This window comes from Streptomyces sp. NPDC002328, from assembly GCF_042890065.1.
Classification (GTDB): Bacteria; Actinomycetota; Actinomycetes; order Streptomycetales; family Streptomycetaceae; genus Streptomyces.
Map to the genome: position 1 here is coordinate 52,203 of NZ_JBIARQ010000009.1, position 52,392 is coordinate 104,594.

Sequence of the window (52,392 nt, forward strand, 5' to 3'; positions counted from 1 at the left end):
GGTGACCCGCCCGTGAGCGAGCGTCTCGTCATCGACTGCAACGAGCTGTGGGAGAGGACGGTCCAGCAGCCGGGCCTGCTGGCCGACGTGCAGGCCTGGCTGCGGGCGAACAGCATCGACGCAAGCGACGTGCCCGTGCACTCGGAGATGGTGATCGAGGACTCCGCGTTCGGGATGGTCATCCGCTACACCGCCTACCTCCGCGACGAGGACGGCAACAAGTACCTGGACCCGGCCGACCCGGACTGGCCCGCCTCGCAGGACCGCACCGCGGTGCTCCGTGTCGCCCCGCCCGCCGACTGGCTGACCACGACGGGCGGCGAGCGATGAGCATGCCGACCGAGGAACTCCGCGCTGCGGCTGCCCGGCTGCGCGACAACCGTAACTGCGACGGGCGCCGCGTCGACTGCGACAGCCGCGAACTGCTGGAGATGATCCGCGTCCTGCTGCGCGCCCGCGAAGCCCTCGCCGACTGGCTGGACTCCGCTGCCGAGGTCGCCATGCACATCGCCCCCATCGGCCCCGACCGCCACGCCCTCGCCGTGGCCCGCGCTATCAACGGCGCCGCCGAACCTGGCCCCGGGCGGGACGGCCACATCGAGGACCGGCTCAGCGGGCGCTCCCTGTACGGGCAGCTGCGGCGCGCGGCGGGTGAGGCCTTGTGACCGCGCACCCCGGCGACGTCATCGCCCAGCACCCGGCCGCCTTGGAGGTCGCGCTCGCCGCCGCGGACGCCGGCCTGCGGGACCGGCACGGCCCCGAGAACTCGGTCACCCCCTGGTACCTCGCACCCATGGGGCCGACCGACCACATCTACCCGAACTGCCCCGGCCTGCGCCGCTCGCTTCGCGCGGGCGAAGAGCCGGCCGAAGGCAGCGGTGCCCTGTACCCCGACGCCGGCGACGTGTGCGGCTGGTGCCGCCGCGTCTGGCACGCACGACGTAAGGAGAACACCGATGGAAGCTGAGAAGCGGGTCGTCACCGTCGACCGGCACGAGTGGACGCTGAAGACGCCGGCGCACCACTCCGAGGTGGAGAAGGCCGTGGCGGTCGCTGAGCACGACCGGGCGCGGCTGGCCGCGAGGGGTGTACGGACCGGCGACGTCCACGTCCAGGGCGACGACACCGGGCTGGTCGTCAGCTTCGAGGCGGAACGGCCGAAAAACCCCAAGCGGGCAGCCCGTGGGTTCTCCGTCGACGAGACGGAGGCCACCGATGTCTGAGCCCCGCCGCATCGACTGCTCCGAGCGGTGCGAGATCCCTGATGGCGTTGACCTGACTGAGGTGCCCCGCCCGCGGCACGCCTGGGGCGACGTCATCCACTGCCCGAACGACGGCTGCGGGAAATCATTCCTGGTCGTGAAGCAGCCGGAGGCCGCAGATGGCTGAGCCCCACGAGCGGCACTACTGGCTGCCTGGCGGCACGTCGCGGTGGCAGCGCTGCGGCATCCGCGGCTGCACCGAGACCCGGCACCGGCCGCTCCGGGACGGCGGCGTTGACGGCGGCAGCCCACTGCGCTGCCCGAAGACGCCCGACGGCGAACACCAGTGGCAGCCGATCAGCTTCGTCTTCGAGACGCAGATGCTCGACAGGGAGGGCCGGGTGCAGGTCCGCCAGCCCCTCATCGACGACGGTCGCGTCTACGCCATCTGCATGCCGTGCCGCTCGCACACCTACATCGTCACCGCCTGGGTCGGCTACTACCTCGGCTACCCCTACATGGAAGAAGAGGAAGATCGCCGTGCAGAGGCATGACACCGACGAGCGGTACGTGTGCGTCATCCGGTCCACGACCGACGACGACGGCAAGGCGGCCTGCCTCATGACGTGGGGGGCCCTCCGCGTACTGCTCGCCCCGCCCGTCGTGCTCACGACCGCGCGTGACCTGATGGCGGCCGCCATCGCAGCGGAGACCGACATCGCTCTGATCGAGACGTTCCGCCAGGACTTCGGCGCCGATGACCAAGTGCTCGCGACCGTGCTCTCCCAGGTGCGCGGACGCCGGCCCGCTCCCTCCGGCGAGTCCGCCCTGCGCATCAAGGCCGTCGCGGGTGCAAGGACGGGCCGGCCGTACGTGCACGTCGCCCGCGGCTCCATGAAGGGGGAGTTGAGTCCCGACGAGGCCCGTGAGATGGCCCTTCACTGGATCGAGGCCGCCGTCGCCGCCCAGATCGACGTCCGCTTGCGGTACGCCCTCGGCGAGTGGGACCGCCTCAACCCCGTCGAGATCGAAGAGCTGTTCACCCTCATGCAGGAGGTAGCTCGGTGAGCACCCTCGACGAACTCGTACGTGACCTGCTTGACCGCTGGACCGGCGACGAGGAGCGCCCCGGCGACGGCGGCCCCGGCCTCATACCCCGGCTCGACGAGCTCGCGCTGCGCACCGCCCAGCCGCGCCAGGCCGGCGGACGGTCGACGCCCGGCTCCCGCCCGCCGGGCTCCTTGGATGCCGTGCACTGGGCGACCGCCATCAAGGCGCAGGCGCGGATCCTCGACATGGAGCTGCGGGCGTCGGCGCACATGCAGCGCTGGGACCGGGCACTGAAGGCGCTGCCCGCGGGGGCTGAGGCGACGGGCCGGGTGGGTGAGGTCGCGTCCACCGTCGGGCGTTGGCACTCGACGTGCCGGACGATCCTCGGCTTGCAGGCCCCGTCCCGGCTGATGCGGGGGGTGGTGTGCCTGGTGTGCGGGACGGCGGCCATCCACTGCCGGCCGGACGACGACCGGCCGCGCGCCTGGTGCGTGAACCCGGGCTGCGTGGACGAGGACACCGGCCGTCCGGCCCGGTACGAGGGGAGTCGCCTGTACCTGCTGACGACGTCGCGCGCGCCCGCGCGCTGACCGCCGGGGTGTCGGCCAACAGGTGCTGGGGGTGGTGAAGTTGTCAAAGAAAGTGCGACTCACCCATTGTGGAGTCTCGTACTTTCTCGTACAGTATTTGACATGGGGGTTGGTCCCGATCCCCTCACCGCACAGGGGGTGCTGACCGTGACCGCACAGATCAGCCGACGGATCACCGTCGCCGAGTTCCTCGTCCGGCGCGGACTCCCCGCTGACTGGCCGTACGGCAGCCCGCTCGGTCGCGTCGCCGCCCGCCTCTACCGCGAGGCGTACGGACACGAGCCCAGCACCGCGTTCCGGGTGATCCACGGCCGCTTCCGCAGGGTCATGGCCTACCGGTCCACCGAGACGCACATCCTGACGTCCGCCTGGGAGCTGTACGGCTCCACCGCCGGACAGTTCGCTGCCCGCCCTGCACAGACCCGTCGCACCCCGGCGGGCTGGCCGGGCAGCGCCGACTCCATGCGGTGGACCCCGCCCGGCGGCCCCGTCCGCAGCCACCCGTAGAGGGGGGAGTCATGTCCGACACGCTGTTCCGCTCCATCGACCTCATCGCGCCCGGCGACCTCGTCGTCTACCACGGCTCCATCGCGGACGCGCACGGCCTGTGGCTGGCCATCCCCTGCCCCTGCCTGATCTGCATGGCGCTCGACGACGCCGGTATCCCCGACGTTCGCTTCGCGCTCATCGACCCGTGGGGCGAGATCAGCGGCCTGATCCACGCCCGCCGCCAGTCCATCACCCGCTCCGCCGCCTGCGGCTGAGCCGTCCTGTCCAACCCCGGGAGGGGGCACCCGTGACCACCACCGACGTCAACACCGCGTTCGCCGCCGAGAAGACCCGCCAGATCGAGACCGCCCGCCAGCGCGAGCGTGCCTTCCAGGCCCGCATCGACCGGGGCGAGATCCGCCCCCTCGGCGGCAACCGCTTCGAGGTCCTCACCGGCTGGGACCGAGGCGAGACCTTCACCGTCTCCCGTAACTCCCTCGGCGAGATCGCCGCGATCACCGCGAACCACGGCCTCGACTCCCGCGCCGACGGCACGATCGCCCTGTACGCGTCGTCCCCGGCCTGGCACGGCCTCGGCCAGATCATCCCCGGCGGCACCACCGACATCGACGACGTCCTGAGCAAGGGCGGCCTCGACTTCACCGTCACCACCGTCCCCGCCCTCTATCGGTGGGACGGCGAACTGCGCGAGCACCCCGACCAGTTCCACACCGTCCGCGAGGACACCGGCTCACCCCTCGGCGTCGTCGGCCGCCGCTACGCCCCGATCCAGAACCGGCAGGGCTTCGAGTTCCTCCAGGAACTGGTCGGCCGCTTCGACGTCGTCTGGGAGTCCGCCGGAGTCATCCGAGGCGGGCGCAGGGTGTTCATCTCCATCCGCCTCCCCGAGACCGTCACCGTGGACGCCGACGGCATCAACGACACCGTCGTCCCCTACGTCGCCGTCATCAACGACCACTCCGGCAACGGCCAGTTCCAGTGCATCGTCACCCCGTGGCGGCCCGTCTGCGCCAACACCGAACGCTTCGCCGTCCGCGACGCCGTCACCCGCTGGGCCGTCCGCCACACCGCCGGAGCCACCTCCCAGATCAAGGAAGCCCGCCGCACCCTCGGCCTGTCGATCAAGTACTTCGACCACTTCGCCACCGAGGAAACCGCCCTCGCCCGCACAGACATCGCCGTCGCCGACTTCCACCAGGCGATCACCGACCTGTGGCCCCTCGACGACGACGCGTCGGACCGCACCCGCACCAACCACGCCGCCCGGACCAGCGCCCTCGACGACGCCTTCCGCACCGAGACCGAACGCGTCGGCCGCACCGCCTACGCCGCCGAACGCGCCATCACCGGCTACCTCGACCACGTCACCCCCCGCCGCCCGCCCAAGTCCATGACCGAAGAGATCGCCCGCGCCACTGCCGCCCTCGAAGGGGCCGACGACGACACCAAGAGCAAGGCCCACAAGCGGCTCCTGCTCCTCACCCGGCGCTGATCCCTAGACCGGCGGCCGGAGACCTCCCCCTCTCCGGCCGTCACCCAAGGGCCGCGCCCCGCGCTCCCCCCGCTGCCCCGGCGGGGCGCGGCCCCCACAACTCAACATTGACACGCTGTAGCTCAGTTGGCAGAGCGAGGATCTTATAAGTCCTGGGTCGTGGGTTCGAGTCCCACCAGCGTGACTCCAAACGCCGTTCCATTCGCTGGAGTTGCGATGATCGACACCAAGGTCACCCCCTACCCCCAGACGCCCGCCGAGGTGGCGGCCGCCGTCCTCGACGGGATCGAGGCCAACGAGGCCGCGTTCAGCATGCACTACTGGGTGCGCACCCCGGTCAGGAGCCCGTTCACCCCGGACGACGAGCCGGCCTGTGGCACCACGATGTGCGCGGCCGGGTGGGTCGCACACGTCACCGGCTGGACCCTGGTCGACCTGCCCGAAGACGCGGACGAGGTCGACCTGACCAGCCGCGACGAGGACGGGTTCGAGTACGAGACCAGCGCCGGGACCTACGCCCAGAGGGGCGGAGAGCGGCGACTGATCAGCGACGTCGCCCGCGACGCCCTCGGCCTGCGGGAGCACAACACCTTCTGGAACGTGACCGGCGAGACGGCCCTGCGCCGCTTGCGCGAGATCGCCGGCCGCTGACCCCGCCGGACGCCCGGCGGCCGGACACGCGACCTGCGCCCAGCGCATCGACTCGCTTCCCGCCGCCGGGCCCCAGCGCCCGTACCTCAACGTCAGTGCCGGTTCAACTCCGGCCGGGCGCACCAACTCAGGCCCTGACAAACCGGAAAGACCACGATGACCCTGACCTGGACGCCGACCACGCTCGCCCTGGTCGACGATGACTACGACCGCGTCAACGCCTCCGACGGCCGCTCACGCTTCGGCGCCTATCTCGCCCAGCACCCGCGCGACTTCGAGGCATGGGCCCCGGAGGCGCTGAACCCGTCGGAGTTCGCCGCCGCAGCGTGGCGCATCGCCACCAGCCCGGTCATGTCGCCGGGCTACGTGCGCACCCGCCCCGACCTCGCCGGCATCACCACCGGCTTCGCCGAGGACGGTCCGGACCTCGTGCTCACCGTGCGCGTGCCGGTGCTGCACAGCGACCTGCACGTGCGGCTGCCGTACGAGTGGCGGGACTGGCAGTCGAGGAACTACCGCCACGACGGCTCGTTCCCGGAGCGGGAGGCCCCCGACGACCGGCACCCGGCGGTGCTGGCCACGGCGGAGGTGCGCGTCCCGATCGACGAGGCGCTGCTGCCGGCACCGAAGCACCTGCGTGGCCCCGGCCTGCTCGCCGACGCCCGCGAGGCGGTGTTCACCCTGGCCGAACTGGTCAACGACAAGGCCGGTCCGGTCGTGGCCCGGCTGCGCGACCTGCAACCCGCCAGGGCGCGACAGCGATGACCGAGCCCCATAGCGCCGCTCCCGCGCGCACCTGCCACCACGTCATCGCTCACTGGACCACCGACGAGGAGCGGCAGCAGCTCGTCGCTGCCCTCGCCTACGCCCGCGACGTCGGCGACGCGCAGGCCCTCCCGCTGCTGATCGCGCAACTCACCCAGCCCTGCGACGCCCGCACCCCGAAGGACCCCACCTCATGATCGTTGTCATCAACCCCGGCACCGGACCGGTGCCGCAGGCCAGCGAGGCGCACGCCGCCACCAACATCACCGTCTTCGCCGACGACCTCCGGCGGGCCGGGCTGGGCGTGGACAGCTGCGAGCGCACCCCGGCCGCCGACTACGGCGACGGCCGCTACGCCTTCACCATCGCCATGGCCGACGGCCGCAGCATCGAGATCCAGATGCCCGGCCTGCCCGTCGACCAGGTCCGCTTCATCGACGGGGACAGTCAGAACATCTGGCACTTCCCGCGCCTGTACGTCGACGGCTCCTCCTGGGTCTGGAAGTTCGCCCTCGGCGCGTGCGAGCCCGACGACGAGGACACCGACTGATGGCCGCCACCCCTCCTCCCACGCCACGCGCCGTCCCGTGCCCGCCCGCCCCGGGCGGCTGCGACGCGCCCGCCGGCCAGCCGTGCACGAGCCACAGCGGCACCCGCGAGCGCCACACCTTCCACCGCGCCCGCACGGCCTCCTGGGAGACGGCGCGCCTCGAAGCCGTCCCGGCCGCCAAGCTCGTCGCCGACGCCGCGAAGCTGCGGCGCGGCATGCACGGCGCGCACGCCGCCGAGCTGCTCGACGCACACGGGCACACCACCGAAGCCGAACGGATCCGACTCGCCGTCTCCGACCGCAACGGGCTGCTGTCCGCCAAGCAGGCCGCCGAACTCCTGGTCGACGACGCCGAGAGGGGCGAGAGCCGGTGAGCGCCCGCGACAAGCTGACGCCGGAGCAGCGGGCCGCCCTGGCCCAGCAGATCGGCGACGCGCAGCCCGCCCGGAACTCCCTGCTGATGTCCTTCGGCACGTCGGTCCAGGACCGCCGCCAGCACGACCACACCACCCAGCGAGAGGACTGGTACTGCCTCAACCTCGCCGCCTACATGGGCGAGCACGCGGCCCCAGTGCTGCGCCGCCTGCTCGACGCCGAGGCCCGTGCCGAGCGGTACCGGATCGCGTGGGGCATGGCCCGCTCTCGGGCGATCTCTACGGGCGGTGCAGCCGACCGATACGCGGCTCGCGCCCGGGACGCCCAGGAGGTCATCCAGCACATGCTGTTCACGGTCATCGCCGGGCAGATGGCACTGCACCAGGCCAACCGAGAACGGCAGGAGCTGCGGGAACGGGTTGCCGAGCTGGAGGCAGAACGAGGTGAGCCTCAGTGACCGAGCCGCTGAGCCCCGAACGGGAGCAAGAGATCCGCGAGTCCATCCCGACCGTGTACGGCCCGCCCTGGACGCTGCACCCGAACTGGGAGGACGGCACCTGGCGGGTGATGTACGCGACGGACCACCCGCTCGCCGGCCTCGTCGCCACCGTGCCGGACTACGGCGAGCACCTCGCCGAGTTCATCGCCACCGCCAGGGCCGCCGTCCCCGAGCTGCTCGCCGAGATCGACCGCTTGCGCGCCGAGCTCGCGTCGGAGGGACAGCCCATGTCGGCCAGCGCGATCGCCGACCTTCGGCGACTCGAACGCGTCTCGGTCCTGCGCGCGGCCGCCGACAAGATCGAGCGCCTCTACGGCTGCGGCTGGCCGCTGCGCCGCATGGCCGACGACGCCGAGCGGGCGAAGATCACCGGCCGCCTGGTGCCGGACCCCCTGCCTGTCTCCCGGTACGACACGGCGATCGAGCCAGCCCCGGAGGAAGAGCCGATCCTCTTGGTCGGCGCGATCGCCGAGGACGGCCGGCCCGTCGCGCTCTTCTTCGACCCGGAGACGCGCCGCAAGGTCGCCGGCTGGCTCGCGCCAGCGGGGTCCGGCCAGACGTCCGCGCCGCGCACCGAGCGTTCCTACTGGGTTGCCATCGCCGACGCCCTCAACGCGGCGGGGGCAGCCGGACTGCCGGTCGGTATCGACCTCGACGGCACCCTGACCGACCACCGCGTGTGGTCCGTGGTGTGGGACCGGCAAGCTGAGCGCTGGCAGGTGGCAGGCTACGACTTCGAGGACGGCCCAGAGCCCGGCAGGGCCCCCGACTTCTTCCAGGCTGAGCACACCTACAGCCGGGGCCGCTGGCAGTTCCAGTGCCTCTGCGTGGAGCTGGCCCCCTGGGACGGACAGGCCCGAGCTGTCGGCTTCCTCTCCCGCAAGGACGGCACGGGGAACGTGGTCGCGTTCAGGTCCGAGGACTGGGAGCACGGCGAGTGGCGCGACGTGAGCGCCGTGGCGTACCCCGACGAGACGGCGCGCGCCACGTCGCACGCCACCAACCCTGAAGGACCGAGCCAGTGAACATGCCGCCCCCGCTGACGATCGCCGCCCGCCGCGCCATGGTGCAGGAACTGATGCGCCAGGAGCCGGGCATCAGCGCCCGCACCATCGCAGGTCGGTTCGGGGTCGGTAAGGACACGATCCGCCGGGACATCGACGCTATCGAGACGGAGCAGCGCCAGCGCGCCACCGAGACCACCCCGCCCGCGTCGGACCCCGCGCCGGATGCGCCGGAGCGCGACACGCTCGTGCTCCACCTCGACGAGCCGCTGCGCCAGGCCCTCGCCGTCCTGCGCGCCACCCGCGCCACGCCGGACACCCCCGAGCACAACGCTGCCGCCGCCCGCGCCGCCATCCGCGCCATGGCCGACACCGTTCTCGAAGTCCAGTTCCATACCCAGGAAGGCCCCACCCCGTGAGCCGCGTCTACTTCCGTAGCCCCACCCGCACCGCCGAGCTACGCGGCTCGGAACGCGCCTGGCTCGGCAGCCTCGTCAACGACATCGCGATCGGAGTCCTGGACCTCCGGGACCTCTCGCGCGTCGAGCGGCTGCGTCAGCTCATCCACCCCGACCACTACATGGCCAAGCGGCCCACGGAGGGACACGGCTGGCTGAACGACTGGGCGTCCATCTACGCCACCGCCTTCGCGGTCGGCTGGGACCGCAGCGCCCCTCTCATCCAGTACCACGGCAAGCAGATCGATCAGTTCTCCCTCGCCCTGAACACCGCCGCCTTGCTCGGCAGCGACCAGATCAAACTGGCCGCGCGCCTGCACGGCGCCTGCGAGATCCACACCTGGGTCGACGGCCCCAACCGGGCCTGGCTCGCCGACATCTTGCAGGCTGGCCTCGACGGCGGCGTCTACCGGCGCGGCATCCACTACGCAGCCGAGCCCGACCACGGCCGCCCGGAGCCGCTGTGGGTGCCGCAGGGCTGGGAGGACGTCGTTGCCCTGCTGCGCGAGCGCGACGACGAACCCGTGGTCACCTCCTACTCGGTGACCGACAGCTTCCCCAACAGCGGCGTGGGCGACTGGATGCCGCCCTGGCCCGACGCCGTCCCCCGCGACTGGAACGCCCTCAACGAGCAGCAGAAGCGGGAGCGGGGCGAGCGTCAGGACGCCTGGTACGACCTCGACGCCGGCGAACGGTGGCGGATCTCCATGGGCGGCCTGCGCGCCTCCTCCGACGGCCTGGAGCTCAAGCCGGACAACTGGCACACCTTCCGCTTCACCCACGAACTGACCATCCTCGACCTGGTCGCCCACGACTGGGAAGAGCGCCTCCAACGCGCCCTCATCGATGAGACCCCGGCGGAGGGCTGACCCGTGAGCTACCGTCCGTACCCCAACGTCGACCGTGCCCTCGCCCAGCTGGAACGCCACCGCGTCCCCGAGTCGGCACAGCTGATCGTCCTCCACCCGGACCCCCGCGCCCTCGCAGCCGCCCTGGCTCGCGTCAGCCAGGCCATCGTCTTGCGCCCGCGAGCGACCGTGAAGTCCGGCGAGCACGTCCACATCGCCTCCCTCGAGGAGACGCGCTGCGCCGGCGGAAGCGAGGCTTGCTCGCTGGCGAGCAAGCCGCCGGGCCAGTGCACCGGATGCGGCCACGCCCAGCATCCGCCCGGCGCCGAGTGCGAGGCCGGCGTCCAGCACGGCCCGACGCGCTGGCACCGCTGCCTGTGCCTCGCCACGCCTGGTGCCTCGCGGGCCTGCCCGCCACAGATGGACTGCCAGGGCGGCACGCTCGGCTACGCGGACATCTGGCACCTGCGGCACGGCCGCACCCTGCGCGGCGTCAACGGCGAGACCATCACCCCCGACGTGCTCGCCGAGGCGTACGGGCAGCCCCGGAGGACCATCCGCCAGGAGCCGGAGCGGTGACCGCGCCACCGCAACCCCGGCACTCCGTGCCCGACCACATCCCCGAGCAGCTGCGGGAAGCCTTCGCCACGGCCAGTGGCCGCCAGCCGCCTGCCCACTGCCCGTACGAGCCCGGCGACATGGTGCAGATGCACGGCTACAGCGGCTACCCCGCCCCGGGACACCGGCGTACCGGCTTCCGGGGCTGGGTCGTCGGCTACGTCGGCGCCACGATCCTCACCGGCATCACCACCACCGGCGAGGAATGGTGGGGGGAGTGGGGCGATCTGAACCCGGACGGCAAGCCCGTAGACATGTGGGATCACTGCGCCTGCTGCCGTGAGGAGCGGCTCACGCTACGGCGCGCCTACTACGCCAAGCAGCGTGCCCGCGGCGAGCAGCACGCCCTGTTCGACCTGGAGACCACCTGATGCCCTGCGATGACTGCAACCGCTCCCGCTGCCCGGACTGCGGCACCCACTACTGCTGCGAGCCCTGCCCGTGCGAGCGGAGCCACAACTGCCCCTGCGAATGCGCCGACTACGACAGGCAGATGACCTATGCCGACTGACCAGCCCTCCAACCCCTCCACGCTGCCCCTCGCCGGGCACTGCCCGATGGGCTGCGGCCAGACCCTCCAGCGCCGCACCCCAGACGGCACCGTCGTCTGCGCCAGCGACTCGTGCCCCCGGTCGGACGCCGTGACCACCCTCCTGAGCGACCAGGAGACCGAGCACGTCGTCCAGTTCGACGAGGACGGCTTCACCATCCGCCACCCCCTGCGAGAACGCCTCGACGACGACCTGATGCAGTGCCAGCTGCACCGCTTCTGCGTCAGCCGGTCCGGCCCGCCGGCGGGCGGCCCGGGCCGGTACCGGGCGCTCGTCCTGGGCCCCGCAACGTGGGCGTTCGAGGCGATCGGCGGCGAGCCGCGATGAGCGCCGACCAGACCCCCGCCTCTGAGTCCGCTCGCGCGCTGCTCTACCGCCACGGCAAGCACAACCGCTCCGACGCATCGGGTCGTTGTCAGACCTGCGTGCCATGCTGCCTCCAACTGCCCAGCGGAAGGAGGTGAGTGGAGATGTCGCAGAAGCAGCAGGCGATGGTCGTCATGGCCGTCGCGATCGTGGGCCAGGCCTACCTGGGCAAGGTCGCCAGGCAGCAGGCAGCCATGCTCGGTCTGCCCGTCCTGGCCGCCAGCCTGATCGGCCTCGCCGTCAGCGCCCGGCTCAAGTAGCCAGCCGCCAAGGCCCCGCCCTCCCCAACCCGCAGGGGGAGGCCGGGGCCTTGGCGTGTGATCTCAGAACGGCGCTGGACCGCTGCCTTGGATCTCCACCTCGCTGCTTCCCACAACGCCGCGGGTAGCGATGAATGCGCCTTCCCTTCCGTCGGGCATCCGTAGCCGAGTTTCGTCGGCATCCCAGAAGTCCACAGAGGGATCAGCCTGAAGGCTTCCGTCCCAAGACGTCATGCCGCCCGGCTCTTGGTGAATCTGAAGGTCAGCCTTGACGGAGACCTCGGCGCCATCCGCGATCACGGTCGCTGGACCCTGATAACTCATCTTCATGGAACGAGTGTTTCAGCCGGGTCTGACAAGCCCAGCGTCCTCGTCACCCCCCGGCGCGCCAGTGATCCGGCACCGGAGCACCACGCCCGCATAAGTCACAAGCCCGTCACACCTCTGCACGGCAGGCCCGTACAGCGCCACAATGCCTCCAACAACGCCAGCGCAGGGGGGGAATCCCGCATGTCCGAGTACAGCAACGTCCAGAAGGCCGTCCGAGTCGAGAAGTTCCGTATCTGGTTCGCGTGGGCCACCGGCAACTTCATCCTGCTCGCCATCGCCCGCGCGACCCAGGACGTCCACATCGTCAGCGTCATCACCCAGGTCCTGCTGGCCGTCGGCTTCATCCTCCTCACCTTCACCGCCGTACGGATGAGCAACGCCCTCAACCGCAAGGCCGCAGCCGCCCGCCGCGAGGTCCTCGGCGACGTGTAACAGGCTGGACGCCGTGAAGGAACTCCTGCGCCGCTTCGCCCGCCGCTGCGACACCCATGACGTGTCCTCACCCGTGAAGATCCGCCGACTGGAGGCGGAGCTCGGCATGGAGCTCAGCCAGCCCACCGGGGACTTCGTCGCCGACCACGCCGACCCCGACATCATCGACTGCCGCAAGCCGTGGTGCAGGACCCGGCGCGCCTGAGAAACGAAGACGTCGGCCCGCTCATCGCCTGACGAATCCCAGGCCGCCTGCACACTGGAGCCGTGAGCACCACGCGCACCGGCCGCGACAGCCGGCCCCTCGTCACCACAGACATGGCCGCCTACTCCCTCGGCATGCAGCCGCGCCGGTTCCGCGACTGGGCGCGCCGCCGCGGCGTCGCCCCGGCCGGCTTCAAGCCCAACCCGGTCCGCGGGCAGCCACTCGCGCTGTGGGACCTCGTCGACATCGCCGACGCAGCGCAGCGCGACAGCGCGAAGCGCCCCGATTGTCAAGGCGTCTGACCAGCGGCTACTTGACAGAAGATCAGCGCGCACTCATTCTGTGAGACGTTGGCAGCGCTGTCGGTGAGGTCTCCACCCCCGTCACCACCGCTGACACCCACTTCGAGCCCGGCCCAGCGCCGGGCTTTCGCATGTCCGCCCCCACCCGAGAGGAGGGGCGACCGTGCGCGTCCGCCGCAGCCTCACCGCCCTGCTGCTCGCCGTGACGGCCCTGCTCGCCACGGGCACGCCGGCGGCCGGAGATGACCCCACTCCCTCGCCGTCCGTCACAGAGTCGCCCACCACGCCGCCGGCCCCCGAGCCCACGGCGTTCACCATCTCAGGCCTCGACCTGCACGACGCGCAGATGATCGAGGCCGACGGCACCTTCTACCTGTACGGCAGCATGTACGCCTGCGGGTTCCAGTGGTACGTGGCGGGGACCTCGTGGTGCGGGTTCGGCGTCAGCACCGCCCCCACACCGCAAGGCCCCTGGTCAACGCCCCAACTCCTGTTCAGCCCGGCCTCCGTGGACCCGTCCACCGGCTCCACCTGGCAGCAGATCTGCGGCACCCAGACCGGGCAGGGATGCTTCAACCCCAGGATGGTCATCAGGACCGGTTGGGGCCACAACGACAACACGGCCATCCTCTGGTTCAACGCCCCCCGCCAGTACAGCCTCGGTGCACCGCACGCCTACAACGCCATGGGCTGCAACAGCCTGGTCGGCCCCTGCGGCCCCACCGCCGGCGCGCCCCGCGGCTCGTACAACAAGCCGAACCTGGACATCTGCCTGGGCAACGGGGACTTCGGCATGATCCAGTCCGGGACCGGCGGCCGGCCCGCCATCGTCTGCACCCGCCCCGGCGCCAGCGCCCTGTCCATCCAGGAACTCAACTGGTCCGGCACCGGCGGCAACCAGGGCGTCGGCGTCGCCCAGGTCGCAGGCCTCACCAAGGTCGAGGGCCCCGGCGGCTGGTGGGACGAGACGACCCAGCAGTACATCCTCACCTACTCGGACCCCGGCTGCGGCTACTGCTCCGGCGTGCCGATCGGGTACGCCACCTCGCCGACGCTGTACGCCGGCTGGACCGCGCCCGGCAACGTCGGCTGGAGCCCACCCGCCAACGGCAGGCGCGCCTTCCACCCCAACAGCTGCGGAGGCCAGCCCCGCACCGTAGCCCTGCTCGACGGCCAGCCCTGGCAGATCATCGACCTATGGGTGGGAAGCAACGGCGCACCCCAGCGCAACCAGACCAACGCCGCCACCCACCTCGTCCCCCTGCACTACACCCCCACACCCGGAACGCCCGGCGACGGACAGGTGTGGCGACCCCCGCTCACCCTGGAGTGCTGACCGCCCCACTAGGCACCGGCCGGCACCGGCCGCAGGCCGGCACCCCCACCCACCCCCGCACCTCACCCCCTGCATACCCCCATGCATAGCCCTGCATAGTGGATCAAGCCTGCATGGATCACCGCATACTCATGCACTGCATAGCGATGCATCACCATGCACTCGCAGCAAACGATCAAAGAACGCAGAGCGCGAAACGGACATCAGGGACGGGGGAGGGGGGCCTATCCCCCTCGAAGCAGGAATCAGCAGCGGCGACCCCGCTCCGCTGTCCGGGGAGATCGCGTACGGGTCTGGAGCCCTCTCCCTAATCCACCGAACCGAGCTCCGGTGAAATAGGCGCATACTCATGCACTGCATATCCATGCATCACTATTCGCCGCGAACTCGGTTCAGGACTTTTTTCGGGGCGGTGATCATGCGCCCGCCGTCGATCTGCCCCGGCTGCCGACTGCCCGTCAGAGGCCAGTGCCCCCGCTGTGATCAGGGCGGACGCCGCCGCGTCGTCGCCGGACCGAGGGCCCGCCAGGGCTACACCCGGCAGGAGCGACTCCGCCGCGCAGACGCCGTACGGGCGCACGTCGAACAGCACGGCTGGGTATGCCCCGGCTGGCAGCGCGACCCGCACCCGGCGGAGAACCTGACCGCCGATCACGAGGTCGCGGTCGGCGCGGGCGGTGCCGAGTCCGGTCCGCTGCGGGTGCTGTGCCGTTCGTGCAACTCAGCCCGCGGCTCATCGATGGCGCACACGCGCGCGCCGGGCCTCGAGGTCGTTCTCGTGGCCGGGCCGCCGTGCGCGGGCAAGAACCGGTACATCAGCGAGCACGCCCACCCCGAGGACCTGGTCCTGGACCTGGACGCGCTGAGCGAGGCCATGAGCCTGGCCGGGACGTACGAGTTCATCGACGCGCACCTGCCGATCGTCACGGAGGCCCGGGACGCGGCCCTGGAGCGGCTGATGCTCGGCAGCCACCAGGTGCGCCGCTGCTGGGTCATCTCCACCGCGCCGGAACGCAAGCGGCGCGCCTACTACCGGCAGCGGTACGGGGCCCGGTCGGTGGTGCTGTGGTGGCCGGAGGAGACGTGCCTGCTGCGAGCGATGCGGGAGCGGCCGCCGCAGTGGCAGCAGTACGTGCGCCGCTGGTTCGACCGGTACGAGGCGGACCCCGAGGACGAGGTGCTGCGCAGCTGGCAGGCCGCGGGCGAGAGGAGCGGGCCGGATGGCGAAGCGCGCTGATCTGACCATGCGGATGACCGTCGAGACGACTGTGATCCGGCCCGGGGACACCGTCCTGGTCCGCATGCCGAGCGGCACACCGGCCGTGCAGATGGAGCGCATCGTCGACCGGCTGCGGGAGCGGCTCCCGGGCGTTGAGGTGCTGTTGCTCGCCGGGGTGGACGGGGTCGACGTGTACCGGCCGGGGGAGGACTGACCGGTGGCCGGTCGCGGGCCTGCGCCGAAGGATCCGGAGCGCAGGCAGCGCCGTAACGCGGCGAAGGACTTGGCGGCCGTCCCTGAGGCGGCCGTGGGGGTGCCGGAACCGCCGGCCCCGCCTGCGGGGTTGCTGAAGGTGACGCGGGACCGGTGGGCGGACTACTGGGCGTCGCCGGTGGCGAGGCTCGCGGACCCGGTGTCCGATCTGCCTGCGCTGGAGCGGTTGTTCCGGCTGTACGACGACCTGGAGCGCTCGAACGCTGCGGTGAAGAAGCGCGGGCACATGGTCGAGGGGTCGCAGGGCCAGGCGGTGCTGAACCCGCTGCTGCGGCACATCCAGGTGACGCAGGGCGAAGTGCGGCAGCTGGAGGACCGGTTCGGGCTCAGCCCGCGCGCCCGGCTCTCCCTGAACGTCACCCTCGGTGAAGCGGCCAAGAGCCTCGCTGACCTCAACTCCGAGTTCATGGCGGGGGGCGAGGACGACGATGACCCGCGCTTCGACGTCATCGCAGGTCAGGACGTCATCGACGGCGAGACCGCTTAGCGCGCCGCGTTCGCTGGGCTGGCCGACGCACGGGCCGATCGTCTGCCGGTGGATCGAAAAGCACTGTGTGTACGGAGAGGGCGACTACTTCGGCCAGCCCGTACGGCTGCTGCGGTTCCAGAAGCAGTTCCTGTACTGGCTGTACGAGTACAACCCGCAGACGGGTGAGCGCCGTTTCCGTGAGGCGATGCTCGAGGTCCCGAAGGGCAACGGCAAAACGCCGCTGTCGGCCTGGGTGATGCTGTTCGAGCTGCTGGGGCCGCCGTTGTTCGGGCCGAAGGGCTCGCCGGTCATCCCGGTCGGCGCCGCATCGTTCGAGCAGGCTGACCTGCTGTTCGGCGACATGCGGAACTGCTGCACCGAGTCGCCCACGCTTCGACACCACGTCGACGCGTACGACACCGAGATCCTCGTCAAGAACGGGCCGGGCCGGGCGTACCGGATCGCCGCGGCGGCCGGCACCAACGACGGGCCGCGCCCGTCGATGTTCGCCGCCGACGAGATCCACGAGTGGGTCGGCAACAAGGAACGCGTCCACCTGGTCATCGCGAACGGCCTGGTCAAGCGGGCGAACTCGCTGGTGCTGAACACGACGACGCCCGGGGCGGACCTGGACTCGCTGGCGGGCCGCAAACACCTGTACGGCTACCGCGTCAACGCCGGCGACGTCGACGACCCGCGGTTCCTGTTCGTCCACTACGGCGTCCAGGACGGGCAGTACGACCTCCAGGACGAAGAGCAGCTGCGCGCCGCGGTGCTCGCTGCGAACCCGGCTGCCGGGGCGTTCGTGCGGGTCGAGGACACGATGGCCCGGTATCACCAGGTCCAGGAGTTCGAGTACCGGCGCTACAACCTCGGTCAGTGGACGCGTGCGGACGAGTCGTGGCTGCCGCCGGGCGCGTGGGAGTCCTGCGTCGGCGAGGTGGAGCTCGATGCGGAAGCGCCTGCCTACGCCGCCGTCGACATGGCCTACAAGCACGACTCGGTGGCCGTGGTCGTCGCGCAGCTCGGCGAGGACGGCCGGGTCCGCGTGCAGGCGAAGGTGTGGACGCCGAAGAAGGGCGTGTCCACCATTGACGTCGCCGCTGTCGAGAACCACCTGCGGCAGCAGCACCGGGAGCTGAACCTCCAGACCATCGCCTACGACCCCGCCTACTTTCAGCGCTCTGCTGAGGTGCTGATGGACGAGGGCCTGCCGATGGCGGAGATGCCGCAATCCGCGAAGCACATGGTGCCCGCCTGCCAGGACACCTACCGGGCCATCACCGACCACACCCTCGTGCACGGCGACGACCCCGTCCTCACCGACCACGTACTGGCCGCCGCGACCCGGGAGACGGACAACGGCTGGCGCCTCAGCAAAGGCAAGTCGAAGAGGCACATCGACGCCTGCATCGCCATGGTCATCGCCGTCTTCCTCGCACTGCCCCGCATCGACACCGAGGAGGAGGTAGAGCCGTGGTTCGGATTCGGATGAAGCGGGCCGCGGACGAGCCCCGCCGCGCCAAGAAGCATCTGGGGCCTGCGGCGCGGGCGCGCGCCGGCGTCGCCGCCGGCGGCGGCATGGCGGCCGCCGGTCTGTGGCTGTGGTTCGGACTTGCCGTCGCCCTGGTCGTCGCTGGTCTCGGCGTCGCCGCCTACTTCCTGTTCCTCACCGACGTCGACGAGCCGGACCGTGACGGAGGCAGCCAGTGGTGAACCTGTGGCGGGCCGCACGCCGGTCGATCAGCAGCCTCGACGACTACGTGCAGGCCGTCCAGTTTGCGGGCAACGCGTACACGTACCCGCAGATCGGCGCGCAGCAGACGATGCCGGGCATCGCCAAGGAGCGGGTCCCCGCGGACTTTGCCGGGTACGCCATGCAGGCCGCCACCAACGGCGTCCTGTTCGCGTGCCTGGCCGTGCGTCAGGACGTGTTCTCGGCGGTGCGCTTCCAGTGGCAGCGCATGAGCGACGGTCGCCCCTCCGCCCTGTTCGGCACCACGGACCTGCGGGCCCTCGAGGAACCCTGGGTGGGCGGCACGACGCAGGACCTCCTGGTGCGGATGATCCAGGACGCCGACCTCGCCGGGAACTCGTACTGGACGACCGACCCGGTGAACGGCGACCTGGTGCGGCTGCGCCCGGACTGGGTGGACATCGTGCTGGAGCCGCGCGTCATGCGAGGCGGGGTGCTCGGCTGGCGGCGCCTCGGCTACGTCTACACCGAGCCCGGCAGCGACCCGGTGGCGCTGCTGACCGACGAGGTGGCGCACTTCGCGCCGCGCGCGGATCCGCTGGCCACGTTCCGCGGCATGTCGTGGATGACGCCGATCGTGCGCGAGGTCCGCGGCGACAACCTGATGTCGTCGTACAAGCAGGCCCTGCTGGAGAACCGCGGCACCCCGAACGTCATCGTCAAGTTCGACCGCGACGTGAAGCCGGACGCGCTCGACAAGTTCAAGGCGCGCATGGAGGCGGAGCACCGCGGCCCGGAGAACGCTGGCAAGACCCTCTACCTGGGCGGCGGCGCGGACGTCACCATCGTCGGCTCCAACTTCGAGCAGCTCGACTTCGCGCGCGTCCAGGGCGCGGGCGAGACCCGCATCGCGGCGGCCGCCGGCGTGCCGCCGGTCATCGTGGGCCTGTCCGAAGGCCTCGCCGCCGCGACGTACTCGAACTACAGCCAAGCTCGCCGCCGCTACGCGGACGGCACGATACATCCGTTGTGGCAGAACGCTGCCGGCACCCTGCGCCGCCTTGTACGGCCCACCGGCGCGGCCGCCTCCGGAGCGGTGCGCCTCTGGTACGACCCGCGCGACGTGCCGTTCTTGCGCGAGGACCGCAAGGACGCAGCCGAGATCCAGTTCCGGCAGGCGCAGACCATCCGGGCCCTGACCGACGCGGGCTACACGTGGGCGTCCGTCGTCGCCGCCGTCGAAGCCGAGGACTGGACCCTGCTGCGCCACACCGGCCTCTTCAGCGTCCAGCTTCAGCCGCCCGGCACCGAGGCCCCCGCCCTTCCCGCGAGCAGCGACGAGGAGATGTGATGTCCGCTCTCACCATGCAGGCCGCGCCGCGCGACGGGCTGCTGCGCAGCGTGCCGTTCGAGCTGCTGCGCGCCGACGGCGACGACGAGGCCGGCGACGGTCTCACCCTGGAGGGCTACGCCGCCGTCTGGGACGCCGCCACCGAGATCGACTCGTGGGAAGGCGCCTTCACCGAGAAGATCCGCCGCGGCGCGTTCCGCAAGACGATCCGCGAGAACACCCCCGTCTTGCAGTTCGACCACGGCCGGCACCCGCTGGTCGGCTCCATCCCGATCGGTGCCATCGAGCAGCTCAGCGAGGACGACTCCGGCCTGTACGTGCGGGCCCGCCTGTCGGACAACTGGCTGATCCAGCCCGTGCGGGACGCGATCGCTGAGCGCTCCGTGAAGGGCATGTCCTTCCGGTTCTCCGTGATCCGCGAGGAGTGGCGGGACAACGCCGGGAAGCTGATCAAGGCGGAGGAGCTCGGTCGGCTGCTGTGGGATCCGGGTGACCGCGGCCCGCTGGAGCGGACCCTGATCGAGGTCCGCTGCCCCGAGCTGGGCCCCGTTGTGTTCCCCGCCTACACGCAGACCTCCGTCGATGTGCGCGCCCGCGGCGTGGCCATGGACATCACCCGCGACGCCGGCATGGTGCGCGAGGTGCGCCGGTCGCTGGCCACCGACGCCGCCGCCCTGCGTGACCGGCTCGACGACCCGCAGCTGCGCGCTGAGGTTGCGCGCGCACTGCTCTTCGACTCCGAGGCCGCTCCTGACGACACGGAGCAGGCCCCGGCCGCGACGGCCACGCCGCCCGAGGGCGGGCACCTGGCCGACCGCACCACCAGCACCACCGGCGCGCCGCTCGCCTCAGAGCACCCGTCGCAGATCCCTGACGCGCCGCTCGCCACAGAGCACCCGTCGCCCGCCACGCGCAGCAGCCGCCTGAAGGACCAGATCCGCGAGATCACCGGCCTGATGGACGAGCAGCTTGCGCACATCGCGCAAAGGCAGACGACTGATGGAGCTCAGTCACTCGCAGGCGGTAATCCGCCTGAAGGACATCAAGGCCGAGCTTGAGCGGCTCGGCGAGAAGGACGACCTGACCTCGGAGGACGAGCAGTCCTTCGACGAGCTCACCCGTGAGTTCGCCGAGGTCGACAACCATCGCCGGCAGCTGGAGCGCAAGGCCGCTCTGGAGCGGGTCCGTTCGGCGACCAAGACGACCGAGCGGGGCCCGGCCGCCGTCAAGATCGAGGGCGGTACGCCGTACTCCTCGCGAGACGGCTACGACGTCGACCCGATCCTGCACCCGGACTCGGTGGAGGACCGCCGCTTCCGCAACCCCTGGGACCTCAGCGAGGTCCGCACGTTCGGCCGGTCCAAGGACCAGGTCGGGCAGGAGCTGCGCTCGCGCGCTCTGTGCGCGATCGAGAAGATGGCCGGGGCGAACGACCGGGTGCGGTCGGTGGCCACGGACATCCTGGAGCGCTGGGACGACGGGGACTCGACGATCGCCAAGCTGTGCCTGGCGACGTCCAGCCCGGAGTACCTGCGCGCGTGGTCGAAGATGGCCCGCGGTCACGGCCACCTCATCTCCCAGGAGGAGCGGACCGCCCTGGAGCGGGCCATGTCCCTCACCGACAGCGCGGGCGGCTACCTGGTGCCGTTCCAGCTGGACCCGACCGTCATCATCACGGCGAACGGGTCGGCCAACCAGATCCGGCAGATCGCCCGTCAGGTCGTCGCCACCGGCGACGTCTGGAACGGCGTCTCCTCCGGTGCGGTGTCCTGGTCGTGGGACGCGGAAGGCGCCGAAGTCTCCGACGACTCGCCGACGTTCGCGCAGCCGACCGTGCCCGTCTACAAGGCGGCCGGGTTCGTGCCGATCTCGATCGAGGCGCTGGAGGACGAGGCCAACGTCACCCAGGAGGTGGCGCGGCTTCTCGCGTTCGGGCGTGACGTCCTCGAGGCGGCGGCGTTCGCCACCGGGTCCGGCTCCGGCCAGCCCACCGGTATCGTCACCGCGCTCACCGGCACGTCCAGCGTGGTCACTTCGACCACGACGGACACCTTCGCCGCGGCGGACATCTACAAGGTGGACAACGCGCTGCCCGCCCGCTACCGGGGTGCGGCGTCGTGGCTGGCGAACCGGGGCGTCTACAACCTGGTGCGCCAGATGGACACCGCCGGCGGCGCGCAGATGTGGGAGCGCATCGGTGCCGACGTGCCCGCCCAGCTGCTGGGCCGGCCCGTCTACGAGTCCGAGGACATGGACGGCGTCGTCAACGCCACCCAGGACAACTACCTGGCGGTGTACGGCGACTTCTCCAACTACGTCATCGCCGACCGTGTCGGCATGACGGTGGAGTTCATCCCGCACCTGGTCGGCACCAACCGCAGGCCCACGGGCCAGCGCGGCTGGTACGCCTACTACCGGGTCGGCGCCGACAGCGTGAACGACGGCGCGTTCCGGATGCTCAACGTCACCTGACCACCCCTTGGGATCCCCGGCCACGCGCCGGGGCTCCCGCGCATCCGGAGAGGAGTAACCCGGCATGAAGCAGAGCCTGTACAACACCGCCCGCGCGAAGGCCACGCTCGCCGTGGCGCTGCGTACGAACGGCACCGTCAACGGCACGACCGTGGACCTGCACGAGAACAAGGATGCGTCCCGCTCGGCGATGCTCGTGGTCCACACGGGCACCATCACCGACGGCTCGCACGCCGTCGTCCTCCAGGAGAGCGACGACAACTCCGCCTGGGCGACGGTGGCCGCAGCCGACCTTCAGGGGTCGGCTCCCACGATCGTCAGCACCGACGACGACGTGCTGTTCGAGCTGGGCTACAAGGGCTCGAAGCGCTACCTGCGCGCGTCCGTCACGACCAGCGGCGCGACGACCGGCGGCACGTTCGGTGCCGTCATCCTGCGGGGCTTCGTGCGCCGCTCGCCGATCTCGCACAGCTAAGGAGAAGGCCAGTGGCGATCAAGCGCTGCAAGAGCCCGTTCAGCGTCTGGACCAACGGTGTCCCGCGCGTCATCGCTGGCGGGCAGCTCATCGAGGACACCGACCCCGTCTTCAAGAGCCACAAGGACTACTTCGAGGACGTGGAGACCTTCGTGTCCGACAAGGGCCCGCGTCGCACGGGCATGGAGCAGGCCACGGCCGCACCCGGGGAGAAGCGGGGCCTGCGGGCCTTGTTCGCCCCCGACGACCGTGAGCGTCCGGCAGGCGAGGTCCATGAGACCGACGAGGACCAGGACGAGTCGAAGAAGCAGCCGTTCAATCCGAGCGAGCACACCGTCAACGAGGTGACCGGCTACCTTGCCGAGGCCGACCCCGACGAGGCCCTGCGGGTGATCGACGCGGAGGCCGCGGGCAAGAAGCGGTCCACCGTTCTCGGGCTGCGCGAGCAGTACGAGACCCCGGCCGCGCCCGGCGACAACGCCTGAGCAGGGGTGAGCCGTGATCGAACTCGGGGCCGCCGTACGGCTCGCCGCCCGCTGCACCGACGCGGGCGGCACGCTCACCAACGCCAGCTCGGTCACGCTCACCATCACCCTGCCGGACGGGACCATCAGCAGCCCGGCCGTGACCAACCCGCCCTCCGTCACCGGCCAGTACAGCCACGACTACGTCACCACGCAGCCCGGCCGGCACCTGGTGCGCTGGCTGTTCGCCACGCCGGCGTCGGCGTACACCGACGTCCTGGACGTGCTGCCCGCCGACCCACGGTTCCTGTTCTCGCTGGCCGACGCGAAACGCCACGTGAACATCCCAGCGGACACGACCCGCGACGACGGCGAACTCCGTGACTGGTCCGCCGCCACCACCATGGTGGTGGAGCACTTCGTGGGCCCGGTCGCCCGCCGCACGGTGACGGAGCGGCACACGTTCACCGCCGCGAGGATGCGGGTCCTGCGGGAGACCCCGGCGCTGTCCCTGACGTCCCTCGCGCCGATCCTGACTGGCGGCACCTCGTACACGCCCGGCGACCTGGACCTGGACCCCGAGACGGGCATCGTGCAGCGCAAGGACGGCGGGCTGCTCGCCGGGCCGCTGCGCATCACCTACGTGGCCGGCCGCGCCATCGTCTCACCGAACATCGCCCAGGCCGGGCGGATCATCCTGCAACACCTGTGGCGCACCCAGCGCGGCAGCCTGCGCGGCCCGGTCATCGCGGGCGGCGAGGACTACTCCGTCACCGAGCCCATCCCCGGTCTGGGCTACGCGATCCCCAACCGTGCTCTGGAGCTGCTGGAGCCTGACCGACTTCCCCCTGGAGTGGCCTGATGTCCCGCGTGCCCGACCTCATCGACGCGCTCACCGCCCGCCTCGCCACCGAGGAGGGCCTGAGCGACGTGCGGGTGGCGGACGGCCCCGAGGTCAGCGAGGAAGGCGCCGACGAGTGGATCCTCATCGGCTACGACGGCGACCCCGAGAGCCAGGGCCAGGCCGCGGTCACCGAGGAGGACTGGGCGGCTCTCGGCACCTCGCGCAGCGAGCGCATCGAGCTGCCGGTGACGATCCTCGTACGCCGCGGCGACACCGAAGTGCGGGCGGCCCGCGCCCGCGTGTACGCAATCGGCGCGGTCGTGCGGCGGGTGCTCGTCCACGACCCGAGCGTCGGCCTGACTGGCATGCAGGCTGCGATCGCCGGGACCGCCCTGTTCCAGGCGCAGACCACCGACGGCATCCAGGACCGGCTGGTCCTCACCGTCGGCGTCCAGGCCTTCACCTAGAACGCCTGCCGCCCGCCATCGGCGTGGCTGCCACGCAACACTCATCCCCGGCGACTTGGGCCGCCGTCAACCAGAAGGAGAGCCATGGCCGCGCTCACCACGAACGTGGTCCCCTTGGCGGGTCTGCGTCGTGACGACAAGTTCACCGCCGCTGCTGGCGGCGGCGACGACTGCGCCACCGGGGCGGGAGTCGAACTGGCCGTGAAGAACGGCAGTGGCTCGTCGGTCACCGTCACCCTCGCCACCCCCGAAACCGTCGACGGCGACCTCAGCGTGCAGGACCGGGCCGTGGCGGTCCCGGCCGGGGGTGAGATGACGATCCCGGTCACCGACCGGTACCGGAACCCGTCGACGGGCCGCTGCGCCATCACCTACAGCGCGGTCACCTCGGTGACCGTCGCCGTGTTTCGGGGGCTGACGTCGTGACCGTACGCCTGCGTCACCCCGAGCTGCCCGACAGCCAGACCATCGACGTTGCCGAGTCGGCGGTGCCCGTGCACCGGGCCGCCGGGTGGGTCCTCGTCGAGGACGACGCCCCCGAGCCGTCGACTGACAGTCCCGAGGCCGAGCCCGCCGACGAAGCCGACACCCCCTCACCGACCGCCGCTCGCAAGCGTCGGCGCACCACCGAAGGAGAGTGACGCATGCCCGCAACTCCGATCGCATCGGCGGTCCGGTACTACCGGCGCGGCCTGACCAAGGTCAGCTGGGTGCCGACCATCGCGAACAAGACAGCGCCCACCCGCTCCGAGCTCAACGCGGGCACGGAGCTGTCCGTCGAGGTCGGCGCGGTCGACGGCTGGCAGATCGTGTCGGCCACCACCGAAACCCCGACCCTGGGCAGCAAGTTCAACGCCAAGATCGACGGCGCGATCTCCGCCGACGACTCCAGCCTGACGCTGTACGCGTCGCAGACCGGCACCGACGTGCGCAGCCTCCTCACCCGCGGCGCCAACGGGTACGTCGTGTGGATGGACGAAGGCGACACCGCCGGCCGGACCATGGATGTTTTCCCGGTCCGTGTCACCTCGCAGGTGAAGCTCCGCACGCTGGAGGACGCGGCCCAGGTCCAGATCCAGTTCGCGGTCACGTCCGAGCCCGCCGAGAACGTCACGATCCCGGCCTGACTGATGCCGCGTTCGGTACAGATCCTGGGCACGGGCCAGCTGACGACGCTGTCGCGGCGGTTGCGCGCAGCGGGCGGGCCGCGCCTTCAGCGCAACGCGGCCCGCCGGGTGCGCCGCGCTGCGGAGCCCCTTCATCGGGACCTTCAGCGGGCGATCGCGTCGCAGCCGATCGTGTCCGAGGGGCGCAAGCCCAACCGGAAGGGCCGCATTCCGTCCGGCGGGCCGTCGCCGACCGTGCGGCCGCTGCGGGCGACGCTCGCCGGCGGCGTGCGGATCAGCGTGCGGCAGGGCGCGTTCGCGGGGGCCCGCGTGTGGATGGACCGCTCCCGCCTGCCCGACGACCTGAAGAAGATGCCGTTCGTCATCGAGGACGGCCGTATCCGCCACCCCGTGTTCGGCAACCGGCGGCGGTGGGCGACGCAGTGGGTGCGGCCCACCGGCTGGTGGTCGCGCACCGTCCGGGCGGGCCTGCCCCGCATGCAAGCCGAGGTCGAGCGGATCCTCGCCGACGTCCGCCGAGACCTGGAGTAGAGAGACCGATGATCGTTTCGTACAAGCAGGACGACGGCACCGTCGAGCAGGTCACGACCGAGGACCTCTCGGCGATCGAGGCGGCCGCCATCGAACAGGCCATGGGAGACACCCCGTGGCGGCGCGTCGAGGACATGCTGCGCGCGCAGGACCCGACCGCGATGCGCGCCGTGCTGTGGATCTTCCGACGCCGCGCCCAGCCGGACCTGGAGTTCAGCGCGTTCGACGTGCCGGGGTGGCGGCGTCGGCTGACCGCGCGCCTGGAGCGGGTGGAGATCGACGACGTGCTGAACACGCTCGTCGCCGAGGCGATCTCCACCCAGGAGGATGCGGCGATCGACGCGATGCTGCCCCATCTGCGCAAGCTCGCCGCCAGCCAGGACGACGTCGACGCCGCGCTCGGCGAGCTGGGAAAAGCGCACCTGATCCGGAGCGGCAGGGCGTCGGCCACCTGATCGGCGAGTACCGCTGGCTGCTCGCCCACCTGCTGCACATCCGCCCCTGGGAAATCCGTCACCTGACTGTCGCCGACCTGGAGTCGGCGATCGCCTGGATCGATCAGCACATAGCTGCGAGGGGGTGACCCGCTCTCGTGGCGCAGCGCCTCACGTTCACCCTCGCCGGCCGGGACGAACTATCCCGCGTCCTCAACGGATCGGCGGACTCCGCTGACCGGCTGCGGCTGCGGCTCGCCGGGATCACCGCAGACGCGGACGGCAACCTGCGTGACCTGCACGGGCGGTTCCTGTCCCTGGCCGACGCGCAGCGCCTCGTCGACGACCGCACCGGCCAGGTACGCACGAGCATGACGAACCTGTCGGACGCGGCAGGCAAGGTCGGCGAGGCCCTCAGGGCGAGCCTGATCAGCCTGGCCCCGGCGGCGATCCCCGCCGCGGCCGGCCTCGCCGGGACGGCGGCGACGCTCGCCGGGCAGCTCGGTGCGGTGGCCCTCGCAGCCGGCGCGTACGGGCTCGCGCTCGGCGCGCAGATCTCCGCGATGAGCGAGGCGCTGCAAGCGCAGACGAAATACGACGAGGCGGTCCGGGAGAACGGCGCTACCTCGCAGGAGGCCATCAAGGCGCAGGTCGCCTACCAGCAGCAGCTGGCGAAGCTGCCGCCGGAGACGCAGCGTGCCGCAGTTGCGGTGGGTCTGCTGAAGACCAACTACCAGGCCTGGAGCGATAGTCTCGCGGGCGACGTGATGGGCCCGTTCAACAAGGGCGTCGCCGTCGCCAACGCGCTACTGCCGGAGACGACGGGCCTGGTCAAGGGCGCGAGTAGCCAGTTCGACCGGCTGATGACCCTGCTGGGCGGCGCGATCTCCACGCCGGGTTTCGATGCGCTGAACGATCGCGTCACCGCTTTCTCCGAGCGGACCCTGCGACGCGCCATCGACAAGTTGACCGTGTTCTTCGCGAAGGCCGACGCGGGCGAGCTTGACAACTCCGGGCTGAACAGGTTCTTCGACTACGCCCGCGACAACGGGCCTCTGGTGTGGGACACGCTGGAGCAGGTCGGGGATGCACTCCTGCACGTGCTGGAGGCCGGCTCCGGCGTGGGCGTCGGCATGCTGGAGGTCATCAACGCGCTGAGCGGGATCGTGTCCGCGGTGCCGCCGGGAACGATCGCGACGCTGCTGCAACTGGCCATCGCCATCAAGGCGGTGAAGCTCGCGGCGGCCGGCGCGGCCGCGGGCCGTGCGGCGATGGCTGCCCTCGGGGTGCAGATCGGTGCCATGACCACGGCGGCGGCCGCTGCGCCGGGCCCCCTGACTCGGACCACGGCGGCTGTCGGTGCTCTCTCCCGCACCGCGAAGCTGGCGATGGCGGGTACCGGGCTGGGGCTGCTGCTGATCACCCTGGATGCCCTGTCCTCCAGCAGCCGCGAACCCAAGGCCGATGTCGACAAGTTGACGACGTCGCTGGCGGTGCTCGGTGACACGGGCAAGGTGAGCGGCGAGGCGCTGAAGGTGTACGGGGCGGACCTGGGTGGTCTGGCCGATGCGCTCGGCACGCTCGCCCGTCCCTCCAACCTCGACTCGGTGCAGCAGTTCCTGACCGGCCTGATCGGCATGGACTCAACGCCGGTCAAGAACGCCAAGGAGGATTTCGAGTCGATCGACCAGGCGCTCACCAACCTGGTCAGCCAGGGCAAGGCGGACCTGGCCGCCGCCGCCCTACAGAACACCATCGCGGCGCTTCAGAAGCAGGGCTACACCGCGAAGGAAGTCACCGACCAGCTCGACGACTACAAGGCCGCGTTGGCCGGGCAGGCACTGGAGCAGCAGCTCGCCGCCCAGGCGATGGGCTTGTTTGGGGATCAGGCGCAAAGGACGCAGGCTCAGCTGGACGCTCAGCGGCAGTCAGCGGACGGGCTCAGGCAGGCGATCGTCGCCCTCAACGACGTCAACCGGCAGGGCCTCAGCGGCATGATCGGGTTCGAGGCGGCGATCGATGCGGCGACGAAGGCCGCAGCCGAGAATGCCGGCGTCCTCGACATGCAGGGCGGCAAGTTGGTCCTGAACACAGAGAAGCAGCGCGCCGCCGCGACAGCCCTGAACGATCTGGCATCCAAGACGGACGAGGCCGCCAGCTCGGCGCGCGAGTCCGGGGCGGCATGGGGCGACGTCAACGCGATCTACGAGCGGGGCCGGCAGCAGCTCATCAAGAGCGCGATGCAGATGGGTTTGACCCGGGTAGAGGCGGAGCGGCTGGCCGCGCAAATCCTCAAGACGCCGGACAAGACGGCCAAGCTCCAGGGGGACATGGAGGACCTCAAGGCGAAGGTCGACAAAGCCAAGCGGGAGATCAAGTCCATTCCGCCGTCGAAGGTGTCGTCGATGCAGGGCACCATCGCGGACCTGTCGAGGAAGGTGGCGGCGGCCAAAGCACAGATCAAGTCGGTCCCGCCGTCGAAGCGGGCCGCGCTGAATGCGACCATCGCCGACCTGGAGTCCAAGGTCGCGCAGGCCAAGGCGGCACTCGCCAGCGTCAAGAGCCGCACGGTCACGCTCACCGCGTTCGTCCAGTACAAGGGCAAGAGCATTGCCGCGGTGTCGGCCGGCCGTATGGCCACCGGCGGCCTGGTGGGCCGGGACGGTCTGCCGGGCTACCCGGGCGGCGGCCTGATCCGGGGTGTCGGCACGCCCACCTCGGACTCGAACCTGATCTGGGCGTCCCGCGACGAGTACATGGTCAAGGCCGCCTCGGTGAAGAAGTACGGCGTCGCGTTCATGGACGCCCTCAACGACGGGCTCCTGCCGGCCAGCCGCACCGCGGCGCGTCCCGGCCTGCCCGCGACTGCGGCCCCGGAACCGGCCGCTGGCGGCTGCGGGTGCTCCGGCGTGGACGTGCAGGTCAACTTCCGTGACGACCGGCTGCGCGACTTGATCGACGTCACGGTGACACCGAAGATCCGCGAGTCCGAGCAGCGGCAGGCGCACCGGGCGAAGGTCGGGAGGCGCTGACGTGGCCATCTCCTACATCGGTATCGGGGCGCTCGCCACGCACGCGGACACGATCACCCCGGCCTATCCGGCGGGTGCGACCGTCGGCCGGCTCGCGGTCCTTCAGGTGGTGTCTGCGCACACCGATGAGTCGATCCCTGCCACGCCGTCGGGATGGAATCTGGCGGGCACGGTGGCCGGCGGTGGTGGCGTGTTCGGGGCGGCGGCCGGGCCGCGCCGCCTGACGTTCTTCACGCGGGTGTTGCTCGGCTCGGATGCGGCGCCCACCGCGCGGATCCCTTCGGGGTCCACGGGGTCGCTGATCGCCGGGCGCATCACCATTCTGGACCGCAGCGCCGGGACGGGCTGGCGGTGGGCGGCCGCGTTCGCCGAGGACACCTCCAGCGGCACCGGCTTCTCCGCCGTGTCCACCACGGCGCTCACGTGGGCGGCCGGTGACGTCGCCGTCGTCGGCTACGGCGTCCCCCTGTCCACGGCCGCATTCAGCGCCGAGGCGATCACCGCGACCGGCATCACGTTCGGCGCAGTCACCGAACGCGCCGACGACGCGGTCACCGACGGGCACGACGCCCGCCTGGTCGCCGCCACCTGCTCCGTGTCCTCCGGCACGGGCACGCAGGCACCCACCCTGGCGGCCACCCTGTCCGCCGCGTCCACCGGCGTGGCCGGCGTGCTCCGCATCCGGGAGGCCGCCTCCGATGTGGAGGCCACCGCGCAGTCCGTGTTCCCGCCTCGTCTCCTGCTCAGCGCGACCGGGCTGCTCGCAGACAACATCGTGAGCGTGAGCCTGTTCCGTCAGGTCGGCTCCACCCTCACCCCGGTGCGGGCGGCCACCGACGTCGACACCAGCGGGCAGAACGTGCTGCTGCGCATCGACGCCGAGCAGCCCCTCGGGGTGCAGTTCGACTACCTGGCCGTCCTCACCGACGTCAACGGCCTGCACTGGGAGGCCTACTCCAGCCCGGTCACGTCGACGGTCACCTCCGATGTCATCTCGGATGCGATCCGCGGGATCGGCGCGGCCGTCACCATCCAGTCCTGGCCCGACAAGAAGCGCAGCCGGGACTCCGCCGTGTTCAACGTGGGCGGCCGCATCGTCGCCGTGAGTAAGCCCCGCTCGGGAGCGCAGGCCACCGTCACCGTGCGGACCCTCACCGACGAGGACGGCGATGCCCTCCAGGCGGTCCTGGACTCGGCGACCGAGGGCGTGGTCCTGATCCGCAAGCAGGCCACCATGGCGGGCGTCGACAACCACCTGGCCGTCGTCGCCGACAGCGAGGACCGCACCTGGTACAACGAGGTCCGCTTCTGGCAGCTGGAGACGTACGAGACCGAGCCGTGGCCTGACGAGCTGGAGGCCGCCGGGTTCACCCTCCAGAACATCGCAGACAACTACAGCAGTCTCCAGGACCTGGCGGACGCGTTCACCCCCGGCACCCTGCTCGACATCGCCATGTGGGACTTCGGGCCCTGACATGCTGGAAATGTCGGACCAGGCGCTCGCCATCGTGCAGCGCTCCTTCACCATGCGCATCCGCGCCGAATCGTGGCTGGGCGGCCAGCTCCTGGCGGACAGCATCCCGATCGCCGACGGCAGCGAGACCCGCGACCGCTCCCTTGCCGTCCCCGAACGCATCACCCTGACCGTGCCCGCCCGGGACCGCGGCGTCGACTGGGACCCCGGCGCCGACCCCGCGCACCCGCTCGCCGCCTACGGGCAGATGCTGCGCATCGACTACGGCGTCGAGGTCGGTAGCCACACCGAGTGGATCAACCGCGGCTGGTTCTTGATCACCGACACGGAGACCGGCGACGACACCGTCACCGTCACCGCACAGGGCCTGTTGACGCTGATCCAGGAGGCGGATTTCGTCGCCCCGTTCCAGCCGTCCAGCACCGACACCCTCGCCAGCGTCGCGCGGGCCCTGGTCGAACCGGCGCTGACCGTCAGCATCGACAGCACACTCACCGACCGGGCTGTGCCGCTCGGCATGCAGTGGGACACCGACCGTCTCGGCTCCCTCAACGAGGTGCTCGACGCATGGCCGGCCGACGCCGGGGTCACCGAGGACGGCTACCTCCTCATCGAGCCGCTCTCCGACAGCGGCTCGCCGGTGCTCGCCCTCACCGACGGCGTCGGCGGCACGGTCGTCAAGTGGCAAGGCTCGTCGAGCAGGGACGGAGCGTTCAACGCGGTCGTCGCCCAGGGCGAGGACTCATCCGGCAATCAGATCCAGGGCGTCGCCTACGACAGGGTCGCCGGCAGCCCGTTTCGCTACGGCGGCAACTTCAGCCCGCTGCCCGTTCCGTACCGCATGCAGACGCCGCTGCTTCGTACGGTCGCCCAGTGCCGGGACGCCGCGGCCGCCGGCATGACACGGCTGCGGCGCACCGCATCTCGGAAGTTGTCCGTGACGATGCTGCCGCACCCGGGCCTCATGACCGGCGACGTCGTGTCCGTGACCGGGGCCGGCCTCACCGCCGAGCCGGGCATCGTCGAATCCCTGTCGCTGCCCTACTCCCCGTCCGCGCAGACCCTGACAGTGAGGGTGCTCAATGGCTGACTGGGCGGACACCCGCGTCTCACTTGCAGGGGTCGGCACCCTGCAAGGCGTCGCCCTCACCGCCTCCGCGTCCGGCGCGTGCGTCGCCAGGATCGGCGGCATCGAGGTCACCGCCCGCGTCATCACCGGCCTGACCGTCGCCGCGAACGATCTGCTGCTGCTGACCCGCGCCGGATCCACCTACTGGATCATCGCGAAGATTCCGGCCGCCCCGGGATCCCCGCCCACGCCGCCCGCCGCCGGGTCCGGCCCGGACGGCGGCGACGTCGCCCCCGACCCGAAACCGACCGTCACCACGGGCAGGCTGGTGTGCGCGCCCGTCGCCACCGCCACCTACCGCGACGGCAGCTGGCGATCCGACAGCGGATCCATCAACAGCTACGACACCTACCAGGGCCGCTACGCCGGATCCTCGTACGGCCGGATGACGGGCTGCGCCTTCTACGGCAGCAAGCCCCGCACCCTCGCCGGGGCCACCGTCACCGCCGCCAGCATCCAGGTACGGCGCCTCACCGGCGGCGACTTCGCCGCCCGCACCGCCACGCTGCGCCTCGTCTCCCAGACCACCCGCCCCGCCGGCGCACCCACCCTCAACGAGACCACCAGCGGCCCGTCGCTGGCGGTCAACGCGTCCGGCACCTTCTCCATCCCGACGTCGTGGGCGCAGGCGATGGTCGACGGCACCCGCGGCGGACTCGCCATCAGCGTCAGCGCCGACAACCCCTACATCCGACTCGCCGGCCGCGCCTCCTGGTCCGCGGCCTGGACTCTGACCATCTCCTGGAGGCGTGGATGACCCAGCAGACCGCGAAGGGGATCACGTATCCCGAGTCGACGGACCACACCAGGATGTGGGAGCACTTCGAGACCCTGGCGGACGACGTCAACGATCTGCTGACTGTCGGGGACAACGAGGCTGAGGACACGAGCTCGCGCACGACGACGAGCACCAGCTACACCGACGCGTCCGGCGGTGCGTTCTCCACCACGATCACGGTCCCGCCGTCGGGGCGGGTGATGGTGGCGGTCCGGTCGACACAGCGCAACTCCACCACCCTGAACACGATCACGTCGTGGCAGGCGGTCGGGTCGACGTCGGGCACCGTGTACTCGGCGAACGACGGCGCGGCGATCATCGTGAAGGGCACGGACAACGTGTCGCTCCAGCTCACGAAACGACTCACCGGTCTGTCGCCCGGCGAGACCCTCACGGTCACCACCAAGCACCGGGTCAACGCAGCCAGCACGGCCACGTTCGACTACCGGTGCATCGACGTCTGGGGCCTCGTCTAGAGCTCCTGCTTCCCCCATCTGCCCGCCCGCGCGCGGGCGTTTCTCATGTCTGGAGGGAACCAATGTCCCAACCCACCATCGGCCGGACCGTCTTGTACCGGCTGTCGGAAGACGACGCCAAGCACATCACCCATCAGCGGGTGCACTCCGGCCTCACCGGCAACTTCGTGGAGGCGGGCCAGGTCTACCCGGCCGTCGTCGTCCGCATCTTCGCCGGCAACCCCAACGGAGTGGTCAACCTCCGTGTCCTCTTGGACGGCCAGGACCCGCCACTGTGGGCGACGTCCCGCCACGAGGGTGACCAGCCCGGCACCTGGGCCTGGCCGGAGCGTGTGTGATGGCCAGAACAGGCCCGCAGAGGATCCCCGGCGCCTCGCTCGCTCACTTCTACGGGACTGGCCAGTACTCCGGCTCCGACATGGACGTGAACTGCGGCGTCGTCCACACCACGGAGGGGCGCACGCTGCCGAGCTACAACGGCGGCGCGATCGCCCCGACGGTGACCGGCGTCCCGGACATCAAGGCGCGGAAGATCCGCTGGTTCCAGCACTACGACGTCGACGAGTCCGCGCGCGCCCTCGCCAACAAGTTGGGCGGCGTGCAGACCAACACCGCGAACGTCTTCCAGATCGAACTGGTAGGCACCTGCGACGACTCGAAGAAGTTCTCGTGGGCGGGGGCGAGGGCGGGCGTCGACTACCTGCACTGGCCGTCCGCCCCCGGCTGGGCGCTCGCCGAGGTCGCCTGGCTGGTGCGCTGGCTTCACGACAACCACGGCGTGCCGCTCACGTGCGTCCGCGACTGGCTCGCCTACGGGCTGGACGCGCGCCGACCCGGCGTCACCCCGGCGTCGTACGGCTCAGCGAACCCGGCCCGCATGACGTTCACCGAGTGGCGCTCCTTCACAGGGTGGTGTGGGCACCAGCACGTTCCTGAGAACGACCACGGCGATCCCGGCAATCTCAACTTCGCCCAGGTCCTCGCCATCGCCAAGGGCCAGACCAACACCGAGGAGGACGACGTGGCACTCAGCGACGCCGACCGAAAGGCCGTCGCGGCCGAGACCGTGAAGCAGCTGCTCGCTGCCGAACTCCCCTCGCCGACCGCGCCGCAGGGCACCGACCCAAACCGGTCCGTCGGCACCTACCTGCGCTGGCAGGACAAGCACCACGCGGACGTCATCGGCCGGCTCGACCGGATCGCCACCGCCCTCGAGCGGCTGCTCGCCGCCAGCACCAAGGAGTAAGTCCCATGCGCATCTTCGGCAGAGAGCCCGTCTACATCCTGGCGTTCATCTCCATCGTCCTGAAGCTGTCCGCCGCCTACGGCCTCGACGTCTCCACCACGGAGCAGGGGGCCATCATGGCCGTCCTCTCCCTCATCGTCGCCGTCGTCACCGCGATCGTCCTGAAGACCGGTGCCATCGGCGCAGCGATCGTGAACCTGGCGCAGGGAGTCCTCGCGCTCTTCCTCGCCTTCGGGTTGGGCATGTCGGCGGAACTTCAGGCGTTGTGGATGCTGGCCGTGGAAGGACTGGTCGCGCTGCTGCTGCACCGGGAGGTGACGGCGCCGGTCGGCTTGCTGCCGATGGAGGAGAAGAGCCCGATCAAGTCCGGCCCGCAGGCCCTCTGATCGGGGGCCGCACGTGCCGGATGAGTTGACGCTTGGCGAGCTGGCCCGTCGTCTGGATGACCGCACCAGCGACATCCGCGAGGACATCAAGGGCCTGTCCGAGGAGCTGGCCAAGAAGGTCGACCAAAAGTTGTACGACATCCGGCACGATGCGCTCGCCGCGCGGGTGGCGACTCTGGAGACGCTGCGGGAGAAGGATGCTGAGAAGATCGTGGCGACGCGGCGGTGGCTGATCGGCGCGGTCATCGTGCCGCTGGTGGGGATCCTCCTGCCGGTGATCATTCTGCTGGCGCGGGGGGCCGGGTCGTGAGCCGGGTGCAGCTGCGCGCGGAGGAGCGGCGGTGGCGGCGCGGGGACGGGCTGACGGTGCTGGCGGCGCTGCTGCTGGGGGCAGCGTTCGCGTGGGTGATCCTCAGCGTGCAGGGCCTGACCCACGATCTGCGTGAGGCCAACGCCGCGAGAGACGCGCTGGCCCGGCAGGTCGAGCAGTTGGGAGGGAGCCCGGTGGCTGGCCCGCCGGGGAGCCGGGGGGAGCCGGGCGAGGCTGTGACGGGCCCGCCCGGTCCGACCGGCGCGCAGGGGGACACAGGCCCGCCGGGCCCGACCGGACCGCCGGGTCCGTCAGGGTCTGCGGGCCGGTCGGGGGAGGACGGCACGGACGGTGTGCCAGGGACGGCGGGGGTGCCGGGCGCGGTCGGTGCCACGGGCCCGGCTGGCGGGGCCGGAGCGGCCGGGGTGGCCGGTCCGCCGGGGCCGCAGGGGGAGCCGGGCCCGGCCGGGCCCCGCGGGGAGCCCGGCCCGCCGGGCGAGGACGGTAGGGACGGGCAGACCTGCCCGACCGGGTACAGCTTGCAAGCACCGGCCTACGACCCGGACGCGATGGTCTGCCGCAAGGATGGTGCGCCCGAGCCAGCGCCGTCAGAGAGCGAGCAGAGCAGGCTGCTGGGATTGGATCCGCAACGGCGGCAGTACGCATAGGTAGATAGGTGGGTGGTCCCCGCCGTCTGTTCCTTCGGGGGCAGGCGGCGGGGATCTTTTCGCGTTCCCTGTATTGCGCCTTCCGGCCAGGCTGGCGCATTGTGGTCGTCCACCGTCTCACCGGTGCTCCCCCTGGGGCCGGCATCTCCCGGGGACGGTGGCCTGGCCCCCTTCAACCCCCAGGTGGAAGCGGTGGCAGTGGCCCCTGCTGCTCCCGAGCGGCAGGGGCTTAACCCTGCGCCCACTTCTCCGGGCCGCCACCCCGCCACTCGATCAGCGTGGTCGTCTGTACGTAGGTCTCGTCGGCGTCGTCAAGGCCAGCCCGCCGCAAGAACTCGGCGACGTCGAGGAGGCCGTACGCCATCCCGAGGAACTGATCGTCGACACGCACCCGACGGCCGCCGTCCGAGGCCGGCGGGTAGACCACGACAAGCTGTGTGGACGCCATGCGACCAGCGTGAGGCCCGGCACCGTCGTGCGCATGCGGAGCGGCGGCGGGGCTGGCACTCGGTCGTCCTCACTGGTGAGGAGGCGGGCACCGCGTTGACGAGCTGGCGCGAGGGGGCTCTGATCGTCTGCCAAGCTGGCGTCTCACATGGAGGAGGCCACGATGAACGGCTGGGGCGAGCAGGTTTCACACCGCGACGATGTCGAGCACTGCCTGTGCGGGTGCCGCGACTTCGGCGACGTTGTCGGCACCGACGAGGATGCGCCACCCGCAGACGAGTACCGGATCACCACGCGGTGACCATGTGCGGCTGTGGCCCATAGGCTCGCACGGTGATTGAGACCATCGTGTTCGACGTCGGCGAGACGATCACCAGGGATGACCGCTACTGGGCGTCCTGGGCCGACTGGCTGAACGTCCCCCGCCATACTCTGTCCGCCCTCGTCGGCGCCGTCGTCGCTCAGGGCCTCGACAACGCTGAGGCCCTCCGGCTCGCCCGGCCCGGTATCGACGTCGCCGCCGAGTACCGTGCCCGCGAGGCCGCCGGCGTCGGCGAGCACCTCGACGAGAGCGACCTCTACGACGACGTGCGGCCAGCGCTGCACGCGCTGCGCGAGCGGGGCGTGCGGGTCATCGTCGCCGGTAACCAGACGCCGCGCGCGGGTGAGCTGCTGCGCGCCCTGGAGCTGCCGGCGGATCTGGTCGTGACGTCGGGGGAGTGGAGCGTGGCCAAGCCCGAGCCGGAGTTCTTCCGCCGTGTGCTGGAGGTGGCGCAGGCCGCGCCGCAGGCGACGGTGTACGTCGGCGACCACCCGGCCAACGATGTGTTCCCCGCCCGCTTGGCGGGGCTGCGTACGGCACACGTGCGGCGTGGGCCGTGGGGTCATCTGTGGGCTGACGATCCGGACGTGGTCGCGGCGGCGGACTGGCGGGTGGACTCCCTCACCCAGCTCGTCGATCTCGTGCGAGCCTGACCGGTTCAACGCATCGGCCCCGCCGGCGTTGAGGACTGGCGGGGCCGATGGTGTACACGCCGCGTCTCCGCGCGAGTACCGTTCGGAGTGGACGCACCGAACTGGAGCCAGTATGCCCGCACTTCCTCATGGCGGAGTAGGCCGGCGGATCGCCTACTACCGCAGCGCCATGCGCCCCAAGATGACGCAGCAACAGCTGGCGGACACCGCCGCGGTGTCCCTCGGAACCATCCGCAAGATCGAGCGGGGCGAACGAGGCGTCAGCGACCCGACGCTGGAAGCGATCGCGGACGCGCTCGGCGTGGACCCGACCCGGCTGCGCTCGGACCGCGACGCCGCGCACACGCCGGTCCACGTCGCGCTGCCCGCACTGTCCGCCGCCCTGGTTGCGTTCGACATCCCCGACGACGGTGCCCCGCGCCCGCTGCACGAGCTGGAGACGGCCGTCGACGAAGCCGTGCAGTGGCGGCTGGCCGCCCAGTACACGCGCATCGCCCGCCGCCTCCCCGGGCTCCTCACCGATCTGGCGTGCGCCTACCACCAGGCCCCCGAGGGGGAGCGGGTCGTGCTCGCCCCGCTCATGGTGAGCGCCTGCCGGTCAGCTGACGCTGTCGCCTACAAGTTCGGGGCCCGAGACCTGTCGGCCCGCCTGGTCGACCTCATGCGCAGGACCGCCCCCGAAGCGGAGGACCCGGTGCTGGCTGCGGCCGTCGCCTACGTGCGCACCGAGACGTTCTTCGCCGCGCGCGCCCACACCCCGGGGCTGCGCGCCCTGGAGACCGCGCTCGACACCGCGCCCGCCCCGACCCAGGATGCGCAGATCGCGGCGCGGGGCGCCCTGCACATGCGGGCCGCCGTCATCGCCGGCCGGGCGAAGAACACCACAGCGGCACAGACCCACCTGGCGGAGGCGCGCGCCCTGGGCGATCGGGTGACGGAGGACGTGTACTGCGGGACCGCTTTCGGTCCGGACTCCGTGCGCATCCACGAGGTGTCTGTCGCGGTCAGCCTCGGCGGCGACCAGGTCGGCCAGGCGCTGGATGTGGCGCACGAGTGGAAGCCTCCGACCGCCCTGCCTGCCGAGCGGCGCTCCGGGTTCTACATCGAGTTGGCCCGCGCGCAGCTGTGGTCGGGTCAGGCAGAGCAGGCGTTCGAGTCGCTGAAGGTGGCCCGGCACATTGCGCCGCAGCACACGCGTGAGCACCCGTGGGTGCGGGAGGACGCGGCGACCCTGCGCCGTCTGCGACGGGCGGACTCCGAGACGCTGACGAATTTCGCCGAGTGGTGCGCCGCGGTCTGACCTGGCTACCCCAACTACCCCTCGCTGGGGTACTTGTGACTGCACGTTGCCCCCACCATCTGTTGCACGCACAGGAGCCAGCAGATGGGAGCCGGGGATGCCGGGCACACTCCCGCTCGCACCGACGGTCGTCGACCGGGGTGTGAGCATCGTCCGACTGCACGGTGAAGCTTGTTTTCACTGCGGAGCAGTCAGCCGGCCCCTGCGCGCGGCAGGACTGGTCGTGGTCCGCGGCTGCTCGCAGATCTGGCCCATCCGCACGTGCGGATGCCAGCGAGCGGCGGCGGCGTGACCGGCCAGCAGGGACCCCCGCGACCGCGCGAACGGCCCGGGGGCATGGCCAACCTGAGGAAGCAGGTCGACGTGACGCAACCTACCGCCACAGCGCCAGCTGCGGCAGCGCACCCCCCAGCCGATCCCCCCGACACCGTGACGATGCGCGAGAGTGTGCGCCTGCTGGAGGCCGCTGTGCTTCCCGTGCAGCCGCCGCCGGCCGCGCAGCTGGAGCTGCTGACGCAGACCGTGCGCGGGCACCTGGAGCTGCTCGTCCCGGAGGTCGAGCAGCTGGCCCGTCGCCTCGACGAGGGCAGCCCCGTCCGGCACTGTATGCAGGCCTGCATGGGCGAGGCACGTCTCGGGCTGCGGGCCACGCCGGCCGACCGCGGCGGACCAGTACGCCACGCCCGCCGCCTCGCCCGCGCACTGGCCACCCTGTGCGACCACTACGAGCAGAGCGGCAGCGGCCGATGAGCACGACCACCGCGTCCGCCCTGTCCGCCGAGTGCACGCTCGCGAAGAAGCCCGGCTATGGCGACGTGCACGCCATGTGCCGTCGGCTGGACGACGTGCCGCTGCCGCACGCCGCGGGCATCCTGCTGGTGGCCCGCTGCGGCTGCACCTGCCACCGCACGGGGGCCCGGTCATGAGCGCCGGCCTGCACGGCTGCCACGCCTGCGGGGAGCTGATCACCGACCCGGACGACGCCGTCTACGTGGGGCACGAGCCGGGCAACTCGGGGCCGGGCTGGGACATCTGGGCTCACCGCGCCCACGTCGACCAGGTCGGCCCGGACCCGGCCGCCGAGCGCATCCTGCTCCGGGTCCTGCTCGCCAGGGCGCGCGCGTCGTGAGAGCGATCGCCGGGCTGCTGCTGTACGTGGCGGCCGTGACCGCCCCGGTCCTCGCCCTGGTGCTGGCGCGGACGCCGAACTGACGCACCCCCACGGCGACCGCAGGGTCAGGGTCGCACCCCCGAAACGCCCGCCCCGTCGCAGGATCCGGAAGACCTCGGCGGGGCGGGCCCCAGAAGGAGACTGATGGACCCCGTCGACGAGCAGCTGCCGATCCCGCCGCCCTTCATGTGGGCATGCGCCGACTGCACCCAGCTGCTGCGCGCGCTGGCCCAAGTGATCGACGCAGACGCGGGCTGCTTCTACGAGCAGCTCGCCGTCGCCCAGCACCTCGCCCACGAGCACACCAGCGCGCTTCCCGCCCCGCACACGGACGGCTGTGAGCAGTGCCCCCGCTACACGATCCACGCCGAGGGGAAGCCTCCCGCAGGGCCGTGGGCTGAGCACCTCGCCCGCAGCCTGTTCCTGCACGAGAGCGTCGCCCGGCTGCTGTGAAACAGCCGCAGCGAGCCCCCGACTTCAGGCCCCACGCCAGCGGCATGTCGCGGGGACAGCCCTCCTAGACTGGCCCGTCCCGAGCAACCGGAAGAAGGAACCCATGCGACCCGCGCGCTTCCAGGACTGGCTGATCAACACGGTGAAGAACACGCCAGGAGCCGACCGCGTCCAGACCCTCGCAGACGCCGGCGACAGCAAACATCCCTTCGGCCTGTCGGTCATCCGCGGCGGCCGGGAGGAGCGATGGCAGATCACTCACCAGCTTGCGGATGGGGAAAAGCAAGAGCACGAGGACCGGCCCGTCGAAGGCACGCCGTACTCGGCGCCTGCACCACAGCCCAGCGACGCCGCCGACGTCTGGCTCGCCGGAGTGATCGGTGCCGCTGAGTGCCCGGAGATCGACCGCGTCACGCGCTGGACCGACCGGCCGGACCCTTCTACACAGGCCGGCGTCACCGTGTTCTTCCACAACGGCAGCCGGAACTTCATCCGCCCCCTCTAGACCCTCCCTGCTCGTCAGGACCTGGCCGCGCAGGGAGTTGCACAGCACCACCAGTCAGCACCACCACAACGATGTGAGGAGCTCGATATGGAGGAATGCCTGCACACCCGCCCCGGCGGCCGGTTCGACCCGAGCATGACCGAAGGTAGCTGCCCGGTCTGCGGGGCCGGTGTCGGTGCCGCGCCGGGGGAGCCCGTAGCCATGCACCAGCGGCAGGGCTCGCTGGAGACCTGCCCCGGCTCCGGACAGCCCGCCGCCTGACGGGTATCTGAGCGGCCCCGTCTGTCCGTCTCCCCCGTGGCGGATGGGCGGGGCCTTACCGTGGCGGGTCGACGAGGGTGGAGATGCTCTTGTCGAGGGCGGCCGCGATCCTCAGCAGGTCGCCGTAGCGCGGGTCGGCCTCGCCGGCCTCGATGCGCTGGAGGGTGCTGCGGCTGATGCCGGTGGTGGCGCAGAAGGTTTCCTGGGTGTGATGCGCGGCGGCGCGTAAGTCGGCGATGCGTTCGCCCAGGTCGCGACGCCGTTCGATGATCCAGTCCGGTTGGTCGCGAGGCACTCGACAAAGTTCGACTGGTCATGGTCGTATGTCAGCATCAGTCCTGACGCTTTTTCTGACGTCAAGTCAGAAACGCGTCATCGACTGGGTGAGCACCCGTCCTGCCGGGTTCCCGGAAGAGCCTGGCGGGACGGGTTTCCTCCGCCCGTACCGCACCCGTTCAGGGGGCCTCCCGGTTCGTTCACACCGGGTGCGATCGGTGTGCACCGGCATATGCCAAGCGCCCGGTACTGAACCGGGCGTTCCGCCTCCACGGTGATGGGTGTACCGCCAGCCCCGCCGCACGCCGAGGTCCGGAAGCCTCCCGTACGGCGGGGCTTCTCTGTGCGCCTCGCGGGAGCGCCTCATCCGTGCATTGCGGGTCGGCCCGCCTCGCCACCTGCGGGTTTGGCAGAGCCCCACATATCAGTGTTTCCTTACACACCAAGCATCAGGCGACAGTAACTGACGGAGATGTGTGATCGCCGTATGGTCCGTCTCATGATGGTCACAGGTGCGGGAACGATCGGTGTACCGCCCAGCGTTCTGGCCGACGCCGTACTCGCGCGGCTCACCGCCTCGTACGCCGCGGGGGCCGATCCCGCGCGCGCGGCGGCCATGCGCGCGTACATGAAGGACGTGGCCCCCTTCCTGGGCCTGCCCACTCCCGAGCGCAGGGCCCTGACCCGAGCCGTCCTGGCAGGCACGTCCCGGCCCGACGAGGCGGACTGCACGGCGATCGCCCTGCGCTGCTGGGCCCTGCCGCAGCGCGAGTACCACTACTTCGCCGTCGACTACCTCCGCCGGCACATCGGACGCTGCACCTCCGGATTCCTTCCGGTGGCCCGTCACCTCGTCACCACCGTCCCCTGGTGGGACACCGTCGACCTGCTCGCCGCGCACGTCGTCGGCGCCCTCGTCGCCGCCGACCCGCGCCTGACGGCCGAGATGGACGCCTGGATCGACGACGACGATCTGTGGCTCGCCCGAACGGCCCTGCTCCACCAGCTCCGCTACAAGAACCGCACCGATGCCGACCGGCTCTTCGCCTACTGCCGGCGCCGGTCCGCGCACCCCGACTTCTTCGTCCGCAAGGCGATCGGCTGGTCCCTGCGCGAGTACGCCAAGACCGACCCCGAGGCGGTCCGCGCCTTCCTGGCCCGCGAGGGACACCGCTTCGCGCCGCTGTCGGTCCGGGAGGCGCTGAAGAGCATCGGCCCCTGAACGCCCGTCAGGGCCGCCACCTGGGCGCCTGGTCGTCCGGCTCGTCGGGGCTCGCGAAGTGGAAGGGCACCGAGAACCGCTCGGCCAGGGCCGCGCCGACCCGGCCGGCCACGAGAGCCGCCGGATGACGAGGGGCCGGATCCTCGTCGCCCAAGTACCGCACCGCCGTGGACCAGTAGAGCCTCGCCAGCTCCAGTTCACCCTCCGGGTCGGCGGTGACGGCCATGAGGCACACGAACCAGTCGTGCACGGTGTCCCCGTCCCACACCGCCTCGACGGCCACCACCCGGCCGGGCGCGCCGGCCGCGCGGGCGGTCAGCGACTCCAGGTCGAGCGGACTGTCGGGGGTGCGGGCGACGCGGTCGCCGTGGTGCACGTAACGGTCGCTGACGACGTGCTGTGCTTCGTTGAGGCCCAGCCCCTGGGCCCGGCCCGCCTCCCACACCGTCTTCACCGCGAGCAGCGGGGCGTCCTGGAGGACGTAACCGTCGGCCTGGGCGCGGATGCCGGCGGGCAGCGACTGCCACCACTCGGCAGGGGTCCTGTCGGTCATACGGAGTTCATGCCTTTCATAGCCTCGGTCGCCTCGGTCGCCCCGGCTCGCCCCGGCTCGCCCCGGCGAAAACCATTCGACACCGGTCGGGCCGGCGGCGAGGATCGACCCCATGTTCCGGTACGCCTTCCTCCTCGCAGCATCCGCCCTCGCGGATGCGCCGAAGGCTGCCGTCCCCTTTCTCACGGCCGTTGTCGACGGCGCCCGAAGCTGACCCTCTCCGGATCGTCCGGCGGACCCCGCAGGGGGAGGGTCGGAGAGCTTCCAGGGGTCCCCGTCCCGGCCGGCGTCCCGCCGCAGCCGGGGCCTTCACGCAGCAGCTTTCCTGAGAGGCTTCCAGGTACCGCCATGCCCAAGACGGCATACGTGCGCACCAAACCCCACCTGAACATCGGCACCATGGGGCACGTCGACCACGGCAAGACCACCCTGACCGCCGCCATCACCAAGGTCCTCGCCGAGCGCGGCGCGGACAACGCCACCCGGTACGTCGCGTTCGACCGCATCGACCGCGCCCCCGAGGAGGCGGCGCGCGGCATCACCATCAACATCGCGCACGTCGAGTACGAGACCGACACCCGGCACTACGCGCACGTGGACATGCCCGGCCACGCCGACTACGTCAAGAACATGGTCACCGGCGCCGCGCAGCTCGACGGCGCGATCCTCGTCGTCTCCGCGCTCGACGGGATCATGCCGCAGACCGCCGAACACGTGCTCCTCGCCCGGCAGGTGGGCGTCGACCACATCGTCGTCGCCCTGAACAAGGCCGACGCCGTCGCCGACGGCGAGGACGCCGAGCTCGCCGACCTCGTCGAGCTGGAGGTCCGCGACCTGCTCTCCGCGCACGGCTACGGCGGTGACGCCGCGCCCGTCGTACGGGTCTCGGGGCTCAAGGCCCTGGAGGGCGACCCGCGGTGGACGGCGTCCGTCGAGGCGCTGCTCGACGCGGTCGACACCTATGTGCCGATGCCCGAGCGGTATGTGGACGCGCCGTTCCTGCTGCCCGTGGAGAACGTGCTCACCATCACCGGCCGGGGCACGGTCGTCACCGGCGCGGTGGAGCGCGGCAGAGTGCGGGTCGGCGACCGTGTCGAAGTGCTCGGCGCGGGCGTCGAGTCCGTGGTGACCGGGGTGGAGACCTTCGGCAAGCCGATGGAGGAGGCGCAGGCCGGGGACAACGTGGCGCTGCTGCTGCGCGGGGTGGCGCGGGACGCCGTCCGGCGGGGGCACGTGGTGGCCGCCCCGGGGAGCGTCGCGCCGCGCCGCCGGTTCACGGCGCAGGTGTACGTGCTGTCGGCGGCCGAGGGCGGGCGTACGACGCCGGTCTCCACCGGCTACCGGCCGCAGTTCTACATCCGCACGGCGGACGTCGTCGGCGACGTCGACCTCGGCGAGACGGCCGTCGCGCGGCCGGGGCAGACGGTGAGCATGACCGTCGAGCTGGGCCGCGAGGTGCCGTTGGAGCCGGGACTCGGCTTCGCCGTCCGCGAGGGCGGGCGCACCGTGGGGGCGGGGACCGTGACCGCCGTCGAGTAGTCGAGTAGTCGAGTGGTCGAGCAAGGGGGCGCCCCTGTGCGGCGAGGGCCGTCGGGGGTGCGGCGAGGGGCTGCGGGGCCGGTCGAACGGCTGGTCCCGCGGCCCCACCGTCCGGACGGGACCCGCCGCACCGCCGGGCACAATGGGGAGGTGAACGACGAGCCCATACCCGTCACCCGAGCCGTCGACCACGGCACCGCCAAGCTGATGCCCGACGTCGACCGGGAACGGGCCTGGCTGCTGACGGTCGACGGCGCGCCGCAGTCGTACGTCGACCTCGACGACCCGACGCACCTGGAGTTCGAGTACGCGCGCCGGCTCGGGCACGTCCTGGACACCGTCGCCGAGCGGGGACGGCCCCTGGACGTGCTGCACCTCGGCGGTGGGGCGCTCACCCTGCCCCGCTATCTGACGGCGACCCGGCCGGGCTCCCGGCAGGACGTCGTCGAGGCCGACCGGGGCCTGCTGGACCTGGTGGCCGAACTGCTGCCGGTTCCGGCGGGCGCCGGCATCGCGCTGCACGCCGCCGACGCGCGGGCCTGGCTGGAGGCCGCGCCCGCCGACTCCGCCGACGTGCTCGTCGCCGACGTCTTCGGCGGCTCCCGCGTCCCCGCCCACCTGACGTCCCTCGCCTACGCCCGTGAGGCCGGACGGGTCTTGCGCGCCGACGGCGTCTACCTCGCCAACCTCGCGGACTCGGTGCCGTTCGCCTTCCTCCGCTCCCAACTGGCCACCTTCGCCGCGGTGTTCGAGGAGCTCGCGCTCATCGCGGAACCGGCGGTGCTGCGCGGACGCCGCTTCGGCAACGCGGTCCTGGTCGCCGCGCACCGCCCCCTCGACGTGACTCCCCTGGCCCGCCGCACCGCCTCCGACGCCTTCCCGGCCCGCATCGAACACGGCCCCGCCCTACGGGAGTTCATCGGCGGGGCCCGCCCGGTCCGGGACGAGGAGGCGACCCCGTCACCGCTGCCGCCGGCCGGGGCGTTCGGGATCGGCTGAGGCAGCCAGGTCAGCCCTCCGTCGGCTCCCCGTGCAGCCGTACGGTGCTCAGGATCTGCATGATGGTCGTCCTCGGGAGTTCGTCCTTGACACCCTTGGCCGTGTACAGGTTCCAGGAGACGTAGTCGCCCTTGGAGTTCTTGAAGCCGAAGGTGATCGCCTGCCCGTCGCTGTCGCACTTGCCCTTCTGGGGCGTGTTCGTGGACCGGGCCCAGGCGTAACTGCCCTTGATTCCCGAGGCGGTTGTGTAGGCGGTGGCCTTCTCGTCGAAGCTGATGCTCTTCTTGTCGGGCTCGGTGTAGCCGCCGAAGACCCACCAGGCAGGGGTGTTGATCGCGATCTCGTCGGTGCTCTTGGCGCCCTCCGCGCCCTTCGTGCCCGCGACGGCGAGCGCGGTGTCGTCGGTCTTGCCGTCCTTGTCGTCGTCCGCCGTGCACCACTTGGACTTGTACTCGACGGTGCCCGACTGGATGATCGAGTCGTAGCCGTTGGGCTTCTCCTTGTCCTCCCACTCGAAGCCCTGACTGAGCGTCGGCGACTGGATCTCCCAGTCCGCCGGGACGTCGAAGGCGACGCCCCGCTTGGGGTTCACGACGACCTTCCAGCCCGCGACGGTCGGCTGGAGCGTCTCGGTGCCGCGCGGGTTGTCGCCCGTGCCGGACGACGCCGCCGGCGCGGACGCCGAGCCGCTCGACTCGGCGGTCGCGGACGGGCTCGCGCCGCCTTTGCCGGCGGCCTCGTCCTGGTCCTTGTCCTTGCCGCCCAGCACCAGGAACCCGGTGACGCCGGCCGCCACCACGACGGCCGTGGCCGCCACGATCGCGATCAGCTTCGTCCGGTTGCCTCCGCCGCCTCCGCCGCCCGCGCCGCCGGGCTGCGGCGGCCCGGCGGGGGCCGGGGTGTTCCACTGCGACTGCTGGGCGTAAGGGTTGGGCTGCTGGAAGCCGGGCTGCTGATAGGGATTCGGCTGCTGGTATCCCGGCTGCTGGTACGGATTGTTCTGCGCCTGCGGGTTCTGCTCTCCCCCGGGCGGCTGCTGTCCTGGCCACATGGCGAGAAACCCTAGCCCCGTCCCTGCCACGAGTGGGTCACCGCCCCTTGTCAGGGACGTACCGAATCGGCGGCCGGGGCTGGTGACCAGAGGCTACTCATGGGTAACATCGCCGTATGAGCGCAGACCAGATGTCCGTCGGCGAGATGCTCGCCGCCACCGTTCCCATGGCCCGCACCCTGAACCTCGAGTTCCTGGAGACGAGCCGGGACAAGGCCGTGGTCGCCCTGCCGGACCAGAGCGACTACCACAACCACGTGGGCGGCCCGCACGCCGGCGCGATGTTCACCCTCGCGGAGTCCGCCAGCGGCGCGATCGTCCTCGCCGCGTTCGGCGACCAGCTCTCCCGGGCCGTGCCCCTCGCCGTCAGCGCGGAGATCTCCTACAAGAAGCTCGCGATGGGCCCGGTCACGGCCACCGCCACCCTGGGGCGTCCGGCCGCCGACGTCGTCGCCGAACTGGACGCCGGCGAACGCCCCGAGTTCCCGGTCGCCATCCAGATCCGCCGCGCCGACGGGGCGGTCACGGGGGAGATGACCGTCATCTGGACGCTGCGACCCAACGGCTGAGCCAGTCTGACGGTTGAGCCGGGCCGGCGACTGGGCCGTGCCGACGGTTGAGCCGGCCTTGCGAGGGCGGCGGTCGGCGACGCGAGGGCCCCGGTCACGGCACACCAGTGCGTGACCGGGGCCCTCGCCGTCACGCCGCCAGCCGCTTGCCGTCCGTCCTGCCGCCGCCGTTGCCCCTCTCGCCGCTCTCCTCTTCCTTCTCCGTCCCGAACTCCGCCTCCTTCTCCGTCTCCGTCTCCAGCCCTGCCACGAACCCCTTGAGCCAGCTCACGAACTCCGGGCCCAGGTCGGGGCGGTCGCAGGCCAGGCGGACCACCGTGCGGAGGTAGTCGGCCTTGTCGCCGGTGTCGTAGCGGCTGCCCGAGAAGACCACGCCGTGGACCGTGCCGCCGGCCGCGAGTTCCTGGAGGGCGTCGGTGAGCTGGATCTCGCCGCCGCGGCCGGGGGCGGTGTGCTCCAGGACGTCGAACACGGCCGGGTCGAGCACATAGCGCCCGATGACCGCGTACCGGCTCGGCGCGTCCTCGCGCGCGGGCTTCTCGACGAGACCGGTGACGCGTACGACGTCGTCCTCGCCCGAGGGCTCCACGGCCGCGCAGCCGTACAGGTGCACCTGCTCCGGCGGGACCTCCATCAGCGCGACCACGCTCCCGGCGTACCGTTCGCGGACCTCCAGCATCCGGCTGAGCAGCGTCTCGCGCGGGTCGATGAGGTCGTCGCCGAGGAGCACGGCGAACGGCTGGTCGCCGACGTGATGACGGGCGCACAGCACCGCGTGTCCGAGGCCGAGCGGATCGCCCTGCCGGATGTGGTGGATGTCGGCGAGACGGGCGGGGTCGCGCACCGCGTCCAGCCGGACGGTGTCGCCCTTGGCCGCGAGGGCCTGCTCCAGCTCGAAGGCGTGGTCGAAGTGGTCCTCGATGGCCCGCTTGTGCCGGCCGGTGACCATCAGCACATCGTCCAGCCCGGCCGCGGCGGCCTCCTCGACCACGTACTGGATGGCCGGCTTGTCGACGACCGGGAGCATCTCCTTCGGCGTCGCCTTCGTCGCGGGCAGGAAGCGGGTGCCGAGTCCGGCGGCGGGGACGACCGCCTTGCGCACGGTGGCGCGGGCCGCGGGTCCGGGCACGGCGGTGGACGCGGTGGTGGGCGCGGCCGTCGGGGAGGGATGGGGGGCGTTCATGCCGATCATGCTGGCCCACGCGGATGGGAGTTCCCCGGGAGCCGCCTCGGAGAATCCTGTGGGGCGCGACGCGGGCGCCCGCGGCCGGACTTCGCGGCCCGCGGCGGGACTTCGGAGCCCGCCGGACGGGTCGGACGCGGGCGGGCGGAAGTTGGAGATCTCGTGCGCCGTCCGCCTTTCCCCGGGCACAAGTTGACCCACGCCTTCCGAACCGATTTCGAAAACCGGTGCGGATACCGCCGGTAACTTATCTGAATAGCCCGCACTTTGAGCTCGCGTCACTCGAACTTCTTGTTTCCTGTGAGGCGTGTGTGCGAAGGTGAGCCTCCCCCGCGGGCCGGTCCGATCGGCGCACCACAGCCAGGTCGGGACGGAAAGTAATTCGCGTGCCGCTCGTCGGCTGGGAAGGAAAAGTGCGTGCAGCCCCCGAACCCCCCACGCCCTCCCTATCAGCCCCGCCCCGGAGGAACCCCGGGGGATTCCGACCGGGATCTCGCCGCGCGCCTGGGCACGACCGGCAACGCCCGCGCCGTGGCCCTGCTCCTCATCCGGCACTGGAAGGCCGCGCACGACTACGCCTCCGTCTGCCTCGCCGGCCACGCCGACTCGGCGCGGCTCGTGGCCGCCGCCGCGTTCCACGAGGTCTTCGGACGGCTGGCGGGCGGCCGGCCGGGCGGCGCGCTGCGCCCCCAACTCCTCGTAGCCGTGCGGAACACGGTCCGCGACTGGGCCGGTACGGACGGAATGCTCGCCGTGCTCCCGGAGTTGCGCAAAACCGTCGGCGGTCGCGGACTGCGCGCCGCACGGCCCGGAACGCCGGAAAGGCGTCAACTCGCCGAGCGTGCTTTCCAGTCCCTCCCGGCCGCTTCCCAATGCCTGTTGTGGCATACGGAGGTTGAGGCCGAGCCCATAACCGTACCGGCCGGTCTGTTGGGCGTCGACAGCGTCACCGCGGCGGCCGGACTGGAACGCGCGCGGGAGCAATTCCGGGCGGGCTGCGTACGCGCCCACCGGGAACTCGCGCCGTCGAGCGAGTGCCGCTTCTACAACCGTCTCCTCGACGTTCCGCTGCGCCGCGGCGGGACGTTGCTCCCCGATGTCCGCGAACACCTCTCGGAATGCCGCCACTGCCGGCACGCCGCCGAACAACTCAGCCATTTCGAGGGCGGGTTGGACGTTCTGCTGGCCGAGACCGTCCTCGGCTGGGGCGTCCGCCGCTACCTCGACTCCCGCCCCGGACGAGCCACCGCGGCCGAGACCCCGGGCCGGCCCGCACCGGAACGCCCGGCGGGCGGCGCCGGCCGTCACCGCACCACCTCGGCCGGGCTGCTCGAACTGCCGGGCAGGCGTTCCAAGGCCGTCCTCGTCGGCGTCGGCCTGGCCGCCTCCCTCGCCCTGCTCGCGACCGTGCTCGTCACCAAGGGCTGGACCGAGGACGGCAGTGAGCCCGGCCCCGGCGCCACGTGGGGCGCGCCCGTCGGCGGGACCGGCGCGCCGGGCGCGTCGGACCGGGCCGCCGGCGGCGCGGACGCCCCCGGCGTCTCCGACCAGCCCGCCGGAACCTCGTCGGTCGCCACCTCCGCCACCCGGCCCGCCGGAGTCACCCACGGCAGGCTGCGCAGCGCCGCCACCGGGCTGTGCCTAGACGCCGAGGGCGGGCGCACCGCGACCGGCGCGACCGCCGTCCTCGCGGCCTGCTCGTCCGCCGCGTCCCAGCGGTGGTCGTACCAGGACGACGGACTGCTGCGCAGCACCGCCGCCCCGACGCTCTGCCTGACCGCCGACCCCGACCGGGGGACGGCCGCCCTGGCCGGCTGCCTGGTCCACCCCGGGGAGGTCTTCTTCGACCTGACCGTCCGCGGCGAACTCCTGCTGCGGCGCGACGGCGGCGCCCTCGTGGTCGCCCCCGGCGCCGCACGCGCGCGGACGGAGGTCGTCGTCACGCGGCGGGACGGCTCGCCGGGGCAGCGATGGGTGTTCGACGCCGCCGTCCAGGAACGCGCGGCGCCGGCCCCCGGAGGCGGCGCTACGGCGCAGCCGCCCTCCCAGACCACCCCGGAGCCACCGGACCCGCCGAGATCCCCGACGACCCCCAGGGAAGCCGCCCCGGCCTCCCCGCCGCCGGCCGCCCCGCAGTACGACCGCCGGTTCGCCCAGGTGGACTGCTGTGAGACGCCCGCCCCGACGCGGACTCCGGGCATCCGTTCCGTGACGGCCCCGGTGAACGCCGTACTGGGCGGCGTCGCCGACGGCATCACCCGCGGCGGCACTCACGGCGGGGTCGGGGGCACGCGCGGAGGCACGCTGCACAGCGTGCTCGGCGGCGTGCTCGGCGGCGGGATGCGACCGGGAGCGGGCACGGCTCTCGGCCGGTGACGCGTCACGAGGCGCAGCGGCCCTGTGCAGGGCGCCGCCCTGGGAAGGGGGCCGCCGAAGGACGAGCGGGAGCCGTCGGGCGACCCGGTAGGCTTCCCGGGCGTGCGCCCCTTCCGGGCGCGCCGGAAGTGCAGGGTCGTAGATCGGCAGATCGGATCGGGAGGAACCCGCGGTGCACGTGCAGGAGTGGCTCGAGGCCGTACCCCCGGTCGCCATCTACGCGTTGGTGGGCCTGGTCATCGGTCTGGAGAGCCTCGGCATCCCGCTGCCGGGCGAGATCATCCTCGTCTCCTCGGCGCTGCTCGCCTCCCAGCACGGCGAGATCGACCCCGTCGTCCTCGGCTCCTGCGCCGTCGCCGGCGCCGTGATCGGCGACTCCATCGGCTACGCCATCGGCCGCAAGGGCGGACGCCCGCTGCTGGCCTGGCTCGGCAGGAAGTTCCCCCGGCACTTCAGCGAGGGGCACATCGCCACGGCGGAACGCTCCTTCGAGAAGTGGGGCATGTGGGCCGTCTTCTTCGGCCGCTTCATCGCCCTGCTGCGGATCTTCGCGGGACCGCTCGCCGGTGTGCTGCGGATGCCGTACTGGAAGTTCTTCACCGCCAACGTCCTCGGCGGCATCCTCTGGGCCGGCGGCACGACGGCCGTCATCTACTACGTGGGCGTCGTCGCCGAGGCGTGGCTGAAGCGCTTCTCCTGGCTCGGCCTGGTCCTGGCCGTCCTCATCGGCCTGACCTCGATGCTGGTGATCAAGCGCAAGGCGAAGAAGATGCAGGGCGAGGCGGCACAGAAGTCGACGATCGAGCCGGAGGCCGAACCGGTGGGCGCGGCCGACTAGTCGGGGCGGTCCGGGTAGTCCGGGCGGGCCGAGTGGTTCGGGCGGTCCGGGTGATCAGGGCGGTCCGGGTAGGTTGGGCGGCCCGGCCGACGGCCACCGCCCCGCCACCCGGGCGCGGCTCGGCCGCTAGGCCCTCCCGTGCACCTCCCGATGCGCCCCCGCCAGCTCCGCGTACATCGTGCCGTTCAGGGTGACCCCCTGCCGCTCCTCCTCCGTGAGCTGCCGCTTCACCTTCGCGGGGACGCCCGCCACCAGGGACCCCGGCGGCACCTCCATCCCCTGCGGCACCAACGCCTGCGCGGCGACCAGCGACCCGGCCCCGATCACCGCGCCGTTCAGCACGGTCGCCCCCATCCCGATGAGGCAGTCGTCGCCCACGCTCGCCCCGTGGACCACGGCGTTGTGCCCGACGGACACCCGCTCGCCGATCGTGACGGGGAACCCGGGATCCGCGTGCAGCGTGCAGTTGTCCTGCACGTTGCTCTGCGCGCCGACGGAGATCGACTCGACGTCGCCGCGCACCACCGCGCCGTACCAGACGCTCGCCCCCGCCTCCAGCGTCACCCCGCCGATCACCGACGCCGTCGGCGCCACGAACGCCTCCTCGTGGATCTTCGGTTCCCTGCCGCCGATGCCCGTGATCAGCGCCTTGTGCGTCATCAACGTCTCCTGTCCGTCCGCGGTACACCGGCACCGTACGCCACCCGGTGGGGTGAAGATCACAGGGCCGGGGAGTCATCGCCCCGCCACGCGCTGAGTACGGTGTCCGGGTGCCGAAGCGCAAGAACACGTTCTCATCCTGGCGACGCCGCCTCGGGCAGCGCGTCGTCCACGCGGGCTGGGCCTGGGTGCAGCGCACCGGCTCCGTCACCGCCGAGCACCCCGGCCGCCTCCGCTTCGGCTCGATGGGCGCCGGCACCCGGCTCGCCTTCCCGCTCGGCACCGTCTTCGGCGAACCG

At 71.6% G+C, this 52,392-nt stretch carries 77 protein-coding genes and 1 tRNA gene (2 of these 78 running past the window's edge); 71 read left to right on the forward strand and 7 right to left on the reverse strand.

Annotated elements, in window-relative coordinates:
* From ACFYX4_RS22760 to ACFYX4_RS22880, 25 genes are all read left to right on the forward strand, one after another.
* Window positions 1-16, forward strand: partial view of a hypothetical protein gene (locus ACFYX4_RS22760; RefSeq protein WP_389336147.1) — the end only. It extends 251 nt beyond the left edge of the window; only the last 16 of its 267 coding nucleotides appear in the window; the start codon falls outside the window, past its left edge; its stop codon occupies window positions 14-16.
* A complete protein-coding gene (locus tag ACFYX4_RS22765) occupies window positions 13-330 on the forward strand; it encodes a hypothetical protein (RefSeq protein WP_389336150.1) in 318 nt (105 codons plus the stop codon). The genes ACFYX4_RS22760 and ACFYX4_RS22765 overlap by 4 nt, the downstream gene beginning before the upstream one ends.
* Window positions 327-665, forward strand: a complete 339-nt coding sequence (locus ACFYX4_RS22770) for a hypothetical protein (RefSeq protein ID WP_389336153.1) — start codon at window positions 327-329, stop codon at window positions 663-665. Before ACFYX4_RS22765 ends, ACFYX4_RS22770 begins: the two co-directional genes overlap by 4 nt.
* Window positions 662-967: a hypothetical protein gene (locus ACFYX4_RS22775; RefSeq protein ID WP_389336155.1), complete on the forward strand. Its 306-nt coding sequence runs from the start codon at window positions 662-664 to the stop codon at window positions 965-967. Before ACFYX4_RS22770 ends, ACFYX4_RS22775 begins: the two co-directional genes overlap by 4 nt.
* Window positions 957-1,223, forward strand: coding sequence for a hypothetical protein (locus ACFYX4_RS22780; protein WP_389336158.1), 267 nt, complete (start codon window positions 957-959; stop codon window positions 1,221-1,223). Before ACFYX4_RS22775 ends, ACFYX4_RS22780 begins: the two co-directional genes overlap by 11 nt.
* A gap of 158 nt (window positions 1,224-1,381) precedes the next feature.
* Window positions 1,382-1,756: a hypothetical protein gene (locus ACFYX4_RS22785; protein ID WP_389336161.1), complete on the forward strand. Its 375-nt coding sequence runs from the start codon at window positions 1,382-1,384 to the stop codon at window positions 1,754-1,756.
* A complete protein-coding gene (locus tag ACFYX4_RS22790; protein ID WP_389336164.1) occupies window positions 1,743-2,270 on the forward strand; it encodes a hypothetical protein in 528 nt (175 codons plus the stop codon). The genes ACFYX4_RS22785 and ACFYX4_RS22790 overlap by 14 nt, the downstream gene beginning before the upstream one ends.
* The gene (locus ACFYX4_RS22795; RefSeq protein WP_389336167.1) at window positions 2,267-2,842 is read left to right on the forward strand and encodes a hypothetical protein; all 576 of its coding nucleotides are present in this window, start codon (window positions 2,267-2,269) and stop codon (window positions 2,840-2,842) included. Before ACFYX4_RS22790 ends, ACFYX4_RS22795 begins: the two co-directional genes overlap by 4 nt.
* A gap of 102 nt (window positions 2,843-2,944) precedes the next feature.
* The gene (locus ACFYX4_RS22800) at window positions 2,945-3,349 is read left to right on the forward strand and encodes a hypothetical protein (RefSeq protein WP_389336170.1); all 405 of its coding nucleotides are present in this window, start codon (window positions 2,945-2,947) and stop codon (window positions 3,347-3,349) included.
* A gap of 11 nt (window positions 3,350-3,360) precedes the next feature.
* A complete protein-coding gene (locus ACFYX4_RS22805; protein ID WP_389336173.1) occupies window positions 3,361-3,606 on the forward strand; it encodes a hypothetical protein in 246 nt (81 codons plus the stop codon).
* Window positions 3,607-3,638: 32 nt separating this feature from the next.
* Window positions 3,639-4,844 carry a DUF932 domain-containing protein gene (locus tag ACFYX4_RS22810; protein WP_389336175.1) on the forward strand — a complete coding sequence of 402 codons (1,206 nt, stop codon included), beginning with the start codon at window positions 3,639-3,641 and terminating at the stop codon, window positions 4,842-4,844.
* Window positions 4,845-4,955: 111 nt separating this feature from the next.
* A tRNA-Ile gene (locus tag ACFYX4_RS22815) sits at window positions 4,956-5,028 on the forward strand.
* Window positions 5,029-5,060: 32 nt separating this feature from the next.
* A complete protein-coding gene (locus ACFYX4_RS22820; RefSeq protein WP_389336178.1) occupies window positions 5,061-5,495 on the forward strand; it encodes a hypothetical protein in 435 nt (144 codons plus the stop codon).
* A gap of 156 nt (window positions 5,496-5,651) precedes the next feature.
* Window positions 5,652-6,260, forward strand: coding sequence for a hypothetical protein (locus ACFYX4_RS22825; protein ID WP_389336181.1), 609 nt, complete (start codon window positions 5,652-5,654; stop codon window positions 6,258-6,260).
* Window positions 6,257-6,457, forward strand: coding sequence for a hypothetical protein (locus tag ACFYX4_RS22830; RefSeq protein WP_389336184.1), 201 nt, complete (start codon window positions 6,257-6,259; stop codon window positions 6,455-6,457). Before ACFYX4_RS22825 ends, ACFYX4_RS22830 begins: the two co-directional genes overlap by 4 nt.
* Window positions 6,454-6,810 (forward strand): hypothetical protein, encoded by a 357-nt coding sequence (locus ACFYX4_RS22835; protein WP_389336187.1) that lies wholly within the window; start codon window positions 6,454-6,456, stop codon window positions 6,808-6,810. The genes ACFYX4_RS22830 and ACFYX4_RS22835 overlap by 4 nt, the downstream gene beginning before the upstream one ends.
* The gene (locus tag ACFYX4_RS22840) at window positions 6,810-7,184 is read left to right on the forward strand and encodes a hypothetical protein (RefSeq protein ID WP_389336190.1); all 375 of its coding nucleotides are present in this window, start codon (window positions 6,810-6,812) and stop codon (window positions 7,182-7,184) included. Before ACFYX4_RS22835 ends, ACFYX4_RS22840 begins: the two co-directional genes overlap by 1 nt.
* Window positions 7,181-7,642: a hypothetical protein gene (locus ACFYX4_RS22845; RefSeq protein ID WP_389336193.1), complete on the forward strand. Its 462-nt coding sequence runs from the start codon at window positions 7,181-7,183 to the stop codon at window positions 7,640-7,642. Before ACFYX4_RS22840 ends, ACFYX4_RS22845 begins: the two co-directional genes overlap by 4 nt.
* Window positions 7,639-8,709 (forward strand): hypothetical protein, encoded by a 1,071-nt coding sequence (locus ACFYX4_RS22850; RefSeq protein WP_389336195.1) that lies wholly within the window; start codon window positions 7,639-7,641, stop codon window positions 8,707-8,709. Before ACFYX4_RS22845 ends, ACFYX4_RS22850 begins: the two co-directional genes overlap by 4 nt.
* A gap of 2 nt (window positions 8,710-8,711) precedes the next feature.
* On the forward strand, window positions 8,712-9,107 hold the full coding sequence (locus ACFYX4_RS22855) for a helix-turn-helix domain-containing protein (protein WP_389336887.1): 396 nt from the start codon (window positions 8,712-8,714) through the stop codon (window positions 9,105-9,107).
* On the forward strand, window positions 9,104-10,015 hold the full coding sequence (locus ACFYX4_RS22860; protein ID WP_389336198.1) for a hypothetical protein: 912 nt from the start codon (window positions 9,104-9,106) through the stop codon (window positions 10,013-10,015). Before ACFYX4_RS22855 ends, ACFYX4_RS22860 begins: the two co-directional genes overlap by 4 nt.
* Window positions 10,016-10,018: 3 nt before the next feature.
* Complete coding sequence (locus ACFYX4_RS22865; protein ID WP_389336201.1) at window positions 10,019-10,573, forward strand: hypothetical protein; 555 nt, start codon at window positions 10,019-10,021, stop codon at window positions 10,571-10,573.
* Window positions 10,570-10,983: a hypothetical protein gene (locus ACFYX4_RS22870; RefSeq protein ID WP_389336204.1), complete on the forward strand. Its 414-nt coding sequence runs from the start codon at window positions 10,570-10,572 to the stop codon at window positions 10,981-10,983. Before ACFYX4_RS22865 ends, ACFYX4_RS22870 begins: the two co-directional genes overlap by 4 nt.
* Before the next feature lie 129 nt (window positions 10,984-11,112).
* Complete coding sequence (locus ACFYX4_RS22875) at window positions 11,113-11,490, forward strand: DUF6085 family protein (protein ID WP_389336207.1); 378 nt, start codon at window positions 11,113-11,115, stop codon at window positions 11,488-11,490.
* A 143-nt stretch (window positions 11,491-11,633) separates the two neighbouring features.
* Entirely contained in the window at window positions 11,634-11,789 is a 156-nt protein-coding gene (locus ACFYX4_RS22880) for a hypothetical protein (RefSeq protein WP_389336210.1), read from the forward strand.
* A 63-nt stretch (window positions 11,790-11,852) separates the two neighbouring features.
* Here the strand turns inward: ACFYX4_RS22880 and ACFYX4_RS22885 are convergent, their stop codons facing one another.
* Window positions 11,853-12,119 carry a DUF4873 domain-containing protein gene (locus tag ACFYX4_RS22885; RefSeq protein WP_389336213.1) on the reverse strand — a complete coding sequence of 89 codons (267 nt, stop codon included), beginning with the start codon at window positions 12,117-12,119 and terminating at the stop codon, window positions 11,853-11,855.
* A gap of 180 nt (window positions 12,120-12,299) precedes the next feature.
* On the opposite strand from ACFYX4_RS22885, the gene ACFYX4_RS22890 reads away from it, so the two are divergent.
* From ACFYX4_RS22890 to ACFYX4_RS23035, 30 genes are all read left to right on the forward strand, one after another.
* Window positions 12,300-12,551, forward strand: coding sequence for a hypothetical protein (locus ACFYX4_RS22890; RefSeq protein ID WP_389336216.1), 252 nt, complete (start codon window positions 12,300-12,302; stop codon window positions 12,549-12,551).
* 13 nt (window positions 12,552-12,564) lie between these two features.
* Complete coding sequence (locus tag ACFYX4_RS22895; RefSeq protein WP_389336219.1) at window positions 12,565-12,756, forward strand: hypothetical protein; 192 nt, start codon at window positions 12,565-12,567, stop codon at window positions 12,754-12,756.
* Window positions 12,757-12,818: 62 nt separating this feature from the next.
* Window positions 12,819-13,058 (forward strand): hypothetical protein, encoded by a 240-nt coding sequence (locus tag ACFYX4_RS22900; protein WP_389336221.1) that lies wholly within the window; start codon window positions 12,819-12,821, stop codon window positions 13,056-13,058.
* Window positions 13,059-13,221: 163 nt separating this feature from the next.
* The gene (locus tag ACFYX4_RS22905; protein WP_389336224.1) at window positions 13,222-14,394 is read left to right on the forward strand and encodes a hypothetical protein; all 1,173 of its coding nucleotides are present in this window, start codon (window positions 13,222-13,224) and stop codon (window positions 14,392-14,394) included.
* 418 nt (window positions 14,395-14,812) lie between these two features.
* Window positions 14,813-15,631 carry a hypothetical protein gene (locus tag ACFYX4_RS22910; protein ID WP_389336226.1) on the forward strand — a complete coding sequence of 273 codons (819 nt, stop codon included), beginning with the start codon at window positions 14,813-14,815 and terminating at the stop codon, window positions 15,629-15,631.
* Window positions 15,615-15,827 (forward strand): hypothetical protein, encoded by a 213-nt coding sequence (locus ACFYX4_RS22915; RefSeq protein ID WP_389336229.1) that lies wholly within the window; start codon window positions 15,615-15,617, stop codon window positions 15,825-15,827. Before ACFYX4_RS22910 ends, ACFYX4_RS22915 begins: the two co-directional genes overlap by 17 nt.
* A gap of 69 nt (window positions 15,828-15,896) precedes the next feature.
* Complete coding sequence (locus ACFYX4_RS22920; RefSeq protein ID WP_389336232.1) at window positions 15,897-16,373, forward strand: P27 family phage terminase small subunit; 477 nt, start codon at window positions 15,897-15,899, stop codon at window positions 16,371-16,373.
* Between the two features lie 67 nt (window positions 16,374-16,440).
* Complete coding sequence (locus tag ACFYX4_RS22925; protein WP_389336235.1) at window positions 16,441-17,850, forward strand: terminase large subunit domain-containing protein; 1,410 nt, start codon at window positions 16,441-16,443, stop codon at window positions 17,848-17,850.
* A complete protein-coding gene (locus ACFYX4_RS22930; RefSeq protein WP_389336238.1) occupies window positions 17,832-18,071 on the forward strand; it encodes a hypothetical protein in 240 nt (79 codons plus the stop codon). The genes ACFYX4_RS22925 and ACFYX4_RS22930 overlap by 19 nt, the downstream gene beginning before the upstream one ends.
* Entirely contained in the window at window positions 18,065-19,402 is a 1,338-nt protein-coding gene (locus ACFYX4_RS22935; RefSeq protein ID WP_389336241.1) for a phage portal protein, read from the forward strand. The genes ACFYX4_RS22930 and ACFYX4_RS22935 overlap by 7 nt, the downstream gene beginning before the upstream one ends.
* Entirely contained in the window at window positions 19,402-20,460 is a 1,059-nt protein-coding gene (locus ACFYX4_RS22940; RefSeq protein WP_389336244.1) for an HK97 family phage prohead protease, read from the forward strand. The genes ACFYX4_RS22935 and ACFYX4_RS22940 overlap by 1 nt, the downstream gene beginning before the upstream one ends.
* Entirely contained in the window at window positions 20,402-21,874 is a 1,473-nt protein-coding gene (locus tag ACFYX4_RS22945) for a phage major capsid protein (protein ID WP_389336247.1), read from the forward strand. Before ACFYX4_RS22940 ends, ACFYX4_RS22945 begins: the two co-directional genes overlap by 59 nt.
* Window positions 21,875-21,938: 64 nt before the next feature.
* The gene (locus ACFYX4_RS22950; RefSeq protein WP_389336250.1) at window positions 21,939-22,349 is read left to right on the forward strand and encodes a hypothetical protein; all 411 of its coding nucleotides are present in this window, start codon (window positions 21,939-21,941) and stop codon (window positions 22,347-22,349) included.
* Window positions 22,350-22,360: 11 nt separating this feature from the next.
* Window positions 22,361-22,834, forward strand: coding sequence for a hypothetical protein (locus ACFYX4_RS22955; RefSeq protein ID WP_389336253.1), 474 nt, complete (start codon window positions 22,361-22,363; stop codon window positions 22,832-22,834).
* Window positions 22,835-22,847: 13 nt separating this feature from the next.
* On the forward strand, window positions 22,848-23,675 hold the full coding sequence (locus tag ACFYX4_RS22960; protein WP_389336256.1) for a hypothetical protein: 828 nt from the start codon (window positions 22,848-22,850) through the stop codon (window positions 23,673-23,675).
* Window positions 23,675-24,124 (forward strand): hypothetical protein, encoded by a 450-nt coding sequence (locus tag ACFYX4_RS22965; RefSeq protein WP_389336259.1) that lies wholly within the window; start codon window positions 23,675-23,677, stop codon window positions 24,122-24,124. Before ACFYX4_RS22960 ends, ACFYX4_RS22965 begins: the two co-directional genes overlap by 1 nt.
* 84 nt (window positions 24,125-24,208) lie before the next feature.
* Window positions 24,209-24,550: a hypothetical protein gene (locus tag ACFYX4_RS22970; RefSeq protein ID WP_389336262.1), complete on the forward strand. Its 342-nt coding sequence runs from the start codon at window positions 24,209-24,211 to the stop codon at window positions 24,548-24,550.
* Window positions 24,547-24,765, forward strand: coding sequence for a hypothetical protein (locus ACFYX4_RS22975; protein ID WP_389336265.1), 219 nt, complete (start codon window positions 24,547-24,549; stop codon window positions 24,763-24,765). The genes ACFYX4_RS22970 and ACFYX4_RS22975 overlap by 4 nt, the downstream gene beginning before the upstream one ends.
* Before the next feature lie 3 nt (window positions 24,766-24,768).
* Window positions 24,769-25,251, forward strand: a complete 483-nt coding sequence (locus tag ACFYX4_RS22980; protein ID WP_389336268.1) for a hypothetical protein — start codon at window positions 24,769-24,771, stop codon at window positions 25,249-25,251.
* Window positions 25,252-25,254: 3 nt separating this feature from the next.
* Window positions 25,255-25,782, forward strand: coding sequence for a hypothetical protein (locus tag ACFYX4_RS22985; protein ID WP_389336271.1), 528 nt, complete (start codon window positions 25,255-25,257; stop codon window positions 25,780-25,782).
* A gap of 8 nt (window positions 25,783-25,790) precedes the next feature.
* Window positions 25,791-26,237, forward strand: a complete 447-nt coding sequence (locus ACFYX4_RS22990) for a hypothetical protein (protein ID WP_389336274.1) — start codon at window positions 25,791-25,793, stop codon at window positions 26,235-26,237.
* 137 nt (window positions 26,238-26,374) lie between these two features.
* Window positions 26,375-29,248, forward strand: coding sequence for a hypothetical protein (locus ACFYX4_RS22995; protein ID WP_389336277.1), 2,874 nt, complete (start codon window positions 26,375-26,377; stop codon window positions 29,246-29,248).
* A gap of 1 nt (window position 29,249) precedes the next feature.
* Window positions 29,250-30,722, forward strand: a complete 1,473-nt coding sequence (locus ACFYX4_RS23000; protein WP_389336280.1) for a hypothetical protein — start codon at window positions 29,250-29,252, stop codon at window positions 30,720-30,722.
* A 1-nt stretch (window position 30,723) separates the two neighbouring features.
* Window positions 30,724-31,812 carry a DUF5047 domain-containing protein gene (locus ACFYX4_RS23005; RefSeq protein WP_389336283.1) on the forward strand — a complete coding sequence of 363 codons (1,089 nt, stop codon included), beginning with the start codon at window positions 30,724-30,726 and terminating at the stop codon, window positions 31,810-31,812.
* Window positions 31,805-32,608 carry a hypothetical protein gene (locus tag ACFYX4_RS23010; protein WP_389336286.1) on the forward strand — a complete coding sequence of 268 codons (804 nt, stop codon included), beginning with the start codon at window positions 31,805-31,807 and terminating at the stop codon, window positions 32,606-32,608. Before ACFYX4_RS23005 ends, ACFYX4_RS23010 begins: the two co-directional genes overlap by 8 nt.
* Window positions 32,605-33,105 carry a hypothetical protein gene (locus tag ACFYX4_RS23015; RefSeq protein WP_389336289.1) on the forward strand — a complete coding sequence of 167 codons (501 nt, stop codon included), beginning with the start codon at window positions 32,605-32,607 and terminating at the stop codon, window positions 33,103-33,105. The genes ACFYX4_RS23010 and ACFYX4_RS23015 overlap by 4 nt, the downstream gene beginning before the upstream one ends.
* Window positions 33,106-33,167: 62 nt before the next feature.
* Window positions 33,168-33,443, forward strand: a complete 276-nt coding sequence (locus ACFYX4_RS23020) for a hypothetical protein (protein ID WP_389336292.1) — start codon at window positions 33,168-33,170, stop codon at window positions 33,441-33,443.
* Complete coding sequence (locus ACFYX4_RS23025; RefSeq protein WP_389336294.1) at window positions 33,443-34,351, forward strand: hypothetical protein; 909 nt, start codon at window positions 33,443-33,445, stop codon at window positions 34,349-34,351. Before ACFYX4_RS23020 ends, ACFYX4_RS23025 begins: the two co-directional genes overlap by 1 nt.
* Before the next feature lie 5 nt (window positions 34,352-34,356).
* The gene (locus ACFYX4_RS23030; protein WP_389336297.1) at window positions 34,357-34,737 is read left to right on the forward strand and encodes a hypothetical protein; all 381 of its coding nucleotides are present in this window, start codon (window positions 34,357-34,359) and stop codon (window positions 34,735-34,737) included.
* Between the two features lie 13 nt (window positions 34,738-34,750).
* Window positions 34,751-35,047: a hypothetical protein gene (locus ACFYX4_RS23035; RefSeq protein ID WP_389336300.1), complete on the forward strand. Its 297-nt coding sequence runs from the start codon at window positions 34,751-34,753 to the stop codon at window positions 35,045-35,047.
* A gap of 897 nt (window positions 35,048-35,944) precedes the next feature.
* Here ACFYX4_RS23035 and ACFYX4_RS23040 read toward each other — a convergent pair.
* Complete coding sequence (locus ACFYX4_RS23040; RefSeq protein ID WP_389336303.1) at window positions 35,945-36,163, reverse strand: hypothetical protein; 219 nt, start codon at window positions 36,161-36,163, stop codon at window positions 35,945-35,947.
* A 147-nt stretch (window positions 36,164-36,310) separates the two neighbouring features.
* Here ACFYX4_RS23040 and ACFYX4_RS23045 point away from each other — a divergent pair, with 147 nt between their 5' ends.
* The 9 genes from ACFYX4_RS23045 (at window position 36,311) to ACFYX4_RS23085 (ending at window position 40,827) form a co-directional block, all read left to right on the forward strand.
* Window positions 36,311-36,463: a hypothetical protein gene (locus tag ACFYX4_RS23045; protein ID WP_389336306.1), complete on the forward strand. Its 153-nt coding sequence runs from the start codon at window positions 36,311-36,313 to the stop codon at window positions 36,461-36,463.
* A gap of 32 nt (window positions 36,464-36,495) precedes the next feature.
* Window positions 36,496-37,137 carry an HAD family hydrolase gene (locus tag ACFYX4_RS23050; protein ID WP_389336309.1) on the forward strand — a complete coding sequence of 214 codons (642 nt, stop codon included), beginning with the start codon at window positions 36,496-36,498 and terminating at the stop codon, window positions 37,135-37,137.
* 112 nt (window positions 37,138-37,249) lie between these two features.
* On the forward strand, window positions 37,250-38,437 hold the full coding sequence (locus tag ACFYX4_RS23055; protein WP_389336312.1) for a helix-turn-helix domain-containing protein: 1,188 nt from the start codon (window positions 37,250-37,252) through the stop codon (window positions 38,435-38,437).
* 435 nt (window positions 38,438-38,872) lie between these two features.
* Window positions 38,873-39,187: a DUF6415 family natural product biosynthesis protein gene (locus ACFYX4_RS23060; protein ID WP_389336315.1), complete on the forward strand. Its 315-nt coding sequence runs from the start codon at window positions 38,873-38,875 to the stop codon at window positions 39,185-39,187.
* Complete coding sequence (locus ACFYX4_RS23065) at window positions 39,184-39,363, forward strand: hypothetical protein (protein WP_389336318.1); 180 nt, start codon at window positions 39,184-39,186, stop codon at window positions 39,361-39,363. The genes ACFYX4_RS23060 and ACFYX4_RS23065 overlap by 4 nt, the downstream gene beginning before the upstream one ends.
* Window positions 39,360-39,566, forward strand: coding sequence for a hypothetical protein (locus tag ACFYX4_RS23070; protein WP_389336321.1), 207 nt, complete (start codon window positions 39,360-39,362; stop codon window positions 39,564-39,566). The genes ACFYX4_RS23065 and ACFYX4_RS23070 overlap by 4 nt, the downstream gene beginning before the upstream one ends.
* 186 nt (window positions 39,567-39,752) lie before the next feature.
* Complete coding sequence (locus ACFYX4_RS23075; protein WP_389336324.1) at window positions 39,753-40,061, forward strand: hypothetical protein; 309 nt, start codon at window positions 39,753-39,755, stop codon at window positions 40,059-40,061.
* A 103-nt stretch (window positions 40,062-40,164) separates the two neighbouring features.
* Entirely contained in the window at window positions 40,165-40,566 is a 402-nt protein-coding gene (locus ACFYX4_RS23080; protein ID WP_389336326.1) for a hypothetical protein, read from the forward strand.
* Between the two features lie 87 nt (window positions 40,567-40,653).
* Complete coding sequence (locus ACFYX4_RS23085) at window positions 40,654-40,827, forward strand: hypothetical protein (protein WP_389336329.1); 174 nt, start codon at window positions 40,654-40,656, stop codon at window positions 40,825-40,827.
* A 55-nt stretch (window positions 40,828-40,882) separates the two neighbouring features.
* Here the strand turns inward: ACFYX4_RS23085 and ACFYX4_RS23090 are convergent, their stop codons facing one another.
* Window positions 40,883-41,122: a helix-turn-helix domain-containing protein gene (locus tag ACFYX4_RS23090; RefSeq protein ID WP_389336332.1), complete on the reverse strand. Its 240-nt coding sequence runs from the start codon at window positions 41,120-41,122 to the stop codon at window positions 40,883-40,885.
* A gap of 480 nt (window positions 41,123-41,602) precedes the next feature.
* Here ACFYX4_RS23090 and ACFYX4_RS23095 point away from each other — a divergent pair, with 480 nt between their 5' ends.
* Window positions 41,603-42,325 carry a DNA alkylation repair protein gene (locus ACFYX4_RS23095; protein WP_389336335.1) on the forward strand — a complete coding sequence of 241 codons (723 nt, stop codon included), beginning with the start codon at window positions 41,603-41,605 and terminating at the stop codon, window positions 42,323-42,325.
* A 7-nt stretch (window positions 42,326-42,332) separates the two neighbouring features.
* Here the strand turns inward: ACFYX4_RS23095 and ACFYX4_RS23100 are convergent, their stop codons facing one another.
* Entirely contained in the window at window positions 42,333-42,878 is a 546-nt protein-coding gene (locus ACFYX4_RS23100) for a hypothetical protein (protein ID WP_389336338.1), read from the reverse strand.
* Window positions 42,879-43,226: 348 nt separating this feature from the next.
* Between ACFYX4_RS23100 and tuf the strand changes: the two genes are divergently transcribed.
* Together tuf and ACFYX4_RS23110 are read left to right on the forward strand one after the other, a co-directional pair.
* The gene (tuf, locus tag ACFYX4_RS23105; RefSeq protein ID WP_389336341.1) at window positions 43,227-44,417 is read left to right on the forward strand and encodes an elongation factor Tu; all 1,191 of its coding nucleotides are present in this window, start codon (window positions 43,227-43,229) and stop codon (window positions 44,415-44,417) included.
* A 207-nt stretch (window positions 44,418-44,624) separates the two neighbouring features.
* Window positions 44,625-45,416 (forward strand): spermidine synthase, encoded by a 792-nt coding sequence (locus ACFYX4_RS23110; protein ID WP_389336891.1) that lies wholly within the window; start codon window positions 44,625-44,627, stop codon window positions 45,414-45,416.
* A gap of 10 nt (window positions 45,417-45,426) precedes the next feature.
* Here ACFYX4_RS23110 and ACFYX4_RS23115 read toward each other — a convergent pair whose 3' ends face one another.
* Window positions 45,427-46,467, reverse strand: a complete 1,041-nt coding sequence (locus ACFYX4_RS23115; RefSeq protein WP_389336344.1) for a hypothetical protein — start codon at window positions 46,465-46,467, stop codon at window positions 45,427-45,429.
* Window positions 46,468-46,598: 131 nt separating this feature from the next.
* Here ACFYX4_RS23115 and ACFYX4_RS23120 point away from each other — a divergent pair, with 131 nt between their 5' ends.
* Entirely contained in the window at window positions 46,599-47,036 is a 438-nt protein-coding gene (locus tag ACFYX4_RS23120) for a DUF4442 domain-containing protein (protein ID WP_389336893.1), read from the forward strand.
* Window positions 47,037-47,166: 130 nt separating this feature from the next.
* Here the strand turns inward: ACFYX4_RS23120 and galU are convergent, their stop codons facing one another.
* Window positions 47,167-48,219 carry a UTP--glucose-1-phosphate uridylyltransferase GalU gene (gene galU / locus ACFYX4_RS23125; RefSeq protein ID WP_389336347.1) on the reverse strand — a complete coding sequence of 351 codons (1,053 nt, stop codon included), beginning with the start codon at window positions 48,217-48,219 and terminating at the stop codon, window positions 47,167-47,169.
* Window positions 48,220-48,636: 417 nt separating this feature from the next.
* Between galU and ACFYX4_RS23130 the strand changes: the two genes are divergently transcribed.
* Together ACFYX4_RS23130 and ACFYX4_RS23135 are read left to right on the forward strand one after the other, a co-directional pair.
* Window positions 48,637-50,595 (forward strand): RICIN domain-containing protein, encoded by a 1,959-nt coding sequence (locus ACFYX4_RS23130; RefSeq protein WP_389336350.1) that lies wholly within the window; start codon window positions 48,637-48,639, stop codon window positions 50,593-50,595.
* A 172-nt stretch (window positions 50,596-50,767) separates the two neighbouring features.
* On the forward strand, window positions 50,768-51,433 hold the full coding sequence (locus ACFYX4_RS23135; protein ID WP_389336353.1) for a DedA family protein: 666 nt from the start codon (window positions 50,768-50,770) through the stop codon (window positions 51,431-51,433).
* A gap of 126 nt (window positions 51,434-51,559) precedes the next feature.
* On the opposite strand, the gene ACFYX4_RS23140 is transcribed toward ACFYX4_RS23135, so the two are convergent.
* Window positions 51,560-52,093 carry a gamma carbonic anhydrase family protein gene (locus ACFYX4_RS23140; protein WP_389336356.1) on the reverse strand — a complete coding sequence of 178 codons (534 nt, stop codon included), beginning with the start codon at window positions 52,091-52,093 and terminating at the stop codon, window positions 51,560-51,562.
* Between the two features lie 110 nt (window positions 52,094-52,203).
* On the opposite strand from ACFYX4_RS23140, the gene ACFYX4_RS23145 reads away from it, so the two are divergent.
* Window positions 52,204-52,392: the start of an acyltransferase gene (locus ACFYX4_RS23145; RefSeq protein ID WP_389336359.1), read on the forward strand. The gene runs 576 nt beyond the window's last position; 189 of the gene's 765 nt are visible here — the first part of the coding sequence; it begins with the start codon at window positions 52,204-52,206; the stop codon falls past the right edge of the window.

Bases quoted from the DNA above. Each gene is read 5' to 3' on its own strand.
- ACFYX4_RS22770 (WP_389336153.1), top strand. From the start codon at position 327: ATGAGCATGCCGACCGAGGAACTCCGCGCTGCGGCTGCCCGGCTGCGC.
- ACFYX4_RS22780 (WP_389336158.1), top strand. From the start codon at position 957: ATGGAAGCTGAGAAGCGGGTCGTCACCGTCGACCGGCACGAGTGGACG.
- ACFYX4_RS22785 (WP_389336161.1), top strand. From the start codon at position 1,382: ATGGCTGAGCCCCACGAGCGGCACTACTGGCTGCCTGGCGGCACGTCG.
- ACFYX4_RS22800 (WP_389336170.1), top strand. From the start codon at position 2,945: ATGGGGGTTGGTCCCGATCCCCTCACCGCACAGGGGGTGCTGACCGTG.
- ACFYX4_RS22805 (WP_389336173.1), top strand. From the start codon at position 3,361: ATGTCCGACACGCTGTTCCGCTCCATCGACCTCATCGCGCCCGGCGAC.
- ACFYX4_RS22820 (WP_389336178.1), top strand. From the start codon at position 5,061: ATGATCGACACCAAGGTCACCCCCTACCCCCAGACGCCCGCCGAGGTG.
- ACFYX4_RS22825 (WP_389336181.1), top strand. From the start codon at position 5,652: ATGACCCTGACCTGGACGCCGACCACGCTCGCCCTGGTCGACGATGAC.
- ACFYX4_RS22830 (WP_389336184.1), top strand. From the start codon at position 6,257: ATGACCGAGCCCCATAGCGCCGCTCCCGCGCGCACCTGCCACCACGTC.
- ACFYX4_RS22835 (WP_389336187.1), top strand. From the start codon at position 6,454: ATGATCGTTGTCATCAACCCCGGCACCGGACCGGTGCCGCAGGCCAGC.
- ACFYX4_RS22840 (WP_389336190.1), top strand. From the start codon at position 6,810: ATGGCCGCCACCCCTCCTCCCACGCCACGCGCCGTCCCGTGCCCGCCC.
- ACFYX4_RS22855 (WP_389336887.1), top strand. From the start codon at position 8,712: ATGCCGCCCCCGCTGACGATCGCCGCCCGCCGCGCCATGGTGCAGGAA.
- ACFYX4_RS22875 (WP_389336207.1), top strand. From the start codon at position 11,113: ATGCCGACTGACCAGCCCTCCAACCCCTCCACGCTGCCCCTCGCCGGG.
- ACFYX4_RS22880 (WP_389336210.1), top strand. From the start codon at position 11,634: ATGTCGCAGAAGCAGCAGGCGATGGTCGTCATGGCCGTCGCGATCGTG.
- ACFYX4_RS22885 (WP_389336213.1), bottom strand. From the start codon at position 12,119: ATGAAGATGAGTTATCAGGGTCCAGCGACCGTGATCGCGGATGGCGCC.
- ACFYX4_RS22890 (WP_389336216.1), top strand. From the start codon at position 12,300: ATGTCCGAGTACAGCAACGTCCAGAAGGCCGTCCGAGTCGAGAAGTTC.
- ACFYX4_RS22910 (WP_389336226.1), top strand. From the start codon at position 14,813: ATGCGCCCGCCGTCGATCTGCCCCGGCTGCCGACTGCCCGTCAGAGGC.
- ACFYX4_RS22915 (WP_389336229.1), top strand. From the start codon at position 15,615: ATGGCGAAGCGCGCTGATCTGACCATGCGGATGACCGTCGAGACGACT.
- ACFYX4_RS22940 (WP_389336244.1), top strand. From the start codon at position 19,402: ATGTCCGCTCTCACCATGCAGGCCGCGCCGCGCGACGGGCTGCTGCGC.
- ACFYX4_RS22945 (WP_389336247.1), top strand. From the start codon at position 20,402: ATGGAGCTCAGTCACTCGCAGGCGGTAATCCGCCTGAAGGACATCAAG.
- ACFYX4_RS22950 (WP_389336250.1), top strand. From the start codon at position 21,939: ATGAAGCAGAGCCTGTACAACACCGCCCGCGCGAAGGCCACGCTCGCC.
- ACFYX4_RS22965 (WP_389336259.1), top strand. From the start codon at position 23,675: ATGTCCCGCGTGCCCGACCTCATCGACGCGCTCACCGCCCGCCTCGCC.
- ACFYX4_RS22970 (WP_389336262.1), top strand. From the start codon at position 24,209: ATGGCCGCGCTCACCACGAACGTGGTCCCCTTGGCGGGTCTGCGTCGT.
- ACFYX4_RS22980 (WP_389336268.1), top strand. From the start codon at position 24,769: ATGCCCGCAACTCCGATCGCATCGGCGGTCCGGTACTACCGGCGCGGC.
- ACFYX4_RS22985 (WP_389336271.1), top strand. From the start codon at position 25,255: ATGCCGCGTTCGGTACAGATCCTGGGCACGGGCCAGCTGACGACGCTG.
- ACFYX4_RS22990 (WP_389336274.1), top strand. From the start codon at position 25,791: ATGATCGTTTCGTACAAGCAGGACGACGGCACCGTCGAGCAGGTCACG.
- ACFYX4_RS23005 (WP_389336283.1), top strand. From the start codon at position 30,724: ATGCTGGAAATGTCGGACCAGGCGCTCGCCATCGTGCAGCGCTCCTTC.
- ACFYX4_RS23010 (WP_389336286.1), top strand. From the start codon at position 31,805: ATGGCTGACTGGGCGGACACCCGCGTCTCACTTGCAGGGGTCGGCACC.
- ACFYX4_RS23015 (WP_389336289.1), top strand. From the start codon at position 32,605: ATGACCCAGCAGACCGCGAAGGGGATCACGTATCCCGAGTCGACGGAC.
- ACFYX4_RS23020 (WP_389336292.1), top strand. From the start codon at position 33,168: ATGTCCCAACCCACCATCGGCCGGACCGTCTTGTACCGGCTGTCGGAA.
- ACFYX4_RS23025 (WP_389336294.1), top strand. From the start codon at position 33,443: ATGGCCAGAACAGGCCCGCAGAGGATCCCCGGCGCCTCGCTCGCTCAC.
- ACFYX4_RS23030 (WP_389336297.1), top strand. From the start codon at position 34,357: ATGCGCATCTTCGGCAGAGAGCCCGTCTACATCCTGGCGTTCATCTCC.
- ACFYX4_RS23040 (WP_389336303.1), bottom strand. From the start codon at position 36,163: ATGGCGTCCACACAGCTTGTCGTGGTCTACCCGCCGGCCTCGGACGGC.
- ACFYX4_RS23045 (WP_389336306.1), top strand. From the start codon at position 36,311: ATGGAGGAGGCCACGATGAACGGCTGGGGCGAGCAGGTTTCACACCGC.
- ACFYX4_RS23055 (WP_389336312.1), top strand. From the start codon at position 37,250: ATGCCCGCACTTCCTCATGGCGGAGTAGGCCGGCGGATCGCCTACTAC.
- ACFYX4_RS23060 (WP_389336315.1), top strand. From the start codon at position 38,873: ATGCGCGAGAGTGTGCGCCTGCTGGAGGCCGCTGTGCTTCCCGTGCAG.
- ACFYX4_RS23065 (WP_389336318.1), top strand. From the start codon at position 39,184: ATGAGCACGACCACCGCGTCCGCCCTGTCCGCCGAGTGCACGCTCGCG.
- ACFYX4_RS23070 (WP_389336321.1), top strand. From the start codon at position 39,360: ATGAGCGCCGGCCTGCACGGCTGCCACGCCTGCGGGGAGCTGATCACC.
- ACFYX4_RS23075 (WP_389336324.1), top strand. From the start codon at position 39,753: ATGGACCCCGTCGACGAGCAGCTGCCGATCCCGCCGCCCTTCATGTGG.
- ACFYX4_RS23080 (WP_389336326.1), top strand. From the start codon at position 40,165: ATGCGACCCGCGCGCTTCCAGGACTGGCTGATCAACACGGTGAAGAAC.
- ACFYX4_RS23085 (WP_389336329.1), top strand. From the start codon at position 40,654: ATGGAGGAATGCCTGCACACCCGCCCCGGCGGCCGGTTCGACCCGAGC.
- ACFYX4_RS23095 (WP_389336335.1), top strand. From the start codon at position 41,603: ATGATGGTCACAGGTGCGGGAACGATCGGTGTACCGCCCAGCGTTCTG.
- ACFYX4_RS23100 (WP_389336338.1), bottom strand. From the start codon at position 42,878: ATGACCGACAGGACCCCTGCCGAGTGGTGGCAGTCGCTGCCCGCCGGC.
- tuf (WP_389336341.1), top strand. From the start codon at position 43,227: ATGCCCAAGACGGCATACGTGCGCACCAAACCCCACCTGAACATCGGC.
- ACFYX4_RS23110 (WP_389336891.1), top strand. From the start codon at position 44,625: ATGCCCGACGTCGACCGGGAACGGGCCTGGCTGCTGACGGTCGACGGC.
- ACFYX4_RS23115 (WP_389336344.1), bottom strand. From the start codon at position 46,467: ATGTGGCCAGGACAGCAGCCGCCCGGGGGAGAGCAGAACCCGCAGGCG.
- ACFYX4_RS23120 (WP_389336893.1), top strand. From the start codon at position 46,599: ATGTCCGTCGGCGAGATGCTCGCCGCCACCGTTCCCATGGCCCGCACC.
- galU (WP_389336347.1), bottom strand. From the start codon at position 48,219: ATGAACGCCCCCCATCCCTCCCCGACGGCCGCGCCCACCACCGCGTCC.
- ACFYX4_RS23140 (WP_389336356.1), bottom strand. From the start codon at position 52,093: ATGACGCACAAGGCGCTGATCACGGGCATCGGCGGCAGGGAACCGAAG.